The organism is Bacillus sp. AF23, from assembly GCF_020861455.1.
Taxonomy (GTDB): Bacteria; Bacillota; Bacilli; order Bacillales; family Bacillaceae; genus Bacillus; species Bacillus halotolerans.
Map to the genome: position 1 here is coordinate 1 of NZ_JAJHVY010000016.1, position 56,719 is coordinate 56,719.

Annotated in this window: 60 protein-coding genes and 3 pseudogenes (1 of these 63 cut by a window edge); 18 read left to right on the top strand and 45 right to left on the bottom strand. The window is 42.9% G+C overall.

All coding sequences use genetic code 11. From position 1 onward, the window contains the following. Positions 1 to 86: 86 nt before the first annotated feature. The 6 genes from pbpB to LNN34_RS07950 all read right to left on the bottom strand — a co-directional run bounded on the left by pbpB (position 87) and on the right by LNN34_RS07950 (position 6,777). Entirely contained in the window at positions 87 to 2,240 is a 2,154-nt protein-coding gene (gene pbpB / locus LNN34_RS07925) for a penicillin-binding protein 2B (protein WP_229043074.1), read from the bottom strand. Continuing rightward, positions 2,237 to 2,590 (bottom strand): cell division protein FtsL, encoded by a 354-nt coding sequence (ftsL, locus tag LNN34_RS07930; protein ID WP_003232200.1) that lies wholly within the window; start codon positions 2,588 to 2,590, stop codon positions 2,237 to 2,239. The genes pbpB and ftsL overlap by 4 nt, the downstream gene beginning before the upstream one ends. 39 nt (positions 2,591 to 2,629) lie before the next feature. Continuing rightward, a complete protein-coding gene (gene rsmH / locus LNN34_RS07935; protein WP_044155985.1) occupies positions 2,630 to 3,565 on the bottom strand; it encodes a 16S rRNA (cytosine(1402)-N(4))-methyltransferase RsmH in 936 nt (311 codons plus the stop codon). A 68-nt stretch (positions 3,566 to 3,633) separates the two neighbouring features. Beyond that, positions 3,634 to 4,065 carry a division/cell wall cluster transcriptional repressor MraZ gene (gene mraZ, locus LNN34_RS07940; RefSeq protein ID WP_003221402.1) on the bottom strand — a complete coding sequence of 144 codons (432 nt, stop codon included), beginning with the start codon at positions 4,063 to 4,065 and terminating at the stop codon, positions 3,634 to 3,636. Positions 4,066 to 4,190: 125 nt separating this feature from the next. After that, positions 4,191 to 5,810 carry a bacillithiol biosynthesis cysteine-adding enzyme BshC gene (gene bshC / locus LNN34_RS07945; RefSeq protein ID WP_229043075.1) on the bottom strand — a complete coding sequence of 540 codons (1,620 nt, stop codon included), beginning with the start codon at positions 5,808 to 5,810 and terminating at the stop codon, positions 4,191 to 4,193. A 70-nt stretch (positions 5,811 to 5,880) separates the two neighbouring features. Beyond that, the gene (locus LNN34_RS07950) at positions 5,881 to 6,777 is read right to left on the bottom strand and encodes a 2-dehydropantoate 2-reductase (protein ID WP_193660487.1); all 897 of its coding nucleotides are present in this window, start codon (positions 6,775 to 6,777) and stop codon (positions 5,881 to 5,883) included. Positions 6,778 to 6,936: 159 nt separating this feature from the next. Here LNN34_RS07950 and LNN34_RS07955 point away from each other — a divergent pair, with 159 nt between their 5' ends. Further along, positions 6,937 to 7,419, top strand: a complete 483-nt coding sequence (locus LNN34_RS07955) for an N-acetyltransferase (RefSeq protein WP_044155988.1) — start codon at positions 6,937 to 6,939, stop codon at positions 7,417 to 7,419. Between the two features lie 53 nt (positions 7,420 to 7,472). Here LNN34_RS07955 and gerR read toward each other — a convergent pair whose 3' ends face one another. From gerR to LNN34_RS07970, 3 genes are all read right to left on the bottom strand, one after another. Further along, positions 7,473 to 8,054: a sporulation-specific transcriptional regulator GerR gene (gerR, locus tag LNN34_RS07960; RefSeq protein ID WP_044155989.1), complete on the bottom strand. Its 582-nt coding sequence runs from the start codon at positions 8,052 to 8,054 to the stop codon at positions 7,473 to 7,475. Between the two features lie 144 nt (positions 8,055 to 8,198). Then, the gene (gene rpmF, locus LNN34_RS07965; protein ID WP_003154457.1) at positions 8,199 to 8,378 is read right to left on the bottom strand and encodes a 50S ribosomal protein L32; all 180 of its coding nucleotides are present in this window, start codon (positions 8,376 to 8,378) and stop codon (positions 8,199 to 8,201) included. Between the two features lie 21 nt (positions 8,379 to 8,399). Then, complete coding sequence (locus LNN34_RS07970) at positions 8,400 to 8,918, bottom strand: YceD family protein (RefSeq protein WP_024121301.1); 519 nt, start codon at positions 8,916 to 8,918, stop codon at positions 8,400 to 8,402. 27 nt (positions 8,919 to 8,945) lie between these two features. On the opposite strand from LNN34_RS07970, the pseudogene LNN34_RS07975 reads away from it, so the two are divergent. Beyond that, a pseudogene (locus tag LNN34_RS07975) lies at positions 8,946 to 9,129 on the top strand (hypothetical protein). Then, a complete protein-coding gene (locus LNN34_RS07980; RefSeq protein WP_059292832.1) occupies positions 9,126 to 10,373 on the top strand; it encodes a nucleotidyltransferase in 1,248 nt (415 codons plus the stop codon). The pseudogene LNN34_RS07975 and the gene LNN34_RS07980 overlap by 4 nt, the downstream one beginning before the upstream one ends. Before the next feature lie 16 nt (positions 10,374 to 10,389). Here LNN34_RS07980 and ddcP read toward each other — a convergent pair whose 3' ends face one another. Then, positions 10,390 to 11,415 carry a protease DdcP gene (gene ddcP / locus LNN34_RS07985; RefSeq protein WP_044155992.1) on the bottom strand — a complete coding sequence of 342 codons (1,026 nt, stop codon included), beginning with the start codon at positions 11,413 to 11,415 and terminating at the stop codon, positions 10,390 to 10,392. A gap of 4 nt (positions 11,416 to 11,419) precedes the next feature. Then, positions 11,420 to 12,199 (bottom strand): patatin-like phospholipase family protein, encoded by a 780-nt coding sequence (locus LNN34_RS07990; protein WP_059293201.1) that lies wholly within the window; start codon positions 12,197 to 12,199, stop codon positions 11,420 to 11,422. A gap of 180 nt (positions 12,200 to 12,379) precedes the next feature. On the opposite strand from LNN34_RS07990, the gene ylbJ reads away from it, so the two are divergent. Then, entirely contained in the window at positions 12,380 to 13,606 is a 1,227-nt protein-coding gene (gene ylbJ, locus LNN34_RS07995; RefSeq protein WP_044155993.1) for a sporulation integral membrane protein YlbJ, read from the top strand. A 12-nt stretch (positions 13,607 to 13,618) separates the two neighbouring features. Here the strand turns inward: ylbJ and coaD are convergent, their stop codons facing one another. The 8 genes from coaD to LNN34_RS08035 form a co-directional block, all read right to left on the bottom strand. Then, the gene (gene coaD, locus LNN34_RS08000) at positions 13,619 to 14,104 is read right to left on the bottom strand and encodes a pantetheine-phosphate adenylyltransferase (protein WP_229043076.1); all 486 of its coding nucleotides are present in this window, start codon (positions 14,102 to 14,104) and stop codon (positions 13,619 to 13,621) included. A gap of 1 nt (position 14,105) precedes the next feature. Next, positions 14,106 to 14,663, bottom strand: coding sequence for a 16S rRNA (guanine(966)-N(2))-methyltransferase RsmD (gene rsmD, locus LNN34_RS08005; RefSeq protein WP_024121294.1), 558 nt, complete (start codon positions 14,661 to 14,663; stop codon positions 14,106 to 14,108). A gap of 323 nt (positions 14,664 to 14,986) precedes the next feature. After that, on the bottom strand, positions 14,987 to 15,259 hold the full coding sequence (locus LNN34_RS08010; protein ID WP_024121293.1) for a YlbG family protein: 273 nt from the start codon (positions 15,257 to 15,259) through the stop codon (positions 14,987 to 14,989). A 54-nt stretch (positions 15,260 to 15,313) separates the two neighbouring features. Beyond that, on the bottom strand, positions 15,314 to 15,763 hold the full coding sequence (gene ricF, locus LNN34_RS08015) for a regulatory iron-sulfur-containing complex subunit RicF (RefSeq protein WP_010334140.1): 450 nt from the start codon (positions 15,761 to 15,763) through the stop codon (positions 15,314 to 15,316). Between the two features lie 127 nt (positions 15,764 to 15,890). Further along, a complete protein-coding gene (locus LNN34_RS08020) occupies positions 15,891 to 16,130 on the bottom strand; it encodes a YlbE-like family protein (RefSeq protein WP_024121292.1) in 240 nt (79 codons plus the stop codon). A gap of 15 nt (positions 16,131 to 16,145) precedes the next feature. Continuing rightward, entirely contained in the window at positions 16,146 to 16,544 is a 399-nt protein-coding gene (locus LNN34_RS08025; protein ID WP_059335844.1) for a YlbD family protein, read from the bottom strand. 424 nt (positions 16,545 to 16,968) lie between these two features. Beyond that, on the bottom strand, positions 16,969 to 18,006 hold the full coding sequence (locus tag LNN34_RS08030; RefSeq protein WP_024121290.1) for a CAP domain-containing protein: 1,038 nt from the start codon (positions 18,004 to 18,006) through the stop codon (positions 16,969 to 16,971). An 85-nt stretch (positions 18,007 to 18,091) separates the two neighbouring features. Next, positions 18,092 to 18,538: a CBS domain-containing protein gene (locus LNN34_RS08035; RefSeq protein WP_010334136.1), complete on the bottom strand. Its 447-nt coding sequence runs from the start codon at positions 18,536 to 18,538 to the stop codon at positions 18,092 to 18,094. 139 nt (positions 18,539 to 18,677) lie between these two features. Between LNN34_RS08035 and LNN34_RS08040 the strand changes: the two genes are divergently transcribed. Further along, positions 18,678 to 19,040: a YugN family protein gene (locus LNN34_RS08040; protein WP_081638298.1), complete on the top strand. Its 363-nt coding sequence runs from the start codon at positions 18,678 to 18,680 to the stop codon at positions 19,038 to 19,040. 33 nt (positions 19,041 to 19,073) lie between these two features. Here the strand turns inward: LNN34_RS08040 and ctaG are convergent, their stop codons facing one another. The 6 genes from ctaG to cyoE form a co-directional block, all read right to left on the bottom strand. Next, positions 19,074 to 19,967 (bottom strand): cytochrome c oxidase assembly factor CtaG, encoded by an 894-nt coding sequence (ctaG, locus tag LNN34_RS08045; protein ID WP_044155999.1) that lies wholly within the window; start codon positions 19,965 to 19,967, stop codon positions 19,074 to 19,076. Between the two features lie 26 nt (positions 19,968 to 19,993). After that, on the bottom strand, positions 19,994 to 20,326 hold the full coding sequence (gene ctaF, locus LNN34_RS08050) for a cytochrome c oxidase subunit IVB (protein ID WP_044156000.1): 333 nt from the start codon (positions 20,324 to 20,326) through the stop codon (positions 19,994 to 19,996). A 2-nt stretch (positions 20,327 to 20,328) separates the two neighbouring features. Then, positions 20,329 to 20,952 carry a cytochrome c oxidase subunit III gene (gene ctaE / locus LNN34_RS08055; RefSeq protein WP_059352864.1) on the bottom strand — a complete coding sequence of 208 codons (624 nt, stop codon included), beginning with the start codon at positions 20,950 to 20,952 and terminating at the stop codon, positions 20,329 to 20,331. Next, positions 20,952 to 22,820 carry a cytochrome c oxidase subunit I gene (gene ctaD / locus LNN34_RS08060; RefSeq protein WP_059352863.1) on the bottom strand — a complete coding sequence of 623 codons (1,869 nt, stop codon included), beginning with the start codon at positions 22,818 to 22,820 and terminating at the stop codon, positions 20,952 to 20,954. The genes ctaE and ctaD overlap by 1 nt, the downstream gene beginning before the upstream one ends. Positions 22,821 to 22,852: 32 nt before the next feature. Continuing rightward, the gene (gene coxB, locus LNN34_RS08065; protein ID WP_044156004.1) at positions 22,853 to 23,923 is read right to left on the bottom strand and encodes a cytochrome c oxidase subunit II; all 1,071 of its coding nucleotides are present in this window, start codon (positions 23,921 to 23,923) and stop codon (positions 22,853 to 22,855) included. A gap of 240 nt (positions 23,924 to 24,163) precedes the next feature. Beyond that, complete coding sequence (gene cyoE, locus LNN34_RS08070) at positions 24,164 to 25,081, bottom strand: heme o synthase (RefSeq protein ID WP_044156005.1); 918 nt, start codon at positions 25,079 to 25,081, stop codon at positions 24,164 to 24,166. Between the two features lie 351 nt (positions 25,082 to 25,432). Here cyoE and ctaA point away from each other — a divergent pair, with 351 nt between their 5' ends. Then, complete coding sequence (gene ctaA, locus LNN34_RS08075; protein WP_044156006.1) at positions 25,433 to 26,353, top strand: heme A synthase CtaA; 921 nt, start codon at positions 25,433 to 25,435, stop codon at positions 26,351 to 26,353. A 414-nt stretch (positions 26,354 to 26,767) separates the two neighbouring features. Here ctaA and pyc read toward each other — a convergent pair whose 3' ends face one another. The 4 genes and pseudogenes from pyc to glsA all read right to left on the bottom strand — a co-directional run bounded on the left by pyc (position 26,768) and on the right by glsA (position 33,010). Then, complete coding sequence (gene pyc / locus LNN34_RS08080; RefSeq protein ID WP_202656976.1) at positions 26,768 to 30,214, bottom strand: pyruvate carboxylase; 3,447 nt, start codon at positions 30,212 to 30,214, stop codon at positions 26,768 to 26,770. A 74-nt stretch (positions 30,215 to 30,288) separates the two neighbouring features. After that, the gene (locus tag LNN34_RS08085; protein ID WP_059335848.1) at positions 30,289 to 31,500 is read right to left on the bottom strand and encodes an FtsW/RodA/SpoVE family cell cycle protein; all 1,212 of its coding nucleotides are present in this window, start codon (positions 31,498 to 31,500) and stop codon (positions 30,289 to 30,291) included. A 202-nt stretch (positions 31,501 to 31,702) separates the two neighbouring features. Continuing rightward, positions 31,703 to 31,984 (bottom strand): YlaN family protein, encoded by a 282-nt coding sequence (locus LNN34_RS08090; protein WP_003221339.1) that lies wholly within the window; start codon positions 31,982 to 31,984, stop codon positions 31,703 to 31,705. 97 nt (positions 31,985 to 32,081) lie between these two features. Beyond that, a pseudogene (gene glsA, locus LNN34_RS08095) lies at positions 32,082 to 33,010 on the bottom strand (glutaminase A). Positions 33,011 to 33,113: 103 nt separating this feature from the next. Here glsA and LNN34_RS08100 point away from each other — a divergent pair. Further along, positions 33,114 to 33,599, top strand: coding sequence for a hypothetical protein (locus tag LNN34_RS08100; RefSeq protein ID WP_044156012.1), 486 nt, complete (start codon positions 33,114 to 33,116; stop codon positions 33,597 to 33,599). Positions 33,600 to 33,603: 4 nt separating this feature from the next. On the opposite strand, the gene LNN34_RS08105 is transcribed toward LNN34_RS08100, so the two are convergent. Further along, complete coding sequence (locus LNN34_RS08105; protein WP_024121278.1) at positions 33,604 to 34,932, bottom strand: PhoH family protein; 1,329 nt, start codon at positions 34,930 to 34,932, stop codon at positions 33,604 to 33,606. A gap of 157 nt (positions 34,933 to 35,089) precedes the next feature. Here LNN34_RS08105 and LNN34_RS08110 point away from each other — a divergent pair, with 157 nt between their 5' ends. Together LNN34_RS08110 and LNN34_RS08115 are read left to right on the top strand one after the other, a co-directional pair. Beyond that, entirely contained in the window at positions 35,090 to 35,719 is a 630-nt protein-coding gene (locus tag LNN34_RS08110) for a YhcN/YlaJ family sporulation lipoprotein (protein ID WP_106295900.1), read from the top strand. An 86-nt stretch (positions 35,720 to 35,805) separates the two neighbouring features. Further along, positions 35,806 to 36,015, top strand: a complete 210-nt coding sequence (locus tag LNN34_RS08115; protein ID WP_081638297.1) for a YlaI family protein — start codon at positions 35,806 to 35,808, stop codon at positions 36,013 to 36,015. A gap of 58 nt (positions 36,016 to 36,073) precedes the next feature. Here the strand turns inward: LNN34_RS08115 and LNN34_RS08120 are convergent, their stop codons facing one another. Next, positions 36,074 to 36,391, bottom strand: coding sequence for a YlaH-like family protein (locus tag LNN34_RS08120; RefSeq protein WP_106294261.1), 318 nt, complete (start codon positions 36,389 to 36,391; stop codon positions 36,074 to 36,076). A gap of 55 nt (positions 36,392 to 36,446) precedes the next feature. Continuing rightward, entirely contained in the window at positions 36,447 to 38,285 is a 1,839-nt protein-coding gene (typA, locus tag LNN34_RS08125; protein WP_010334118.1) for a translational GTPase TypA, read from the bottom strand. 111 nt (positions 38,286 to 38,396) lie between these two features. Here typA and LNN34_RS08130 point away from each other — a divergent pair, with 111 nt between their 5' ends. Both LNN34_RS08130 and LNN34_RS08135 read left to right on the top strand, forming a co-directional pair. Beyond that, positions 38,397 to 38,585: a YlaF family protein gene (locus tag LNN34_RS08130; protein ID WP_010334117.1), complete on the top strand. Its 189-nt coding sequence runs from the start codon at positions 38,397 to 38,399 to the stop codon at positions 38,583 to 38,585. A 272-nt stretch (positions 38,586 to 38,857) separates the two neighbouring features. Next, positions 38,858 to 39,463, top strand: coding sequence for a hypothetical protein (locus tag LNN34_RS08135; RefSeq protein ID WP_069486495.1), 606 nt, complete (start codon positions 38,858 to 38,860; stop codon positions 39,461 to 39,463). Between the two features lie 44 nt (positions 39,464 to 39,507). Here the strand turns inward: LNN34_RS08135 and LNN34_RS08140 are convergent, their stop codons facing one another. Beyond that, positions 39,508 to 39,801 (bottom strand): anti-sigma factor family protein, encoded by a 294-nt coding sequence (locus LNN34_RS08140; protein WP_044156016.1) that lies wholly within the window; start codon positions 39,799 to 39,801, stop codon positions 39,508 to 39,510. Beyond that, a pseudogene (ylaC, locus tag LNN34_RS08145) lies at positions 39,798 to 39,971 on the bottom strand (RNA polymerase sigma factor YlaC); the annotation flags it as partial. The gene LNN34_RS08140 and the pseudogene ylaC, both read right to left, overlap by 4 nt. A gap of 361 nt (positions 39,972 to 40,332) precedes the next feature. Here ylaC and LNN34_RS08150 point away from each other — a divergent pair. Together LNN34_RS08150 and LNN34_RS08155 are read left to right on the top strand one after the other, a co-directional pair. Further along, complete coding sequence (locus LNN34_RS08150) at positions 40,333 to 41,898, top strand: M4 family metallopeptidase (protein ID WP_044156018.1); 1,566 nt, start codon at positions 40,333 to 40,335, stop codon at positions 41,896 to 41,898. A 668-nt stretch (positions 41,899 to 42,566) separates the two neighbouring features. After that, positions 42,567 to 43,481 (top strand): class I SAM-dependent methyltransferase, encoded by a 915-nt coding sequence (locus LNN34_RS08155; RefSeq protein ID WP_202656972.1) that lies wholly within the window; start codon positions 42,567 to 42,569, stop codon positions 43,479 to 43,481. A 98-nt stretch (positions 43,482 to 43,579) separates the two neighbouring features. Here LNN34_RS08155 and LNN34_RS08160 read toward each other — a convergent pair whose 3' ends face one another. The 3 genes from LNN34_RS08160 to LNN34_RS08170 all read right to left on the bottom strand — a co-directional run bounded on the left by LNN34_RS08160 (position 43,580) and on the right by LNN34_RS08170 (position 45,145). Continuing rightward, on the bottom strand, positions 43,580 to 44,035 hold the full coding sequence (locus LNN34_RS08160; RefSeq protein ID WP_229043077.1) for a GNAT family N-acetyltransferase: 456 nt from the start codon (positions 44,033 to 44,035) through the stop codon (positions 43,580 to 43,582). Next, on the bottom strand, positions 44,022 to 44,819 hold the full coding sequence (suhB, locus tag LNN34_RS08165) for an inositol-1-monophosphatase (RefSeq protein WP_044156022.1): 798 nt from the start codon (positions 44,817 to 44,819) through the stop codon (positions 44,022 to 44,024). The genes LNN34_RS08160 and suhB overlap by 14 nt, the downstream gene beginning before the upstream one ends. A 137-nt stretch (positions 44,820 to 44,956) precedes the next feature. Beyond that, positions 44,957 to 45,145, bottom strand: a complete 189-nt coding sequence (locus tag LNN34_RS08170) for a hypothetical protein (protein ID WP_010334110.1) — start codon at positions 45,143 to 45,145, stop codon at positions 44,957 to 44,959. Between the two features lie 238 nt (positions 45,146 to 45,383). On the opposite strand from LNN34_RS08170, the gene LNN34_RS08175 reads away from it, so the two are divergent. After that, entirely contained in the window at positions 45,384 to 46,022 is a 639-nt protein-coding gene (locus LNN34_RS08175) for a YktB family protein (protein WP_059292842.1), read from the top strand. Between the two features lie 36 nt (positions 46,023 to 46,058). Here the strand turns inward: LNN34_RS08175 and LNN34_RS08180 are convergent, their stop codons facing one another. After that, positions 46,059 to 46,325 (bottom strand): UPF0223 family protein, encoded by a 267-nt coding sequence (locus LNN34_RS08180; RefSeq protein ID WP_202656971.1) that lies wholly within the window; start codon positions 46,323 to 46,325, stop codon positions 46,059 to 46,061. 185 nt (positions 46,326 to 46,510) lie between these two features. On the opposite strand from LNN34_RS08180, the gene speA reads away from it, so the two are divergent. Next, positions 46,511 to 47,983 (top strand): arginine decarboxylase, encoded by a 1,473-nt coding sequence (gene speA / locus LNN34_RS08185; RefSeq protein ID WP_229043078.1) that lies wholly within the window; start codon positions 46,511 to 46,513, stop codon positions 47,981 to 47,983. A 36-nt stretch (positions 47,984 to 48,019) separates the two neighbouring features. On the opposite strand, the gene LNN34_RS08190 is transcribed toward speA, so the two are convergent. Next, positions 48,020 to 48,139, bottom strand: a complete 120-nt coding sequence (locus LNN34_RS08190; RefSeq protein ID WP_010334106.1) for a GapA-binding peptide SR1P — start codon at positions 48,137 to 48,139, stop codon at positions 48,020 to 48,022. A 432-nt stretch (positions 48,140 to 48,571) separates the two neighbouring features. On the opposite strand from LNN34_RS08190, the gene slp reads away from it, so the two are divergent. Next, positions 48,572 to 48,946 carry a peptidoglycan-associated lipoprotein Slp gene (gene slp / locus LNN34_RS08195; protein WP_024121264.1) on the top strand — a complete coding sequence of 125 codons (375 nt, stop codon included), beginning with the start codon at positions 48,572 to 48,574 and terminating at the stop codon, positions 48,944 to 48,946. A gap of 48 nt (positions 48,947 to 48,994) precedes the next feature. Here the strand turns inward: slp and lpdA are convergent, their stop codons facing one another. The 5 genes from lpdA to LNN34_RS08220 all read right to left on the bottom strand — a co-directional run bounded on the left by lpdA (position 48,995) and on the right by LNN34_RS08220 (position 55,025). Beyond that, the gene (gene lpdA, locus LNN34_RS08200; RefSeq protein WP_059352855.1) at positions 48,995 to 50,407 is read right to left on the bottom strand and encodes a dihydrolipoyl dehydrogenase; all 1,413 of its coding nucleotides are present in this window, start codon (positions 50,405 to 50,407) and stop codon (positions 48,995 to 48,997) included. Positions 50,408 to 50,411: 4 nt separating this feature from the next. Continuing rightward, positions 50,412 to 51,734 (bottom strand): pyruvate dehydrogenase complex dihydrolipoyllysine-residue acetyltransferase, encoded by a 1,323-nt coding sequence (gene pdhC / locus LNN34_RS08205; RefSeq protein ID WP_229043079.1) that lies wholly within the window; start codon positions 51,732 to 51,734, stop codon positions 50,412 to 50,414. 114 nt (positions 51,735 to 51,848) lie between these two features. Continuing rightward, complete coding sequence (gene pdhB / locus LNN34_RS08210) at positions 51,849 to 52,826, bottom strand: pyruvate dehydrogenase complex E1 component subunit beta (protein ID WP_014113660.1); 978 nt, start codon at positions 52,824 to 52,826, stop codon at positions 51,849 to 51,851. Positions 52,827 to 52,829: 3 nt separating this feature from the next. Beyond that, a complete protein-coding gene (gene pdhA / locus LNN34_RS08215) occupies positions 52,830 to 53,945 on the bottom strand; it encodes a pyruvate dehydrogenase (acetyl-transferring) E1 component subunit alpha (protein ID WP_024121261.1) in 1,116 nt (371 codons plus the stop codon). A 408-nt stretch (positions 53,946 to 54,353) separates the two neighbouring features. Beyond that, positions 54,354 to 55,025 carry a YkyA family protein gene (locus tag LNN34_RS08220; RefSeq protein WP_229043080.1) on the bottom strand — a complete coding sequence of 224 codons (672 nt, stop codon included), beginning with the start codon at positions 55,023 to 55,025 and terminating at the stop codon, positions 54,354 to 54,356. Between the two features lie 217 nt (positions 55,026 to 55,242). On the opposite strand from LNN34_RS08220, the gene LNN34_RS08225 reads away from it, so the two are divergent. Next, the gene (locus LNN34_RS08225; protein ID WP_024121259.1) at positions 55,243 to 55,398 is read left to right on the top strand and encodes a YjcZ family sporulation protein; all 156 of its coding nucleotides are present in this window, start codon (positions 55,243 to 55,245) and stop codon (positions 55,396 to 55,398) included. A gap of 108 nt (positions 55,399 to 55,506) precedes the next feature. Further along, the gene (def, locus tag LNN34_RS08230) at positions 55,507 to 56,061 is read left to right on the top strand and encodes a peptide deformylase (protein WP_044156028.1); all 555 of its coding nucleotides are present in this window, start codon (positions 55,507 to 55,509) and stop codon (positions 56,059 to 56,061) included. A gap of 41 nt (positions 56,062 to 56,102) precedes the next feature. On the opposite strand, the gene LNN34_RS08235 is transcribed toward def, so the two are convergent. Then, positions 56,103 to 56,719: the 3' portion of a Cof-type HAD-IIB family hydrolase gene (locus LNN34_RS08235; protein ID WP_229043081.1), read on the bottom strand. 157 nt of this gene lie beyond the right edge of the window; 617 of the gene's 774 nt are visible here — the last part of the coding sequence; the start codon falls outside the window, past its right edge; the stop codon is at positions 56,103 to 56,105.

Here is a 56,719-nt window from a genome sequence, read left to right on the forward strand (position 1 = left end):
CATCTAAAGAAATAAAAAAGCTTGTAGAAAAAACATCGTTTTCTCTACAAGCTGAGCTTACCCGACGGGGTAAGCTTTCTTTCTATTTAATCAGGATTCTTAAACTTCACCTTGATCACAGTACCGTCTTTTATTTCTTTGTCCTTCTTAACGCTTTGGCTCACAGCGTAACCTTGTCCACTCACTTCAATATGAATTCCTGCCAAATCGCCGTATTGAAGAACCTCTCTTCTCGACCAGCCTGTCATATCAGGCATCTTGATTTTGCCCCCCGTTTTCAGGAAGACCTTCTGATTGGTCAAAACTTCCTCACCCGCTTTTGGATATTGCTCTTTTACCGCAATATCACTTCCGATCACAATCGGTGTGAGGTTTTCGGCTTTCGCTTTCTTTTGAGCACCTGTTACAGTTTGATCTGTTAAGTCAGGCATCGCCTGCGCTTTCGTTTCTTCCTTATTTGAATCAGACGTTTCAGTCGGTTCAATGTTCAGATAATGCAAACTGTTTTTCATTGTCGGATTGAAAATTTCAGATACTGGATTAGAACCTGTTTCATCATTTTCTAATTGCGGCTGCTGCACTGCAACATAGATCAGCAGCTCAGGATCATCTTTAGGCGCCATTCCCATCACGGAAAATACGTAATTATCGCGTCCAGACAGATAACCATTTTGTCCGGCAATTTGCGCTGTTCCGGTTTTAACAGCCACATCAAAACCTTCAATTTTATATGGCTGTCCAGTACCGATATCAGATGTAACGACATCACCTAAAATATTACGAACCTTTTTAGCGGTATCCGCAGAAATCGGGGTACCGGCGGACTGAGGTTTATTTTGATAAATGGTTTTTTTCTTGTCAGGATCAACAATATGGTCTATGACATAGGGTTTCATCATTTTACCGTCATTTGCTATTGCAGTTGCAGCCTGCAGCTGTTGAATTGGTGTAACAGCAGAGGCTTGGCCATATGCAGTCGATGCTTTGTCAAACTCATATTTAAAATTCATTTTACTTGATACTTCACCCGGCAAGTCAATGCCTGTTTTTTGATAGAAATTGAACTTATGAAGATACTCATTAAACCGGGAATAGCCCAATTTTTCATTAGCCAGTTTGGCAAAAGCAACATTTGAAGACCTTACAACCCCGTCATGATACGTTGTTGGCCCCCAGCCTACACCATCATTATGGTCTTTTACAGGTTCTCCGCCAACTTTATATGTTCCGGACTTGTACTTTTCATTGCCGTTATACACATTCTCCTGTATCGCAGCTGCAAGTGTAAAGATCTTCATTGTCGACCCGGGCTCATACGCATATGAAATCAAATCGTTATAGTAATTCGTCACATCACGCGTATTCGGGTCAAAGCTTGGACGCTGACCCATCGCTAACACTTTGCCCGTTTTCGGATCAACAACTGCGGCCATGACTTTTTTCGGTTTATACTTTTCCGCCACTTTTGTCATACTGTCTTCTAAAAAGGTTTGAATTTTCTGATCAATGGTTAAATATACATTGTCACCATTTTTTGGCGCTGTAATTTTATTTTTGCTGTTCGGGAGCTCCCAGCCGGATTTGTCACTTTCATATGTTACGTATCCGTCCCGCTCCTTCAAATACTGATCCAGCACTTTTTCTAAGCCCATCGCGCCCGTAATTTCATTTGTTTTTTGGTCAACCTCGGCATAGCCGATTAAGTTGGACGCAAATATGCCGTTCGGATAGTACCGCTTTGTATCACGCAAAAATGAAATTCCCGGAAGTTTCAGCTTTTCGATTTTCTGTTTTTGGGAATAGGTAATATCCCGACCTGCTGATCCAAACTCAACTTGTTTTGCACCCTTCTTATTTAAGATATCAAGGATTTCAGCTTTGTCCAAATCTATCACTTTAGACAGTTCTTCCGCTGTTTTTTCCTTGTTCTGGACATGCTGCGGATGCTTTTTGTCAGTTGTCATTTTTTCATCAAGAACAGCGATCAGCTTATACGTAGCTGTATCCTCAGCAATCACTTTTCCATTTCTGTCTAAAATGGAGCCCCGGCTCGCTTCGATTGTCCGTTTCTTTTCATGCTGCTCTGTCGCTTTTGTCGCAAGCACTTCACCGTCGGCTTTTCCGGTTATTTGAATATATGCCATTCTCCCAAGGATGACAAAGAAAAAGAGAGCGAAACAAATACTTAGAATCGCCGCTCCTCTGTTCATAAATTTATTCTTTTTTGGCATTTGAATCATTCCTGTATGTTTTTCACTTTTTTATCTTTTAAATTCAAGCCGTTCTTTTTCGCAATATCCATAATGCGCTGCGGCTTGCTTAAATCAGCAACGCTTTTTTCGAGGTCACCAATCTGCTTGTTTTCGGAAGAAATTTGCTCCTCAAGCTTTTGCACCTCTATATTTGTTTGGTAAGCCGCATATGCCTTCGATACGATCAAAAGCGATACGCTCAGCACTGCCGCAGCGAAGAGGACGAGAAGCACCTTTTCTCCGAGTGTAATGGAAGCCCTTTTCTTGACAATCACTTTTTTCTCAGGACTGATCGCATGCCGTTGCTGTTTCTCTGGTTGATAAGCTAAATTGCTCATAGGCTGATGACCTCCTTTTAAGTTTGCGTTCGCGTATTGTTATTTTCTTTTTTCAGCAATTCGAAGCTTCGCAGAACGAGCACGATTGTTTTCTGCCAACTCTTCTTCAGATGCCGTGATCGGTTTTCTTGTGATAAGCTTGAGCTCCGGTTCAAACTCTTCCGGTATAACAGGAAGACCCGGAGGAAGTTCCGGAAGTGACGACTTCTCTTTAAACGTAGATTTACAAATTCTGTCCTCAAGTGAGTGGAAGGTAATCACTGATACCCTGCCCCCCGGCTTTAACACGTCAATCGCTTGCTCCAAAGCCTCTTCAAAAACCTTCAGTTCATCGTTCACAGCAATTCTGATTGCCTGAAACACGCGTTTTGCGGGATGTCCTCCGCTCCTTCTGGCCGGAGCGGGAATCGCGTCTTTTATTAGATCGACCAGTTGGCCCGTAGTTTGAATAGGAGATTTGCTTCTTGCCTCCTCAATTTTTCTGGCGATCTGTTTGCTGAACTTCTCTTCACCGTATTTAAAGAAAATACGGACAAGATCCTCATAGCGCCACTCATTTACGACCTCTTTCGCCGTAAGCGTGGCCGACTGGTCCATCCTCATGTCCAAAGGTGCGTCATGATGGTAACTGAATCCTCTTTCCGGTGTATCCAGCTGTGGGGAAGACACCCCTAAATCAAATAAAATACCGTCTACTTCAGTAATGCCGTGTTCATGTAAACATTCTTTTAAATACCTAAAGTTGCTTTTAATCAGAATAAGCTGTCCTTGATAATCGGACAACGCTTCTTCCGCATGCTGTAATGCCGTGTCATCTTGGTCAAAAGCGATTAAACGCCCTTTCTCTGATAACTGCTGTAATAAATATGTACTGTGCCCAGCTCCGCCGAGTGTGCAGTCTACATATGTACCGTCCGGTTTAATATTTAGGCCGTCAACGGTTTCACGAAGAAGTACTGTCTTGTGTTGAAACATTTGTGTTGGTCCCACCTTTTATCAGGATGAATTGAAATTGTTTTTAGAGTGTTATACACGAAGATTCATTATATATCAAACCCAATCATGTTTTCAGCAATTTCAGCGAATGAATCTTCTTGCTCTTCTGTGTATTGTTCCCAAATTACTTTACTCCACAATTCAATTCGATTCGAAACCCCGATAACAACACATTCTTTTTCCAGTTTAGCGTAATTCAATAGAGATGATGCGATATTCACCCTGCCCTGCTTGTCCAGTTCGCATTCTGTCGCACCTGAAAAGAAAAAACGGGTAAATGCGCGGGCATCTTTTTTTGTGAGAGGAAGAGCTTTTAGTTTCTCTTCAATCTGTTTCCACTCGTGCATAGGGTAACCGAAGAGACATTGATCAAGTCCTCTTGTCAGCACAAACTGCTCACCGAGGCCTTCTCTGAATTTAGCGGGTACGATCATGCGGCCTTTCGCATCGATTGTATGCTGGTATTCACCCATAAACATGATCTTTTGCCCCACTTTCTCTCCTTAACTCACCACTATCCACCACTTCTCTCCACAACTTCATTTTACACTGTTTATACATAAAAAAAAACCCTGAACTATTCAGGGTTCTTTAAAACTTTATTTCAAAGTTTGACAACTTGATGTTGATTTTGAAAAGAAAATGGCAGATTCTTGAATGATGTGAAGAATTTTGGACCGTACCTGTTTAAATAATACATGATATTCCAAATTCGCTCTTGCGGTGCGAGCAATGGTTTAATGCTATTTTGGATTCTCTCATAATCCCTTAAGACATAGCCTTCTTTTTCTTCAATTCGTTTTGTCACTGTACGCTCTAAAAACTGAAGCTGATCCTGAATAAACGCCGCGTTCTTCAGGAGCAAAGGCTCCATGCTCCGATCAACCTTAAGCGCCTCCTGCCGGACGGTTTTATGAATCGCTTCAATCTGGTTTTTCGCTTGCTCAATCACCGCGGTAAACTCTTCCGGAATCTGGTGTTCAAAGTATTTTTCTTTTTGGTTTTCCGTCCCGCCTTCTATCGCCTCTTGTAATGATATCTTTCGTTCAGCCAGTTTTTTCTCAATATGGCGCTCGACTATCGTGATGTTCAGCCTCGGCATAACAGGAGGCATTTTAAAGCCCATCACTGCAAAAGCCTGTTTAAGCTCACCCCAATAGTTGATTTCACCGGGGCCCGCGATAAATGCCAAGGTAGGAATCAAAAATTCCTGCATTAACGGTCTCGTTACAACATTATTGCTGAAGCGTTCAGGTTGTTCTTCTATATGCGTATAAAGTTCATCCATCGACCATGCCAGATCAAGCTCCTTAATCACAAAGCGGCCGTTGTCCTTCTCAATTAAAAAGCGTTCCTCTTCATATTCATAAAACAGATTTGCCTGCTCTTTTCCAGACTCGATAATCGGCTTGTAGCCCGCTTCGCGCATGAAGTCCTGCTGTTTAGAAACAGCGTGTGCAAGTTCATCATTGTCACGGAGGATCTTTTGGAACATGGCGGTTTCCAGCTTTTTAATTCCCGGGTCTCCGGAATTTAACAATACTAAGCCTTCCTCTTGAAACAGATCCGCAATCAGCTGTTCAAAGAAATCAGTAAACGTAACAGATTCCCTTAAACATCGTTTCACATGTTCTAGAAGTGTGTTCGTATGGTCTGTTTCTTCAAAAGCCGCAAACACATCGTCTATCCATGCGGAGCATTTTTCTTGGTCAAGCGGTGTGTTGGCGGCAGATGACTTTTTCCAGTAAGACTGCGGAAGCTTTTTCTTCACCGGACCGCTTTCTTCTAACGTATGGACAAAATTAATTTCATCCAAATCATGGTCTTCTCCGGCAACCCAAAAGATCGGTACAACAGGCACTTGCAGCTGTTCTTCCTTTTCCTTTGCTAAAACAATAATTGAGATGATTTTATGTATGGTGTAAAGCGGTCCTGTTAAAAGCCCTGCCTGCTGTCCGCCGACAACAGCAACACTTGACGGATCCTTCAGCTTCTCAATAGAATGCTGCATGGCGCTTGAGCCGAATTTGTTGTGATAAGAGGATAAATAGGCTGTCAATTCCTCTCTTGCGAAAACCCGCGAGGATAAATCTTTCAGTCTTTCTTGCCACATATCCTTATGATGAATGCTGTAATCAAAAAAAGAAGACATTTCTTCTTTACCATCTATATAGTGCTGTACAAACACATTCTGATTTTTGATGGAAAGTTCAGTTAGCTGCATCTTCTAGAACTTCCTTTCTCCAATAAATAGTTAGTTATCCGAAATGAGTATAGCATGTTACCAGAAAAGCTCAAAAGACTTTGTTTGGGTTTCGCTCCAAAGCTTTGATGCTGCCGTGTAAAAACGCAAGGTGAACAGCGTCGCGGCCTTGAAGCTGTGCTTCTTTCAGCAAATATCCGAGGATGGCGTCAGCCTCCGTCTGCCGTGCGGCGGTCACATCGACCAGCATGGAAGAGCGATTGTCTTTCGTTTGCTCACAAACTGCACGCACACGCTCCCAGGCCGCCTCTTCATCTTCCAGCCGCAAAATGCTGCACGCCTCTTGAAAAACGAGCTTCATATAAGAAAAATAAGCAGGCACAGTCAACAGCTCTCCATTTTTCACACGCAGCAGCGCAGTTAACGGATTGATGCAGGCGTTTACGATCAGCTTGCCCGTCAGCAGTCGATACCAATCCATCTCATAGCGAATTGGGAATTCGGAATGGTTATGCTGGAGCACCGCGTTCAGCCGATCTGGTTCAGCATGCTTGAATGCGCTCCATTTTATCGCACCAATACCTGTATGTTCAACTGCTGTATCCGATTTCCTTACAGCTCCGTGCTCAACAATCCCAACATAAACGGAATGGTCAGCCCCCCAGTCTTTAAGGCCGTGAATATGGCCCATACCGTTTTGCAAAAATAAAATATTTGTTTTTTTGATTCGTTCAAGCATCGGGAAAACAGTCCGAAGCTGATGCTGTTTCACTGTCACGACAAGAAGGTCAAAACATGAATCAATAGCTGTGCCCGCGCTGCAATGAGCATTGAACGCTTTTCCGGCTTTATAAAGCTGAATCCCTTCCGATTGAATCGCTGCGGCCTGTTCATCCCGCCTTGTCAAAACAGTCACCTCATGATCCAAAGATAAATAATAGGCACATAAAAGACCGACGGAGCCCCCGCCGATAATTCCAATTTTCATGATGTCACACCCAATTTAACATTTACGTATTATCATAGCAGAAGTATGAAAAAAATACTTCACAGAGATTTCAAAACCTTAAATTAAAGTTTAAATATTTGGATTTTTTAAATAAAGCGTTTACAATATATGTAGAGAACAACAAAGGGGGAGATTAATTTGATTAAAGTAGAACGTCTGCTCGTCAACTATAAAACGCTTGAAGAATTCAAGAAATTCAAAGAATACGGTATACAAGAACTCTCAATGCTTGAAGATCTTCAAGAAAATATCATTGAAAATAACAGCACTTCGCCTTTTTATGGGATTTATTTCGGGGATAAACTGGTAGCGCGAATGAGTCTGTATCAAGTCAATGGCAAATCAAATCCTTACTTCGACCAACACCAGGATTACTTAGAGCTTTGGAAGCTTGAGGTCCTTCCAGGTTATCAAAACAGGGGCTACGGTACAGCATTGGTTGAATTCGCCAAATCATTCAGAATGCCGATTCGAACAAATTCTCGGATTAAATCAGCAGAGTTTTTTAGTAAAATGAACTTTGAACCAGTCAAATATGACATGGCGCGGGACAAAGGGGAAAACCCGCTCATCTGGCATCCGGATATGGATGGCGAAATGACACCGGGTGAATCAGCATAGAAATGAAACAACCGGCCTTTGATGACTCTAGGGCCGGTTCATTTGAGGGTTCATTACGTTTCTTGAGCTGTTTTTTTCAGTCTCCCGTCTTCCTTCGAAACAACCATTTTTCTGGCTCGATCCATAATATCGATCAGTGCCTTATAGTCCTCTTCTGTCATCTCCAGCTGGTTTCTCAATGTTTGGTTTTCACTCCGTAAATCCTCAAGTTCTTTTTGCAGCGACTGAATTTGCTCCTTCATTTTTTCCTTTTCAACGTGGAATTCTTGCGCGGACGGCGCTTCTTTAAACTGCTCGAGAAACTCAATCACATCCTGAATGGACAAATCTCTTTTCCCCTCTGAAGCTGCCGGGGAAGCCTGCTTGACGGAATGCGGCATATTGACGGAATGAACCCCAATTTGTTTTCTTAGTTCTTTCCGCTGTTTTTTTGCCAGTTCTATGCCTGATTGGTATTGCTTTCTCACATAAGAGTTCCACCTGAATCCGCAGGCAGCGGCTGTTCTGGTCAGTGCCCTTCCGACCTCCTCAAAGGCAGAAAGCTGTGTTCCGCCCTCGCGAATATGACGAAGCACAACTTCTGCCAGCAGCAAATCCTCATCCTGTGTCCAAGCATCTTGTCTTGTAATGGTCAAATCAATCTCCCTCCATGTCAGCTTATTTATCTCATACATATGCCGGTAATAGATTAGATAGACTATTTGCACTCACAAATTTTCTGCAAACTGACAGGAAGAAAAAAAGAAAAAGCGCAGGGTTTTCACCCTGCGCTTTTCTTATTAGTTACTTTTTACATTTATGTCTTTGCCGTTGTATGATCCGCATGCTTTGCATACACGGTGAGACAATTTCATCTCTCCGCATGACGGACATTCTGTCATACCAGGTACATTAAGTTTGAAATGTGTACGGCGCAATCTTTTTTTCATTTTAGAAGTTCTTCTAAAAGGTACAGCCATTATTCCCACCTCCTTAAAGAGTTAAGATTCATCATCTTGTTTTAAGAGCTTTTCAAGGGCTGCAAGTCTCGGATCGACTTTGTTCTTCTTGTCTTCCTCTGAAATGACTTGCCAGTCCTTTCCTTCTTGAGGAGCAGCTCCTTTTTCTTGTTCAGATTCACAAAAGATTTGCATAGGGATTTCTAAAAGAATTTCTTCTTTCACGATCGGAGTTAAGTCGATAGTATCGTCCTCAACAGTGTGAACGTCATCATCTTCTATATCATCCGTCTGATGAAATATAAACAGTTCTTTTGTCGAAATTGTAAATGGATACGGAACATCAACGAGTGTTCTTGAGCATGGCAAAATCATTTCGCCTGAGATCGTAAAATCAAACGAAACCTGCTTAGATTTGATATCCGCTCTGCCTTTCACCCTTACAGGAGAAATGCGGCGAATGTCAGAATTCAGCTTTGTCAGCTCATGTAACTCAACTGTCTCATCAAACTCAAAACTCGGTTTTTTCATTTGATGCAACTGATAAATCGTCCATTTCATTTGTATCACCTCAGGAAAGCAACAAACATGATTATAGCTTTTAAGAATGTTTTTGTCAATATTTTTTCTTTACAGCATAATGCTGCCAGCCAAGCATCGTTGACAGCTGAATATACTATGCATACACTTAAATCAAAAAAGACGTAAGAGTTTTCAATTGCAAATGTACCATACGTTTTTAAACATAGCAAGAAAGGCGGAAAAAATATGAAAGCTGTCGGATTGGTGGTTGAGTATAATCCCTTTCATAACGGACATCTTTATCATGCCCAAACAGCCAAGCGGCAAACCGGATGTGACACGGCTGTTGCGGTGATGAGCGGACATTTTCTGCAGCGCGGGGAGCCTGCTGTTGTATCCAAATGGGCCCGCACAAAAATGGCGCTTCAAAGCGGGGTCGACCTCGTAATCGAACTGCCTTATCTTTACGCGGTGCAAAAAGCGGAGATTTTTGCACACGGCAGCGTCTCCACTTTGAACAAACTGGGATGCGAGGCACTGTTTTTCGGGAGTGAGAACGGACAAATTGAGCCGTTTTTAGAAACCGCAAAGGTAATGGATGAGCATAAAGATTCGTTTGATCAATGTATCAAAGAAGAGCTTAAAAAGGGTGCCAGTTATCCATCAGCTGCTGCTATCGCCTTCAAATCGATTTTACATACAGAAAACGGACTTGATATGTCGAAGCCGAACAATATTTTGGGGTACCATTATGTGAAATCGATTCTTTCCGGCGGATATGAAATGAAACCCTATACGACATCGAGAATCTCCTCGGATTATCATGATGCCGACCTTCCTGATGAAGACAGCCATATCGCCAGCGCAACCAGCATCAGAAAAGCCCTGATTGAAAAGTCTTTTGAAGACTGCGTTACGTTTCTTCCCGCAGCAGCTGCACGGGAATTAGCGAATTACCGCAAGTCTTTCGGGCTGTGGCATACACCAGAAAGCTATTTTTCTTACTTGAAATATAGTCTTTCGACTCTCACAGCCTTGGAATTACAGCACATATACGAGGTTGAGGAAGGGCTGGAGAACAGAATCCTCCGTTCAATCAGAAAAGCCAGCTCCTATCAGGAATTTATGGAGTTTCTGAAAACAAAGCGATATACGTGGACGAGGCTTCAGCGGATGAGTACACACATTTTAACGAGAACGAAAAAACAAGAGATTCACCGGCTGCTCAATGTCGAGGAGGTGCCTTATATCAGACTACTTGGGATGACGAAAAAAGGACAGGCCTTTTTATCAGAAAAGAAAAAGGAGCTGTCCGTTCCGCTTGTCAGCAAGCTGGCCTCCTTTTCCCACCCCGCTCTCGATCTGGATATTAAAGCAAGCAGAATCTACAGCCTTGCGATTGAAGAGCCCCTTAGAACCGAGTTTGATTTACAAGAATACGGACATGCCCCAATACGATATGACGAGGATGAACACCGTTTTTTGAGCATATAAAAAAAGCACCTGGATATTAGGTGCTTTTCGCTTTCAGCTTATTCAAATAATCAATCGCATCCTGCATCGTATCAACAGGCACGATCTTCATGTCCGAATCAATGTCTTTCGCTGTTTTTACTGCATTTTTGTAATCTGAATTACTTGCGCCGTTTTGATTCGGAGCAAAGAAAATGTCTTTGCCGGCTTTGTCTGCGGCGACGACTTTTTGATCAATGCCGCCGATCGGGCCTACTTTTCCGTCAACATCAATGGTACCGGTTCCCGCAATATCGTAGCCTTTTGTTTCGTCTGGTTTTGTCAGCTGATTATAGATTTCAAGCGACATCATTAATCCCGCTGACGGGCCGCCGATATTTTCGATTTCGAAATCAATATCGGGCTTTACCTTGACGTTTCTGTCCGTATACAGCGAAACTCCTATTCCGGCACGGCCAGGCTCATCAGGAAATTGTTTTAACGCAAGGGTGACCGTCTTTTCTTTTTCTTCTCTTTCGATTTTTAACTTTACTTTATCCCCGGCTTTTTTGCTGCTGATATAATCAATCAGCTTTTCAGCAGACTGATAGTTTTTTCCGTCCGCGCTGATGATTTTATCGCCGACTTCTATTTTCCCTTTCGCCGGCATGTTTTCGACAACTGAGCTTGCGTAGATGCCGTTAAAGGAATAGCTTACTTTTTTTCCTGCCTTTTGATATGCGGCGATGACGGCATTTTCCTGTGAGCTTTTCATCATTTGCAGCTGCCGTTTCATATATTCCTTATCTGATTCGCCTTCTTCCTTGATGCTTTCATCAGGAACAATTTCATAATAGGGGTGCATTTTAGCCCATGCGTATGTAAATGGATTAGCCGGTCCCACTTTGACAGTCATTAAGGACAGACTTCCTGTTTCCGAGTAGCCCCCCTCCACTTTTATCAGTGAGCCGAGCTCTGTCGCTTCTCCCGGTTTTGTAATATAGTATGGCAGTTTTATAAATGATACAACGGCAATCAGTATGAGGATGACAAGCATCCAGCTGAAATGTTTTTTACGTAGCAAGTTATTAGCCCTCCCAATTCACTATTTCTTTTTTTATCTGGCTGATCATTCGGTTTGTTGCCTCCTCGCCTGCCGATATCATTTCATCAATATTGGCAAACGAGCTGGAGCTGTATGTTTCAAGAGAAGGGCGAATCATGATATCAGCGGCAATCGTTTGATGTCGCACCAATTCATTTTGGAGTATATCCATACTTTGCATGATTACATCAAAAATATGCGCCGCCTTTTCGGTTTTCCGAACCCTGGAGACATCTGAAGCGATGATAATGTCAGCCCCCATATCTTTTACAACAGAAACCGGAATACGGTCGACCACCGCGCCGTCTACGAGAAGCCGTCCGTCCAGCTTCTGCGGAATAAAAATGCCTGGTATGCTGATGCTTGCCCGAACCGCATCTGACACAGATCCTTTGCGGAAAACAATCTTTTCTCCTGTCTGCAGATCACACGCGACAATTCCAAGAGGGATTTTGAGTTCCTCAATCGGTTTGCCGAATGTATAAGCATGCACGAGCTGCCTGACACGGTCACCTCTCAAAAAACCGAGTTTCGGTACCGTATAATCAGCATAGATCCGCCGTTTGAAAGCCTTGGCGACTTTTTTCATCGTTTCCACGTCATGCCCCGCGGCATAGAAGCTGCCGACCAAAGCGCCCATACTGCTCCCCGCAATCATATCCACATCAATTTGGTGCTTATGTAAACTGGAAAGCACGCCGAGATGAGCAAGTCCTCTGGCGCCTCCCGATCCTAACGCTAACCCGATTTTAGGTTTGGCCAACATGTTAACCTCCTGCCCGAATTCCCTGTATACGGAATTCTATGGTCTAAACTGAACCCCTATGCTCGTATATTAGTACAAAGGGTCAAGAGGACAGGTACTGCTTGGCCGTTTCGAGTCATACCATATTTTATCATGATATACATGTCATTGTGCATTTTTAGCGTCGGGGAGGTAAGAATGAACTTGTCGAAGATTCATACACTTTTGATTGCTGCGTTTTTTATTTTTTTAACAGCGACTGTCATCTCACATCCGCAGGCCTCATTCGAAGCCTCTAAAACCGGGCTGTCCATGTGGTGGGAGGTCGTATTTCCGTCTTTGCTGCCGTTTTTCATACTGTCTGAGCTATTAATCGGCTTTGGTATTGTAAGGTTTGTCGGTGTTCTGCTTGAGCCTTTTATGCGCCCTATTTTCCGCGTGCCGGGTGTCGGCGGCTTCGTTCTGGCCATGGGCATGGCATCAGGGAACCCCGCGGGCGCAAAACTGACGGCAAGGCTGCGGCAGGAAAAACAGATTTCAAGAGTAGAAGCAGAACGGCTTGCTTCCTTCACCAATTCATCCAACCCGCTCTTTATTTTTGGAGCTGTCGCCGTCGGCTTTTTTCAGAATGCGTCATTAGGTATTTTATTAGCATCTGCACACTATTTGGGTAATTTGGCTGTCGGTTTAACGATGCGCTCCTACGGGCGTAAAGAAGAGCGCCAGCTCATGAGAAATAAAACCATATCTTTGCCTTCTATCAAAGATGCTTTACATGCGCTTCACACCGCAAGGCTTGCGGAAAAACGGCCTTTAGGAAAAATTTTGGGCGACGCTGTAACCTCATCCGTTCAAACGCTTCTAATGGTAGGCGGCTTTATTATTTTGTTTTCTGTCTTTAATCGTTTGTTATCCGTCGTACAGCTGACCGATATTCTCTCTATTGTTACAAAAGGCGCACTGACCTTGTTTCAGCTTCCCGCTCAATTGGACATTCCTCTATTATCAGGAATGTTTGAAATCACATTAGGAAGCAAGCTTGTCAGCGAGACAGATGTCTCCCTTTTGCAAAAAGCTGTTGTTGTCAGCTTTATCCTCGGATTCAGCGGCTTTTCCGTTCAGGCTCAGGTGGCAGGCATTTTATCAGAGACGGACATCAGATTTAAACCATTCTTTATTGCACGTGTGCTGCAAGGCATTTATGCCGCCGTTTTTGTCATTCTGTTATGGAAACCTCTTTACACCGCGTGGAATGACCATGATCAGTACGTTTTTAAATCTCTAGATACAGGTGAGCTGCCGACAGCTCTTATCAGCGGATGGAATCTGCTTGTGGAGATTGGCCCTGCTGTCACGTTATGTGCACTGTTTACGTACATTTTCATTTTTTCTTACAGACTGACAAACGGTACAAAAAAAGGATGAGCTTAAAAACACTCATCCTTGCCTGAATTTTTTCTGAAGCGCCTTCTCGACTTCCGGCGGTACAAATTCTGACACCGCACCATTATACTTTGCCACTTCTTTTACTATGCTTGAGCTTAAGAAAGAATATTGGTTATTTGTCATCATAAAAAAGGTTTCAATTGATTCATCAAGCACACGGTTTACGGATGTTCCCTGCATCTCGTACTCAAAATCAGACACCGCTCTCAAGCCTCTTAAAATGGCTTTTGCATTTTTTCTTTTTGCATAATCAATTAACAGCCCTTGTGACGTTTCAACTGTTATGTTCGGAATGTCTTTTGTCACTTCTCTCAAAAGCTCACAGCGTTCTTCTACACTGAATAACGGCTTTTTTGAAGAATTGTTCAGTACACACACATACACTTGATCAAATATATTGGCCCCGCGTTTAATGATATCCAGATGCCCGTAGGTCACCGGATCAAAACTGCCGGGACAGACAGCTATACTCGTCACATCACAACCCCCTCTTTTTATAGATCGCCACCCCTGTCAGGCCGTAGGTTTCTTTTCTTGTTATCACTAGATCACCTACTGCTTCGGGAAGCTCGACGTCTTTGTCATGCTCTGCGACGATAAAGCCGCCATCCTCCAGCATTTGTTGTTCGTCTATCACACTTAAGAGCGCCTTCAGTTTTTGTTCCTTATACGGAGGATCAAGAAAAATCCCGTGAAAGCCCGCTTCTCTTTTCGCAGCTGCGTGCAAAGCACGTTCCGCATCATTACGGTACACATCTGCATATGCTGTAAGCTCTAATGTTTTCAAGTTCGATTTCACCGTTTGAATCGCTTTAAAATCACGGTCAACAAATACACAATGGTCAAACCCTCGTGAAAGCGCTTCAATACCAAGACCTCCGCTTCCTGCGAATAAGTCAAGCCCCCTGCCCCCATCAAAATAAGGGCCAATCATATTGAAAATGGATTCCTTCACTTTATCGGTTGTCGGTCTCGTTGATGTTCCCGGCACTGCCTTAAGTGAACGGCCTTTTTTTGATCCAGAAATTACTCTCATGTTCCACACCACTTTTTCTAAAAGCTATTTTGTTTCCTTGTTCGGCCGGACGCCGTTATGTATAAGAAAAAAACCAATCCTATCTTATCATAAAGCATTCTTTCAAACAATGAGCGCTAATCTTCATATACAAGTGTATAAGCGGAATGATCATTGTCCATACTATAAGCAACAGCATCCAGAGGATGTTGTTGCCAACCGCGGAGAAGACTTACGTTTCCCCATAAGTTCTTCCTCCGGTTTCTCCTCTCCCTTTGCCTTCTCCTTAACTTGTTAAGGAATAGAAGGACCCCGCAGAAACCTGCGGGGATTTTTTTATACAGCTATATTCCGATTTTATAATCATATTCTTTTGCTTTATCAAGCTTTGACTCAAATTCCAATTTTAAAAACGGTTTATATGAAGGCTCAACTTTCTTAACAAAAGAATAAGATGAGATCTTGTCCATTGTTTTTTCAATTTGGCCCATATCACAATACAGCACGACATATTTTAAGCGTTTTGACACATAATGCACATTTCCGAACTTTCTCAGCATTTTGCTTTGCTTTAAAGAATGAAGATACACAATCATGCCTTGGCGTCTATTCTCCAATACATTCACCTGCCTGATTTCTCTTATATGTAAAAGACGAGACGGCCAGTCTCGTCATGACACTTTGCATCCGCAGCCGCCGCCTGATCCGCAGCCGCCTCCGCATGAAGACAAACCGTCAAAATAAGGATTCCCAGTCGGAACTTTAATATGCTCTGATACAGCTGTCCCAATTTCAACGCTGATTTCATCAAGAATAGACTGCAGTTCCGTCTCCGCTTTTTTGAAGTCGGCCACCTTATCGTTCAGGTCGAGCTCCCGTTTGATCTCCCTCATTTTCCGGGATATTTCTCTATAGTCAGGATGATATTTGCCAAAACGCTGCACATCCTCATATTGCTCTTTTATTTTGATAAAAGAACGAATAATCCGCCCTGCCTCTTCATCTTCCTGGAGACGCTTGTAACAATTGCGGTAGTTCTCAGCCGTCTCCGACTGCAGAATCATCTCGGCAAGCTGCTGAGCTTCACTTTGAAGCCGCACGGATTCCATCGTCGCATACATAGCACGCACCTCCAGTTGTTAGTTTACCATGAAACCAGCCAATTGGAAAATGCTTAGCCGCCCTTAAAAATAGACTTGTAAAAGCCTCCCTAGTTTACACAATGAAAAAGACCCATTTTCGGGTCTTTTAATCTTTTGTCCGCATTGCCTGGAACATTTGCATCATCATTTGCGCCATTTGAATCCCGTTCGTAAATTGATTCACCCGATGCGGAATGGTTTTTTCGTAAAAATTCATCATCTCAAGCTGAAATGAAGCCAGATCATCCGGCTTTCTCGCCAGCCTCCGGTACCATATCGGCTGTTCTCTTAAGAATCGTTTTCGTTCTTTATCTGCTAAAATAAATTCCTGAACGTCTTTGCGCATATAAGCTCTCCTTTATTAATCCTTCCGAAAAGAAAAAGGATGCTGTCCGGGCCCTGGCTGAGATTGCTTTTGTCCGCTTCCGGAAAATGTGTTGAGAAGGCTTTGCAACGATGAGATCGACTGGCTCATTTTATTGATCTGTTCATTCATTTGATTGACATCCATCTTTTTCACAGCTGTAACCATTTTAGAAACAAAATCATTTTTTTCTGATGTTTCGGGTACCGCTTCTGCGGCTTCCTCCGGTTCTCTGTACGAGTCCCAAATGGGGTCTTTCTCTCCGAAAAGGACCCAATTTTCGTACACGTCCTGCCAGCTTCTTTGTTCTTTGCGCACTTCTTTGATCAGCTTGGGATGTTTTTTAACGAATTGTTTAAAGTCATTAATTGAATGATTGGCATGTTGATTCGCCACAATCCTCACCCCCTCCGAAAAATATACCTACTACAATGTATCGGTTTGTGAGCCATTGTGTTCGCCTAATATTCATCGAAAAATCATTTTCTCGTAAAACAAGAAGCGCAGATTAACAGAAGCTTCCTCCCCCGATAAAGCCGAGGCCTTAATTGTCCTGAAATCAAGATTCCTGCCCTTTGCAATGTTTGGGATGCCGCATTCCAAAGCCCGTCAGAACAAGATCCCTAATCGGCCCCGGCGGTCTTAAAGTCTCCACATCAAAAAAGAGCTGGACTGATCCAGCTTCAGCTTCTTAAAGTTCATTTTTTTGGTAATGTCACTCACAGTATCATTGAGAAAGCTTCGTCTGCTGCAATCGCCTTGTTCTAAAGCCTTTGCAGAAACAATAAAAAGCCGCAGGACCTGTCGTCCGCGGCTGATTTCAGCGTTTAATAAAGTTTTGAGTGTAATACTTCCGGTCTACACCAACGCCAAGGTGCGTGTAGTCTGAATGCAGAAGCGCTTTTCGATGGCCTTCACTATTCAGCCAGCCTTCTACAGCAGCCGGACCGTCCACATAATTGTACGCGATATTTTCTCCCGCTTGCTCAAAGTCGACATCCCCTTTTTCTAAGCGGTCCTTCAGCGTGCCGTATTTCTTCGATACATGGGAGAAATAGTTGTTTTCTTTCATGTCCTCACTGTGGCCAAAAGCCACTTCGGCCGTCGGCTGATCCCACTCAAGCTTAGCTAACCCATGTTTGACACGAATGACATTGGTCAAATCGAGTATTTGCTTTTCACTCGTTGATTGGATCTCTTTCCACTTATCTTCCGTAACGGTTTGCGGTTCTACTAACTCACCGCGGTACACTACCTCATAAGGTCTTTGCTTGACAAAGGTTTGCGCATCAAACGCCCTGATGCTGGATAGCTTCCCTTCAAATTTGTCCATATACAGCTGGACGTACATCTTCCCTACTTTTACAGTCGGTCTGGTGTTGATGTCCTCTTCAGAAAACTCAAACCGATAGGAATTTCCTTTATACTCTACATTTACAAACGGAGCCACCTGGGTTGTCTTAAATACTTCTCCCGTTGACTCACCGATTTTGAAGGGCTTTGCGTTAATATCATTTCCCGCCGCAAATAATGTGACCACTTTATTGTGCAGCATCCCGATTTGCACATACTGGTCTTTTCCCTGATTGTAAACCCACCATTCGTAATCATAAGCCGAGGGGTCAATACGTTCCGGTTCCCCAAGTTTTTTCTTTACATCGTCGGCGGATTTGCCCATAAAGGACAATAATCCCGAAGTCGGCATATGTATTCGTTTGCCGCTTGCCGCTTCCTCGTTAGAGACTTGAGGCTCGCTGTCATTTGATTTTTTTTCAGGAACAGCCCCATATTGAATAAACAGAACATAAGTTCCGCAAATAATCAAGAGGATAACCATGGCTCTTAATATATTTTTCAATCTATCACCCCCGTGATGTGAATTGCATGTCTTGCCTTATTTTTCATTACAATACAGCCTATTTAACATGTCAAAGATTTATGTGTTAATGCAAAAAGCCTTGCTCTCTGTTTTCGTCCTCTGAAATATCTGATAAAGCACTGCCGGCACGTTCATTTGTTTGTTCAGATAAGGATAGATCGCCAAGCGTGACAATACCAGTCAGCTTGTTGTTTTTGGTTACAGGTATGCGTCTGAGCTGATGGGATGCCATTAAATGAAGAACCTCATCAACTGGCGCGTCCTCTTCCACACTGACAGGTTTTTCAGTCATAGCGTCAGTGATTTTTTGTGAGTTCGGCCTTTTTGAGGCGATGCCTCTTAACACCAGATCACGATCAGTTACGATGCCGACCAGTGTTTCTCCATCCTCATCAACTACCGGAATGGCTCCTACATCCGCGTCTTTCATCTTTACCGCAGCTTCATATACATTATCTAATACCGTGCAATATTGCAAGTCAGCTGTCATCAGATCTTTTATTTTTGTCATCCGTAAAACCTCCTTTTATCTAGTGATATTTTCGTCAAATTTTCATTTTTGCATACTTTCAAAAGAAGAAGATTCATTGAAAGTTTAACGCTTTCATACTATGATTGTCAGGAAAGGTAATTTTTATAAGGAGGGGTCAGTGTTGAAGTTTACTGATAGCGGACTTGAAGGGGTAAAGGCTGAGCTCAGCCTCTTGGACGATTTGATGGAAAGCAAGGGACTCATCAGAGCCGGTCAATGGGATTATGAAAGAGTGACCTATGACAGAAAGTTTTCGACGATTGAGGGAACGTTTTACCTGCGGGTTCAAGGCATTGCGACAGAGGGCGATGTCGGAAGCGGCCGCGCCGTTATTCAATTAATGCCCCCTCTATTAGGAAAACACTATTACCCGCACGGAGTGGAATATGGAGAAACAGAAGAATTCCCAGTGCAGGTTGTGACCAAAAGCAAGGCACTCATCCAGGACATCTCCGACATGCTGAAAACAGTTCAAATGTAATAAAAAAGGTACAGCCGATTGCCGCTGTACCTTTTATGATATCGTCTGCTGAATATAAGGCGGCTCCTCCTGTCCATCCTTTTCCCTTTCCTTCTTCACCCATTGGAAAAAGACAATAGCCAAAAAAGCGCCGTACACAATTTCCTGAATGATTTTCATCATAACTGCCCCAAGCTGCTGATCCTCTAACAAAGGAAGTGTGTTAAACATTTCCGGTCCTGTTAACGGAACCTGTCCCAGCATATCCGCAGGAACACAAAGCTTCATGGCTTCCGCCCAGGCAGACGGATCGGTATAAGTGGCATATAAGGGCGTGCCGCTAAACATGATCAGGGCGCAAGCAGGCGTGAGCAGCATACCGTCCGCCATAATATAGCCCAGCTTCATCAGGCCGCTGAGCTGCGGGAGCCGAGCCACCTTGTGTACGAGCGGCCACCACATAAAAAACGCTAACACGAAGATGAGCCAAGTCATTAACGCATGGTAAAGCGTATCCGTTTTGACAGTATCAAATATTAGCGGCACATGATATAGAGAAAAAATGCCGTTAAATAAAAGCAATGCAATTAAAGGTGTAGAGAAAAATGTAAAAAACGGTTTAATGGCAGGCCGAAAAATCATTTTTTCCCAGGCCCATGCGGGAATTCCTGCGATTAATAAAGGCGGAACCACTAAATACAAAACAGCCATCTGCACCATATGGGCGCTGAACATAATATGTCCGAGCAGATCAACCGGGCTTCCTTCGGCTGCATATAAAAACAGCATCGCCGACAGAAAACAGGCCATTTCTTTACCCGTGATACGGTCGGGCTTTGAAGACATCCGTCTGTAAAAAAAGATGTAAAGCACCGTGATGCCTAAAAGGATACAAAAAAGATAAGGGCTCCACATGGCGCGAAACCCAAACACGTCTAACTGATTCATGTCTTCACCTCCGGCGGCTGCTTAAATTACCACCATATAATTGTAACAAACGCAAGCACCGTAATGAACGCGACAAACATGCCTGAATACAGAAACAATGCCGGCGCTTCATGACCTTTCTGATTCATATGCATGAAGTAATACAGCTGAAATATCACTTGAACAGCCGCAAGCAGTATAATGAAAGGAATCGTAAACCAGCTGCCGATGCCGTCTGTTGCCACAGTCAGAAATGCAACGAGCGTAAGACCGATCATCAGGCCAAAAGACATGACTTGATATTTCATCTCCTGAGCATGCTTCTTTTTCTTATATTCAAGGTCGCCGCTGATATGTCCTCTGCTTTTTTTATCGACCATGTTTATCCCACCATCCCCATTAAATATACAACGGTAAAGATAAAGACCCACACGACATCAATAAAATGCCAGTAAAGACTGGCCACGTAAAACTTAGGCGCTGTATATAAGCTCAAGCCCCTCTTTGCATTGCGAATCATCAGCGCACTGATCCACAAAAGGCCAAACGCCACGTGTGCACCATGTGTGCCGACAAGCGTATAAAATGATGAGCCAAGCGCAGAGCTTGTGATGGTAAAGCCAAACTCATGTGTGTAATGCTTAAATTCGTAAATTTCCAAGCCTAAAAATCCCGCACCCAATAACAAGGTAATTCCCAGCCAGAGCTGCATTTTGCCAAATGAAAAGTTTTTCATATGGTACATCGCATACACACTCGTTAAACTGCTCGTTAATAAGAGCATTGTGGCGATAAAAACGAGTGTGACATCAAACATTTCTGTCGTAGGCGGGTCACCGGCGTTTGAATTCCGGAGTGCAAGAAAAGTGGCGAAGAGAGACGCGAACAAAACAGTCTCTCCCCCAAGAAAAAGCCAAAAGCCTAAAAATTTATTTTTCCCTTCCAGTGTTGCTTTTTCGGGAGAAGCTGGAAAGGTCTCTGCGGTGAATTTTTCTTCAATTTGCATTACGCCTTCACCCCTTTATCATCGTTCGGCAGTTCCTCTTTGTGAATATGATAACCGTGATCATCAATCAATGAACGGAGCAGCATTGTAAAAAATGTGATGCCAAGTCCGATAAAGATCACCGGCAGACCCCAAGCGTGCTCGGTTCTATACAAGAGACCAAAGGCAGCGACAAAGAGGCCGAAGGAAATGATCAGCGGCAGAATTGAACCGTTTGGCATATGGATATCTTCAACCGGTTCAGCCGGTGTCATAGATTTGTGTCCCGCCTGCTTCTCGATCCACAGCGGGTCAAGCCCTCTGACAAATGGAAGCTGTTTAAAATTATATTCTGGCGGTGGTGACGAAACAGCCCATTCAAGCGTACGCCCGTCATGCCATGGATCATCTCCGACATATTCGCCCTTCACCGAGGTCCAGATGACATTGACAAGCAGGAGGATAACGGCTGCCGCCATAAAAAACGCCCCGATTGTGCTGATCAAGTTGCCGGTTTCAAGCCCCTGGCCTGGCAAGAAGGTATACACTCGGCGCGGCATGCCCATTAAACCGACAAAGTGCTGGATGAAAAAAGTAAGATGGAAGCCGATAAAAAACAAGACAAATGATATTTTCCCCATTGTTTCATGCAGAATTTTACCGAACATTTTCGGCCACCAGAAATGAACACCGGCTAATAGCCCGAATACGACTCCGCCTATAATGACATAGTGAAAGTGCGCCACAACAAAATACGTATCATGGAACTGGTAATCTGCAGCTGCCGCAGCCAGCATGACACCTGTCACACCGCCAAGCACAAAGGACGGGATAAATGAGACGGCATACAGCATGGCCGTCGTGTACTTCACATTTCCTCCCCAAATCGTCAGCAGCCAGTTAAATATCTTAATCCCGGTCGGAATCGCGATCGCCATTGTTGCAACTGCAAAGATTGCGTTCGCAATCGGCCCGAGACCTGTCGTAAACATGTGATGCACCCAAACCATAAAGCCAAGAAAACCGATAAGCACGATCGCAAAAACCATTGAAGAATATCCAAACAATCGCTTTCTGGAAAACACAGGGATGACCTCTGAGAAAATGCCGAAAGCAGGCAAAATCAGAATATAAACCTCCGGATGTCCGAATATCCAAAATAAATGTTCCCAAATAATCGTGTTACCGCCAAGTTCTGGATTAAAGAAATTTGTGCCGAACAGCCGATCCAGCATCATAAGAGCCAAGCCAACCGTAAGCGGCGGAAACGCAAACAAAATCAATGCCGACGCCACAAATGTCGTCCATGTAAACAAAGGCAGCCTCATGTACGTCATGCCGGGAGCCCTCATGTTAATAATCGTGGCCAAAAAGTTAATCCCGGCTATCAGCGTCCCCAGTCCGGATATTTGCAGTCCAAGGACGAAAAAGTCTATGCCGTGTCCTTTGGAATAAAGCGAAAGCGAGGCATATGACGTCCATCCCGCATCTGGCGCTCCTCCCAAAAACCAGCTTAAGTTTAAGAAAATGCCGCCGAAAAAGAAGAGCCAAAAACCAAGCGAGTTTAAAAATGGAAACGAAACATCCCGCGCCCCGATCTGCAATGGAACAACCGCATTCATCAAAGCAAATAAAAGCGGCATCGCAGCCAAAAAGATCATTGTCGTCCCGTGCATCGTCATCACTTCATTGTACGCTTGAGCACTGAGAAAAGCATTTTCCGGCTTTGCAAGCTGGATTCTGATAAACATCGCTTCAATTCCCCCGACAAGAAAGAAGAATCCCCCTGCGATTAAATAAAGTATCGCTATTTTTTTATGGTCCACCGTCGTCAAATAATCCCAAAGCATAGATCCGCGCGTCCGCTTTTCTGTAAGCGCATTCAACATATGTGACCTCCCCCAATATCTCCCTTTCTTCCCTACTTGCTTTCTGCTTTCAAGCCTTTTAAGTATTCATAAAGCGCGTCCATTTCACTGTCTGAAAGCTTCGGATATGTTCCTGTCATTTTGTTCCCCGGCTTTATGCTCTCAGGGTCTTTCAGCCAGGCTTTCACATTTTCTTTATTCGCATCCTTCACCCCTGCCACTTTTGTCCTTTCACCGAATGTAGCAAGGTTTGGCGCCGTTCTTGCTGCCTCTGCACGCTTATCATTTGGCTCGACCGCATGGCAGCTCAGGCAGTTCTTCTCTTTGAACAGCTCTTCCCCCTGCTTAGCCAAATCACTTTCTGCTGCCGTCTTATAGTTTTTCATATCTTTTGTCCATGACTGGAATTCTTTCGCAGAAAGCGCCTTTACTTTAAAATCCATGAGTGCGTGTGAAGGCCCGCATAGCTCAGCGCACTTTCCAAAGAACGTATCTCCCGCCTCTTTGCTGCGTTTTGAATCGAAGGTTAAGAAGAACGTATTTTCGTTATCAGTATTGGTATCAATTTTTCCTCCTGCTGAAGGAATCCAGAAAGAATGTTTTACATCAGAGGCTTTTAAACTGAAATAAACCCGCTGGTCTGTCGGTACGATCAGCTCCTGGCTTGTGATAATGCCGTAATCAGGATATTCGAACTCCCACCAATACAAATTTGCTCTGACATTGACAACAAGAGCATCCTCGGCTTTGCGGTTTTTCTTATCCATAGGTGATGTATCTGCGAGTTCAAGCGTATATAATACGACAGGGATAACAAGAATGATGAGCAGCAAAATAGGGATCACTGTCCATGTGATTTCTAAAAATTTATTCCCTTCCACCTGTTTTGGTATCGTGTTCTCCCCAACCCGCGACCTTCTGAATCTCACAATCACATAAAAGAAGATAACAGATACGACTGCTACGACAACAACCATAATCAATGTACTGAGCACTGTCAGGTCATACTGTTTATCAGCCACCTCGCCAGCAGGCTTGAGCGTGGATAAAAAAGGTTTTCCACATCCGCTTAACAGAAGCGGCACTAAGGCTAATAATGAGATAAGACGCCAATGCTTTACCATTTCACCCAACCCCTTTTCTGGTCAATACAACGGCGGAGAATAGATTGATTCTTAATGCAATCCAGCCCGCCTCCCAATAAAGCACTTACATTTCCTCTTCTCTTAAATTATGAGTTTTTTTACTCAAAATGCCATCTATGTATAAAAGTAAAGCCGCCTGATTAAACAAAAGGTCAAGGCGGCATTTACTAGTTGTCATCGTTTATTTTGAAGCGATAAAACAAGCAATGTATCTATTTTTTAGAAAAGCGTAAAGACAACCATTGCAACGAAATAGATTGTCATGTAATTCAATGAGTAAACGAACATCAGCGTCGCCCACTTCATGATATTTTTTGAACGGAAGCCCATCAAGCCAAGAATCAGCCAACCGATATTTAACAGCAATCCGAGAATCACAATCGGAAGACCGAGGCTTCCTAAAAAGAATGGAAGCGGCATCAGGCACGCAACCCATACAATAATTTGTCTTTTCGTTACTTCAAATCCGTATACGACAGGAAGCATTGGGATATTCGCGGCTCTGTAGTCCTCAGTTTTCTTAATGGCAAGCGATAAGAAGTGAGGAATCTGCCAAATGAATAAAATCATAAATAATACCCATGCCACGACGCCGATATTTCCTTCTACTGCCGTCCATCCAATCAGAGGCGGCACCGCTCCGGAAACACTTCCTACTACTGTGTTAATCGTATAGCGGCGTTTCGTCCACATTGTGTACAGGACAACATAAGTAAATACTCCGATAAAACCAATAACAGCAGCCATCACAGTGGTCATCAGCAGCATGATCAATCCTAAAGCAACAAGCAAAATTCCAGACCATAATGCCTGATTCGGCTGAATTTTACCCGTAACCGTCGGTCTTACTTTTGTACGCTCCATAATATGGTCAATGTCCCGGTCATACCAGTTATTGATCGCACAGGACCCCGCAATAATCAAAGATGATCCAAATAAAGTAAGAAGAACGGTGTTTATATTGCCTAAAAAGCTTAAACCGGAAATATGAAAAGCAAGCCACATTCCAGTAAAAGTTGTGATGAGATTAGAATTTACGATCCCTATTTTAATGAGGGACAGAAAATCTTTCCATGCCGTTGTTTCTTCAATTTGTCCGTCTATAGCTGTATCATTTAAGATTCTGGAGTTAGCCATAACGTAAACCTCCCTTACAAACCTAACGCAGGTTTATAATAACCTGCAACTCTATCATACAAGATAACAACTTGTAAAAAAACATCCTATTAAATATTAAACGAGAAACAGGAATTTATTTGTGAACTTTTTATGAATTTTACCAAAGATGAAGGCAAACGCCAATTCGATAATGCGTTTACCTTATTTCTATCAGACCCGGCATGAATAATCAAGTATACATTTCCAGAAGTCGTGATTCTATTATATTTTTGTGAACAAAGGGCTCTAAGAATTGCCACAAAACACATATTCGCTTACACTTGGTACGTATAAAAAATCGCAGCAGTTTGTTAAGAAGGTGAATATTGTATGAATAAAGCATTAAAAGCTCTCGGTGTTTTGACAACATTTGTGATGCTTATTGTTTTAATCGGGGGTGCCCTCGTTACTAAAACAGGTTCAGGCCAAGGATGCGGCAGACAGTGGCCGCTGTGCCACGGGCGTTTCTTCCCTGAACTGAATCCCGCTTCTATTATTGAATGGAGCCACAGATTCGCAAGCGGCATCTCAATTATTCTTGTATTAAGCCTTGCCTTTTGGTCATGGAGAAAAATCACACCTGTTTTCCGTGAAACAACGTTTCTCGCCATCATGTCCATTATCTTTTTGTTTCTTCAGGCACTGCTTGGCGCGTTGGCTGTCGTGTTCGGTTCAAACGCGCTTATTATGGCGCTACATTTTGGGATTTCACTGATTTCTTTTGCGTCTGTTTTAATATTGACATTGCTTATATTTGAAGCTGATAAATCAGCCAGAAAACTGGTCAAACCGCTTCAAATCGGCAAGAAAATGCAATTTCACATGATAGGTATTTTGATATATTCCTATATCGTTGTGTATACTGGCGCATACGTAAGACATACAGAATCCAGTCTGGCGTGTCCTGATGTGCCGCTGTGCAGCCGGCTGAACAATGGACTTCCGACCCAATTTCACGAATGGGTGCAAATGGGGCACAGAACTGCAGCCTTGCTCCTGTTTGTATGGATTATCGTTGCCGCTGTTCATGCGATTACTGCCTATAAAGAACAAAAGCAAATCTTTTGGGGCTGGATTTCGTGTCTTATTTTTATCACGTTACAGGCACTATCCGGCATTATGATCGTGTATTCTGAACTGGCGCTGGGCTTTGCGCTTGCGCACTCATTTTTTATTGCCTGCCTGTTTGGGGTTTTATGCTACTTCTTATTATTGATTGCACGCTTTCGTTACGAATCAAGACGGGCATAAGACACAAGACCAAAGCTCTTATACGCTTTGGTCTTTTTTATCATTCCATTTCGGCAGCTTCATATAATTCAACTTTCGGTTTGCATACTGAACTTGATGATTTATATAAGGTTTGGATCATCTCGGGCGATGATGTATTCTAAACGCGCTGCTCAATCGATGTTTGGGACAGGATTTTAATTAAAATAACTTTTCCTCTAGAAGTCAATTCATTCTCACCCGAAAAGAAGCCGTAATTATACGAAGCTTATTAAGCATCAGCTTGCTTTTCTCATTCCTGCACCCGCGAGCAGACAACCCATGCGTCCTTCACACACGTTTGAAACAGCCCCCGCTCGTTGCAGCAGCTGCACGTTCATATCTCGTTCCTCACTAAAAAAGAGTGTATATCAAATGATATACACTCTTTTTAGATTATGCTTTTTCAATTTCGAGAAGCAGATCTCCCGTTTGGATCGGCTCTCCATTTTTCACATGAATCTGTTTGATTGTTCCTGAGAATGGCGCCTGAACCGTTGTTTCCATTTTCATGGCTTCGTTGATCATCAAATGATCACCTTTATCAACTTTGGCACCCGCTTCTGTCAGTACCTTGATGACAGTTCCAGGCATAGAAGCCGCAATATGACTTGGGTTTGTACGGTCTGCTTTTAATCTTTCCTGAACGGAAGACTTAATGCTTTCGTCCTTTATGACCACTTCACGCGGCTGGCCGTTCAGTTCGAAATAGATCACACGAGTTGCATCCGGCTGAGGTTCACCGATTGAGATCAATTTGACGATCAGCGTTTTCCCGCGTTCAATTTCCACTTCTATTTCTTCGCCTAATGTCATGCCATAGAAGAAGGTCGGAGTATCTAATACCGAAATATTTCCATAGCTTTCAGCAGTTTTTACATAATCAGAGAAGACTTTAGGATAAAGGGCGTACGCCAAAGCATCCTGGTCTGAGATCTCCAGATTATGCTGCTCTTTAAACTCCTGTTTGATCGCTTCAAAGGATACCGGCTCAAGCAATTCTCCCGGTCTCACTGTGATCGGCTCCTGCCCTTTTAAAATGAGCTTTTGAAGTTTTTCCGGGAATCCGCCATGAGGCTGTCCAATATTTCCTTTGAAAAGCTCAATAACAGAATCAGGGAAATCTAATGATTCGCCTTTTTCGTAAATGTCCTTTTCAGTCAGGTTATTTTGCACCATGTACAGCGCCATATCCCCGACTACTTTAGAGGAAGGCGTAACCTTCACGATATCACCGAACATATCATTTACTCGTCTGTACATCTCTTTGACTTCATTCCAGCGATCGCCCAGGCCTACTCCCTTCGCCTGCTGCTGCAGGTTACTGTATTGGCCTCCAGGCATTTCATGCTCATAAATTTCAGTATGCGGAGACTTCATCCCGCTTTCAAATTCACTATAGTATTTACGAACTGATTCCCAATACTGGGATAGTAATTCCACGCCTTGCACGTTCATTTCCGGACGGCGGGAGTTGCCTTCCATCGCATGGTAAAATCCGCTCGCGCTAGGCTGCGATGTTAAGCCAGCCATTGAGCTGACCGCCACGTCTACGATATCAACGCCTGCTTCTACTGCTTTTGCATACATATAAATTCCGTTGCCGCTCGTATCATGCGTATGAAGGTGAACCGGAATATTGATCGTTTCTTTCAGCGCAGACACCAGCTCATATGCAGCTTGCGGTTTTAACAGACCTGCCATATCTTTAATTCCGAGAATATGGGCCCCTGCAGCCTCAAGCTCCTTCGCCATAGATGTATAATAAGCAAGATCATATTTTGTACGGGTTTTATCAAGAATATCACCTGTATAACAAATTGCTGCTTCAGCCACTTTACCTGAATCCCGAACGGCATCGATGGCTAACGTCATCCCTTTTACCCAGTTTAAGCTGTCAAAAATACGGAAAACATCAATACCGGATTGAGCGGATTGCTTCACAAATTCTTTAATCACATTATCCGGATAATTCGTATAGCCGACAGCGTTTGAGGAGCGAAGCAGCATCTGGAACAGCGTATTCGGCACTTCCTTGCGGAGGTCCTCCAGACGCTTCCATGGATCTTCCTTCAGGAAGCGGTAGGCTACATCGAAGGTCGCGCCTCCCCACATTTCCATGCTGAACAGCTCCGGCCATAACGCAGCCGTCGGATTAGCGATTTTTTTCAAATCATGTGATCTGAATCTAGTCGCCAGTAAAGACTGATGGGCATCCCGGAATGTTGTATCAGTTAATAGAACAGATTTCTGTTCCTTAACCCAATTAGCAAGCCCTTCAGCGCCTTTTTCATCTAGAATCTGTTTTGTTCCTCTTGCAGGCTGCTGATCAACGTCGACTTTTACAGCTAACGGCTTGTCAAACGCCGGTTTTTCTTTTTTGCCGATTCCAGGGAAACCATTCACGGTCACATTCCCGATATAAGTAAGCATTTTTGTTCCGCGGTCTTTCTGCTTAGGGAAATTAAACAACTCAGGCGTTGTATCAATGAAAGACGTATCATATTGTCCTGTCAGAAACTTTTCATGCTTTGCGACATTTTCAAGGAACGGAATGTTTGTTTTAATTCCTCTGATTCTAAACTCCTGAAGGTTTCGAACCATTTTGGCCGCGGCCTGTTCAAACGTTAAAGCCCAAGTTGAAAGCTTAACGAGCAGTGAATCGTAATATGGCGTAATAACGGCGCCTTGGAAGCTGTTTCCTGTATCAAGACGAACACCAAAGCCTCCGCCTGAACGGTAAGCCATGATTTTCCCTGTGTCAGGCATAAAATCATTTTGCGGATCTTCAGTCGTTACCCGTGACTGAATCGCAAAGCCGATTGTAAAAATGTCCTTCTGCTCCGGAATGTTGACTTTTTTGCTATGTAGGCTGTGGCCTTGGGCAACAAGTATCTGTGTCTGCACAATATCAACACCGGTAATCATTTCCGTAATTGTATGCTCAACTTGGACACGCGGATTTACTTCTATAAAATAAAACTCGTTGTTCGCGACAAGGAATTCAACCGTACCAGCATTTATATAGTTCACGTTTTTAGCAAGCGCAACCGCAGCTTCACAAATTTGGTCTCTCAATTCAGTTGACAGCGAAACGCTCGGTGCTACTTCGATTACCTTTTGGTGGCGTCTTTGAACAGAACAATCCCGTTCAAATAGATGAATCACGTTTCCCTGATTGTCCCCGATAACCTGGACCTCAATATGCTTAGGGTTTTCAATCAGTTTCTCTACATATACTTCATCATTGCCAAAGGCTGCTTTTGCCTCTGATTTCGCACGTTCATATGCTTCTTTGACTTCACTTTCGCTTCTGACAATTCTCATGCCGCGGCCGCCGCCGCCAAGCGAAGCTTTAATAATAATCGGATAACCGTGAATTTGTCCGAATTGTTCGACTGCTTCAAGCGTTTCTGCAGGGCCGTCGCTTCCTGGTATTACAGGAATTCCGGCTTTTTCCGCCTGCTCACGCGCTTTTACCTTATCACCAAACATATCTAAATGTTCAGAAGTCGGACCAATGAACACGATGCCTTCTTCTTCACAGCGCCTTGCGAAATGTATATTTTCAGATAAGAAACCATATCCCGGGTGGATCGCATCCACCTTGTTTCTTTTCGCAATATCAATAATACCTTCAATATCCAGGTAGGCATCAATTGGTTTTTTCCCTTCGCCAACCAGGTACGCTTCATCGGCTTTGTAACGATGATAGGAACCGGAATCTTCTTTTGAATAAACCGCAACTGTACGAACATTCAATTCTGTACAAGCACGGAATATACGGATTGCAATTTCTCCCCTGTTTGCTACTAACACTTTTTGTATCGATTGCTGTGACAAACTTTTTTCCCCCTTACCCGAATGGAATATAATCTATCATATCGGAATATCCTTCACGTGTACACACTTGTTTTTTACAGATAAACAGTTTTTTCTAGTTGCTTCTTTTTCATTCCCTTTGGCGCCAAGGACTCTCTCTTTTTCTTATTCTCTGAATATTTCACAAACATGCTGATATTGATTAATATCCCCATGCTTCCCAATAATAGAAGTAAAGAAGAGCCTCCGTAGCTGATAAATGGCAGCGTAACACCCGTAATCGGGATTAGCCCGCTGACACCGCCAAGGTTAATAAACGATTGTACGGCAATCATGCTTGAAATGCCGATTGCCAGAAGACTTCCAAACGGGTCCTCGCATTTTCTCGCAATATAGAAACCTTTTAATACGATAAAGCCCAGCAGGAAAACAACAAATAATACCCCAAAAATGCCAAGTTCTTCAGCAATCACGGCCATGATAAAGTCAGTATGGGATTCTGGAAGATACCCGTATTTTTGGATACTTTCACCGAGTCCGAGACCGAAAATACCGCCAGACCCAATCGCATAATAAGAATTGATCACTTGCAAACCAGATGAATCCGCATATTTAAACGGATCTTCCAGACTCTCAAAACGAGCTAAACGCCCTTTAGTTAAAATATCATCCTTATTTAAATAAATAAGAGGGCTGACCAGGATTAAAACAATTCCGCCCAGCAAAACTAGCCTTGCCAGCGTCTTTCCGCTGAAACCAGAGCACAAAATCATACACGTTGCGATGATGGCGATAATCATCGCTGTACCAAAATCAGGCTGCATGGCAATTAAACCGCAGATAATAACCGTCATCACCACAGGAGGCGCAACTCCCGTTAACAGGTGATCAATATAGCTTTGTTTTTTTGCATATACAGCTGCTAGATATAAAATGACCACCAGCTTGACAAATTCACCCGGCTGGATACTCATTCCGCCGATTTTAAACCAGCTTTGCGCATTTCCGGCAACATGCCCGAATATAAACAGTGAGATAAGCGCAAACACAGAAGCAAGCAGCATTACCTTTTGAAATTTTTGATGAGCCAGTGCTTTATAAGGAAACACGGCCATAACAATAAAAAGGATGCCTCCTGCAATTAAAGCAAACAGCTGCCGCATGAAAAAATAATTACTGCTCACCCCATACCGAGAAACAGCCGTAATCATACTTGAGCTGTACACCATCACTAAACCGAATCCGCATAGTAAAACAATTGCGAATATCAGTGAGTAATCATAAGATTTTAGCATTTTTTTTAACATAACATCCTCTTCCCTGCTTCCAACTTCCATTACCTATGGTTTTTATGTATTTATATTTTTTATTTTACTACAATTTATCAAACGACACGAAGATTCTCTATACGATTCGGATGAAATGCACAAAAAGAGACCGTCATTAACGGTGAAAAAAGCAAGCAGTTATAAAAAAACCCAAACTGTTAATTAGTTTGAGTTTTATCATTTATTTACCTGTAAACGCGTCGTGCAAAGCAGACAATTCGCGTTCTAATGTGTATAAAAGGTCTTTTCCATCTTTTTCGTCAACCAATCCCAGGCGGACAGCAAAATCGATTTCCCTCGAAAGTCCGAACATTTGAGTATCTAATACCTCTTCATATAGAGGACATTGAGGCATCGTTAAGTTATCCATTTGTACTCGGATCAGCTTCAAAATCTTCTCAGCGTCAACTTTCAGTAGCTCAAAAGCTTTTTGCCGATGGTCAACTATCATCTCTGAAGCCAAAAGTATCCCTCCGTTCCCCAGGCGAGTACCTAATTCTTCTATTTATCATAAAGGGTATCAGCAGAAAATGCAAGAGGATTTAAACAGATGACATAAATTAAAAAATACTCAGCTTGTACGTTTCAGACATTATTTTCAAAAGCTTTACACCAGCAATGCTGTTCCCTTTTTCATCCAAAGCGGGGCCGAAAATCCCGATGCCAAAATCATAGGGTGAAATGCCCATAATCCCTCCTGATACTCCGCTTTTCGCAGGAATTCCGACCTTAATCGCAAATTCTCCGCTTGCATTATACATTCCGCAGGTGACCATAAACGTCTTGCAAATTCTCGCGACATCTTTTGAAATGACTTGTTCTCCTGTTTCTGGGTGCCTGCCGTTGAGCGCAAACACAGCCCCGATTTTTGCTAAATCAAGACTGTTCATCTCAATCGCACATTGCTTCGTATATAAATCCATTACTGCTTCAACATCATCCTCAAAAATTCCGTACTGCTTCATATAATAACACATCGCCCGATTAATCATTGATGTGCTGTATTCAGAATCAGCTACGTCCCGGCAGTAGGTGATGCCTTGGTTGTTTGTCAGTTTTCTGATGAAAGAAAGGAGATAATCGAGTCTCTCTTTAGACGTTGTCCTTTCAACAAGCTGGTTACAACCAATGCTCCGGCATTTATCATAGGATTTAGCGGTTTGCTCGGATTCACGGTTTCAAGCTTAATGATTGAATTAAACGGATCACCGGTCGGCTCCTGTCCGACATAACTGAAGACTCTGTCCTTGCCGTATTCCATTAACACAAGGGCAAGCGAGAGCACTTTCGATATACTTTGAAGAGTAAATGTTTTTTCTACGTCACCCGCTGACAGACAAGTATTATTGGAATAATAAATCGCTACTGAAAGATCGTGCTGATCAGCTTTTGCTAAAGCGGGAATATAGCTGGCCACCTCTCCCTTGTCTGTCACTTTTTTCGCTTCTTTCACTAACGCTTCCAGCTCGTCATTATGCCGGCATACCATGCGACCACCCTCGCTCCCTGAGCATCTCAATACATATAATTTGTTACACAAAGTGACAATTCATGCGAAAACTTTTATAATTTTGAGAGAAGGGGGTTATACCATGAGCGTTATACAAGTAAAAGGCAATGTTACATATCCGATTACGATTGATCCGAGCGTATGGATTTTTGATGATCGCAAATTTTCATTTGACCGTAAAGGGGACGGCCAAGAAGTCAATTTTCATACGGCTGAGAATGAATCTGGCCTTGATACTGAACGTGTTATTAGAGAAGGACGGATTGCGCCGCCTACATTAAAGACGGAAAAACAATTTGAGAAACAAAAACTGATGAACGGCAGCTTCGCAATGAAATTGGGAACTGTGCTGAAAAATGCCGAGCCGCTCAGCTCTGCATCACAATGTGTATTTATTACAAGTTCCGGTAAAGCCGCCGTTCCTCTTGAAACCGCGCTGAACAGCATTGTCCATTTCAGCCAGGCGGGCAAGCCGATTCAGGAAGGCGGCCCAGTTCATATTTATTTTGAAGATCCAGTTGATCACAAACAGCCAATCACCAATATAAAAGAGATCGACATCATTTAAATCGTCACAGCAAGTCAGCGGCAAGCTGGGCAAGCCCGGATCTCTCACCTTTTAAAAGCTTCACACTGCCGGAGATGGGTTGTCCTTTAAACCGCTCAACGACATATGCCAGACCATTATTCAGACTGTCTAAATATGGGTGATCAATTTGTTCAGGATCGCCCATTAAGACAATTTTACTGCCTTCGCCCACTCTTGTAAGAAGTGTTTTCACTTCATGCCTGGTCAAATTTTGCGCTTCATCAATGATTATAAATTGATCAGGAATGCTTCTCCCTCTTATATACGTCAGCGCCTCTACCTGGATTGAACCGATCCCCGCCAAAATCGCCTCGAGCTCTCCCGGTTTCTTGGCATTAAACAGAAACTCTAAGTTATCAAAAATCGGCTGCATCCAAGGCTTTAGCTTTTCCTCTTTTTCACCCGGCAAGTATCCGATATCCTTGCCGACAGGAACAATCGGCCTTGCCACGACCAGCTTCTTATATATCCCTAAATCTTCTGTCTGTAAAAGCCCCGCTGCCAAAGCAAGTAACGTTTTCCCGGTTCCGGCTTTTCCGATCAGCGTCACCAGCGGAATATCTTCTCGCAGCAAAAGCTCTAACGCCATTGTCTGCTGAACATTTCTCGGCCTGATTCCCCATACGTGTTCATCATCAAACACAAGTCTTTTTAGGACCGTGCCCGTTTTATCCGCAATACCGACGGCAGAGGACGACCCTCCTAATTCATCCTTCATTAAGGCGAACTGGTTTGGGTAAAATGCATGCTGCTTCATATCCTGAACTGAAATTTGTTTTTTTCCGTAAAAAGAGCTAAATAGCTGCTGGTTTATATATAAATCCTTATATCCGCTGTACATTTCATCATTGTCCACAACCCTGTCATTTAAGAAATCTTCAGCAAGAAGGCCGATGGCATCCGCTTTGACTCTGACTAATACATCCTTGCTGACAAGGATCACTGGCCTACCGTCTTCCTTCGTCTCTTCTTCAAGGCTTAAGTTTTTAGCAACGGCTAATATACGATTATCATTCGTTTTTTCGATAAAGATTTCTTGAAGCTGGTGAAAGGAACGGTGGTTCAATTCAATTCGCAGCGTTCCCCCCGTATCAAGCGGAACCTTCTCATGCAGCCTCCCCTTCAGTCTTAGCGCGTCTATCAGCTTAGATACGTGCCTCGCATTCCTCCCAACTTCGTCCATATATCGTTTCTTGGAATCAACCTCTTCTAAAACGACAGCAGGGATGACAACTTCATTTTCTTCAAAAGAAAAAATAGCGTTAGGATCCTGTAATAACACATTCGTATCTAACACATAAATTTTACTCAAGTCTCAGCCTCCTGATATAAGGGTGGTCAAAGTTCTTCCTGCTTCTCTTACGATGAAAAAGGTGAACGCCTGCTAAAATATATGTTTTTGTGAATAAAGATAGAAGGTTAATTCAACAATAAAATTAATGAATGCATTTCAAGGAGGGAAACCGCAAGTGCGAATTCTTTTCATTATCATACAGCTCACACTCATTTTATCCGCCTGCGCTGTTCAACAGGGAAGACAGGAGCAAAATATTGAAAAAGAATCAACAAGACAGCAGGAAACAAAACCGATTCACGTAAAGGACACATCTCAGGAAACAAAAGACAATGGAACTAGAACTGATATTGCCAAGCATCTTGTCGGCGTTGCGGAAAAAGTGCCGGATGTCAAGGATGCGACAGCTGTTGTGCTTGGAGGATATGCTGTAGTAGGAATTGACGTCGACGATAACCTGGATAGAAGCAAAGTCGAAACCATCAAATACTCTGTGGCACAGGCTTTAAAAAATGATCGGCACGGCGCCAATGCAGTAGTGGTCGCTGATCCTGATACCGTCAGCCGTCTCAATGAAATGGGAAGAGAGATCAGTGAAGGCCGTCCAATTACGGGGATTTTAGATGAACTGGCCGCGATTGTCGGCCGGGTGCTTCCGGAAGTGCCTAACGATGTGATTGACGATGAAGATGAACCGCAAACCAAGCAGCAAAACGATCAATTAAACAGAAAGCAAGAGAAGGAAATGGAAACGGAACAAAACGATCAATCTGATCATCATATGAAAAAGAATAATAATGATTAAGCTAGAGCCCTTTCGGCTTTAGCTTTTTCTTATTTTGGACAGCATCTGATCCATGATATAATGCATATTAGAGTGAAAGAGGTGATATGATGAGGGTCCAATGTTCCATTTGCGATAAAATTGAAACGATTGATGATGAAACCCTGATCGCGAAACGGCTGAGAAACCGTCCGATCCATACATATATGTGCCAGGAATGCCATGACCGAATTGCCAAAAAAACAGAAGAACGGCTGAAAACCGGAAAGTTCACATTTCACCCGGGACAGCAGAAGAAAGAAAAAGTTAAAAAATAAAGCGGCAGCTATTCATACAGAATACAAAAAAAGACTCAGCGAGATGCTGAGTCTTTTTTCATGATTTTGCGGACTGTTCCTTTTTCGACTGATACAACCGAATTTTGTAAATGATTAAAATCAATGCAGCGACGACCAATCCCTCTGCCACAGGCAAAAATACACCGAGAAAAGTCAAAACAGTGCAGCCTAAAGCCAGAAATAAGTACACCACTACGGATTTTAATACCGGAAGCCGTTTTGCAAATCCTAGCTTAAACACAATAACAGCTAAAACAAAAATGGTGCCATACAGCAGCCACATGCCTGCTGCTGGCTGCCGGTCCACTTGATATAGAGCGGCGAAGAACGACAGGCGTTCGCTTACGTCATTCAAAAAGATTCCCTCCCCTGCAGCGTACGGGTTCTATCTTTTCAAATTCTGCAAGGGATTAAGACAATCCTGCTGTTTTTTTCTTTTTAGCCGCTTTTTCACGTTCGTTTTTATTAAGGATTTTCTTTCTTAAACGGATGGATTCAGGCGTTACTTCGCAGTATTCATCTTCGTTTAAGTACTCTAAAGATTCTTCAAGAGACATGATGCGCGCTTTTTTAATTGTTGTTGTTTGATCTTTTGTTGCAGAGCGGACGTTTGTCTGCTGTTTCATTTTGCTGACATTGACAACAAGGTCGTTGTCACGGTTATGCTCTCCGACAATCATTCCTTCATAAACTTCAGTACCAGGTTCAACAAAGATCACACCGCGGTCTTCAATCCCTTGAATTCCGTAAGATGTCGCTTTTCCGTTTTCCATTGACACAAGCACACCTTGACGGCGTCCGCCGACTTGGCCCGCCTGCATCGGCTGGTAACTGTCAAACGTATGGTTCAGGATACCGAAGCCGCGTGTTAATGACAGGAACTCTGTTGAGTAACCGATCAATCCGCGGGAAGGCACTGTAAAGATTAAACGGACTTGGCCGTTACCGTTGTTAATCATATCGATCATTTCACCTTTACGCGCTCCCATTGATTCCATTACAGAGCCTGTATGCTCTTCCGGAACATCAATTTGCACGCGCTCTACAGGCTCACAGCGTACACCGTCAATTTCTTTGATGATAACTTCAGGTTTTGACACTTGAAGCTCATAGCCTTCACGGCGCATGTTTTCAATTAAAATAGACAGGTGAAGCTCACCGCGGCCGGAAACCACCCAAGCATCTGGAGAAGCTGTAGGCTCGACACGCAAGCTGACATCAGTCTGCAGCTGTGACTGAAGGCGCTCTTCAATTTTACGGGCTGTCACATATTTCCCTTCACGGCCGGCAAACGGGCTGTTATTCACGACAAATGTCATTTGAAGTGTCGGTTCATCAATGCGAAGCACCGGAAGCGGTTCTTGATGCTCTACAGGACAGACTGTTTCACCGACGTTGATATCCTCCATACCGGAAACCGCAACGAGGTCTCCCGCTTTTGCTTCTTCAATTTCCACCCGTTTTAAGCCTTGGAAACCAAAGATTTTTGTCACACGGAATGATTTAGCTGTACCGTCAAGCTTCATAAGAGAAACCTGCTGACCGACTTTCATCGTACCGCGGAAAACACGTCCGATTCCGATACGGCCTACATAGTCGTTATAATCAAGAAGTGCAACTTGGAATTGAAGCGGCTCATCTGCATTCTCAACAGGTGCCGGAACATGCTTAATAATCGTTTCATATAAAGCTTCCATGTTTTCATCTTGCTGCTTAGGGTCAAGGCTCGCTGTTCCATTAATCGCGGAAGCATATACCACCGGGAATTCGAGCTGTTCTTCATTTGCGTCAAGCTCGATGAACAGGTCAAGAACCTCATCGATAACTTCTTCAGGACGTGCGAAATCACGGTCGATTTTGTTCACAACAACAACCGGGTTCAAGTTTTGCTCAAGAGCTTTCTTCAGAACGAAACGAGTTTGAGGCATGCAGCCTTCATATGCGTCAACGACAAGCAGTACGCCGTCAACCATTTTCATAATCCGTTCTACCTCTCCCCCAAAGTCTGCGTGTCCAGGGGTATCCAAAATATTAATGCGTGTATCTTTATAGTTAATCGCAGTATTTTTCGCCAAAATTGTAATGCCGCGTTCGCGTTCAAGATCGTTTGAGTCCATTGCGCGTTCAGCAACTTGTTCGTTGGCACGGAATGTACCAGCCTGGTGTAAAAGCTGATCGACTAGAGTCGTTTTCCCATGGTCAACGTGGGCAATAATCGCGATGTTGCGAAGATCATTTCGAAGTTTCACTTTTTCATCTCCTAAAAAAATTAGATAACTTTCATATTATACCACACATCCTCTTTAAAAGCGTCACGTTTTTCTGTAAACTTATCATAAGACGTAAAAGGGGATGGAAATATGAAAAAAATGAATTGGCTTTTATTATTATTTGCATTTGCAGCGGTTTTCAGCATAATGCTGATCGGCGTCTTTATCGCCGAAAAAAGCGCGTGGGGCATTATCGCCAGCATTGTGCTCGTTTGCGCCGTTATGGGAAGCGGATTTACGTTAAAAAAGAAAATGCGCGAGCAAGGATTGCTCGATTAAAAGCTTATCCTTGCTAAAGACATTGTAATCAAAAACACCGCAAATGAATGCGGTGTTTTTTCGTTACGTAAGGCTTATCTCCCCTGTTTCCTAGGCGGGAAGAAGCAAAACAACATCCATTCATGGACAATCGTTCTAAATATGACACTTTTAACCAAACAAAAGTGGTTCGACATTGATATACACAAACTACCATAAAGCCTATTTCCCTCACACCATCCTCTCCCTATAATGGGATTTGTACCACAATTCACAAAAGGGAGAGACGAAACATGAAGAAACCATTTGTAAAAAAAGCCATACTTACAACTGCCGCACTGACCTCAGCCACCCTGCTTACTTTCGGACCTGATGCCGCAAGCGCAAAAACAGTTAATCACAGCACACCTGCTTTGCAGGAGACAATCACAAATGAAGACCTGAATACATTTTTCGATTTATTAAATCAATGTATATATGAAGAAGACGGAGTTTATTATTTCGACAGTGAAAAAGCTGTCGAGTTAGGAATGACTCAAGAAGAGGCTCAAATCATTACGAAATTGTGGGAATCGACATCTGAATTCTTCGATATTGTTTCACAATGTGTGTATGTTGAAGACGGCAGCTACAAATTTGATACAGAAAAAGCTGTTGAGCTCGGCTTCACAGAAAAAGAAGCACTCGCGCTTGACCAATTTTTCGCCGCTGTTTCCCTTAAAATTCATATTCTGCAGGCATCCATTGTTTCAGAAGATGGAGCGTACAGCTTTGATAAAGATGCAGCTTTAGAAGCTGGTGCGACACCGGAGCAGGCTGATTTTTATGAAAAGCTCTTCGGTGCACTGTCTCAAGAACAGCTTGCAGCCATCTACCAAATGCTTCATCCGCAAGCTTAATGTAATAAAAGCGCTTGTCCGTAAATCCGGCAAGCGCTTTTCCTTTATATCAGCAGTTTGATGATCAGCATCACAGCAAACACAGCTCCAAACCAGAAGGCTGCTTTAATAATCAGCAAACCATAGTATCTTTGTTTAAAACGGATTTCTTCTTCAGGCAGAAAAGCATCTTGAGGGGGCTGTTCATCTTTAAACTCAAAAGGCTCAGACATCTGTTCAAACATTTCTCTGCAGCTGCGGCAGGTGTTCATATGCTTTTCAATGAAGTTTTCCGTTTCTTTTTTGCAATCACCTTCAATATACAGAGGGAGAAGGTCTCTTACTAGAAAGCAGGTCATATCCGCTCCTCCTCTCTGCTTTTCGTCATGTTTTTCTTGAGCTCTAATCTAGCCCGGTGAAGAATGGTTTTCACTTTCGAAAGGCTCCAGCCTAAGATTTCGGCGATTTCCTCATAAGAAAGCTCTTGAAATTCTCTTAAAATTAAAACGGATTGGTGCTGATCCTTTAGCTACAGGAGCTCTTGCAGTATATCTGTTCAAAATGCAATACATAATGACTGAATAAATCAAACACGAACAACAATCCTTTACTTCTTATTAAGACCTCATCCGGTTAGACAAGCCGCTTATTAAAAAGTTTCAATAAAAACCAAAAATTTCTCATCTCCCCCTTCAATAAAGACGACATAACTCTTGCAATTCATCCATCACATGACACTTGACTCATCTTGATATTATTCAACAAAAATAAACACAGGACAATTCTATCAATTTTGTCTAGTTATGTTAGTTTTTGTTGAGAATGCCAGATTGCTCGTTTAATATAACGATATAAAGATTTTTCAGTATTTTCAAAAAGGGGGATTTATTGTGGGTTTAGGTAAGAAATTGTCCGTCGTTGTCGCTGCTTCGTTTATGAGTTTATCAATCGGCCTTCCGGGTGTTCAGGCTGCTGAGAATGACCGGCTTAAGGAGAATCAAACAAACTTTCTCCCCAAAAGCGCCATTGCACAAACAGAGCTCTCTGCTCCAAATGACAAAGCTGTTAAACAGTTTTTGAAAAAGAACAGCAAAGTGTTTAAAGGCGATCCCGCCAAAAGACTGAAACTTGTGGAAAGCACAACTGACGATCTTGGGTACAAGCACTTTCGATATGTGCCTGTCATTAACGGAGTGCCTATTAAAGATTCGCAAGTGATCGTTCACGTCGATAAATCTGACAATGTCTATGCGATCAATGGAGAATTGCACAATCAGTCTGCTTCAAAAACAGAAAACAGCCAAAAGGTATCCTCTGACAAAGCTCTGGCACTCGCTTTTAAAGCCATTGGCAAATCACCAGACGCTGTTTCTAACGGAAGCGCAAAAAACAGCGATAAAGCAGAGTTAAAAGCGGTAGAAACAGAGGACGGCGGCTATCGTCTGGCTTACGATGTCACGATTCGCTATGTCGAACCTGAACCTGCAAACTGGGAAGTCTTAGTGGATGCCGAATCAGGCACCATTTTAAAACAGCAAAATAAAGTAGAACATGCAGCCGCAACAGGATCAGGGACAACACTAAAAGGCGCAACAGTTCCTCTGAATATTTCTTATGAAAGCGGCAAATATGTTTTAAGAGATCTGTCAAAACCAACCGGCACTCAAATTATCACGTATGATTTACAAAACAGACAAAGCCGCCTTCCGGGAACACTTGTCTCAAGCACAACAAATAAATTCACAACTTCATCACAGCGCGCAGCTGTAGATGCCCACTATAACCTGGGTAAAGTGTACGATTATTTTTACTCGACATTTAAACGAAACAGCTATGACAACAAAGGCAGTAAAATCGTTTCTTCTGTTCACTACGGCAGCCGTTATAATAACGCCGCTTGGACAGGGGATCAAATGATTTACGGTGATGGAGACGGCTCCTTCTTCTCCCCGCTTTCCGGCTCATTGGATGTGACGGCGCATGAAATGACACATGGTGTCACTCAAGAAACAGCCAACCTTGTCTATGAAAATCAGCCTGGAGCATTAAACGAGTCGTTCTCTGATGTGTTCGGTTATTTCACTGATACAGAAGATTGGGATATCGGTGAAGACATTACGGTCAGCCAGCCGGCTCTCCGCAGCTTGTCTAATCCGACAAAATATGACCAGCCTGACAATTACGCCAACTATCAAAACCTCCCGAATACAGATGAAGGCGATTACGGCGGTGTACACATAAACAGCGGAATTCCAAACAAAGCCGCTTATAATACCATTACAAGCCTGGGCATATCTAAATCACAGCAGATTTATTACCGTGCGTTAACAACGTACCTTACGCCTTATTCCACTTTCAAAGATGCGAAGGCCGCCCTCATTCAGTCTGCCCGTGACCTTTATGGCTCAACTGATGCCGCAAAAGTTGAAGCAGCCTGGAAAGCCGTCGGTTTGTAATGTCTAAACTGAAAAGCCTGAGATATCTCAGGCTTTTTCTTGATTTTCAAGTTTGTTTGTAAATCAGCAGCTGTTTCATGATAGCCGTACATATGACTACCTTGCCTCTGAACAAATCGCAGACAGTGTAAATACAAACTCGGTCATTATCCGCCAAATCAGCCGATTGTTAAAAAAATCGGGCTTCATTGATGTCAAAAAAGATTGTTGAAGAAGGTGAGCTTTTCCAAACTCATAAAAACTCTCATCCCGACTGCTGGACCCGAACATTTAAACTGCAGGTTCTAGAGCTAGGCCCAAGCCGCTTATGTTCATCGCGAGGCGACTCCGCTTCTCATTATGTGCGGTGATCAGGATGACGTTGTTCTGTATAAGAAGCGCTGATTTATACAGGGCACTTACAAAAGCAGGTCATGATGAGTTATGTATAAAGTAAAAGGTGCCGGACATATCGGTTTACCCAAGACCATACACTTCGTATTGTAAAAACATTCTTTCATTCTCATTTAAACAGCCAAAAATTAAATAGAAGAATCTTACTCTTTCAACCTCAAATACATTGACAAAATTTTTTATTTATGCTATAATTTACTATTCATATAGTTGTGTGTATAATAAGGTTCTCCTGGACAGGGGAATCTTATTTTTGTTTATCAGGAGGACATATTATGAGGGAAAATGAATCCAGTTTAACTGCTTTGATATCAGCGTTTAGCCGAGCCTATCACAGTCAATATGATACACCTAAAATTTTTGACGATTATATCGCCAAAGACCTTATTTCTGAAAAAGAGTTTTCCGACATTAGTCAAAATATGATACAAGGCATACAGTTTTTCAATAAAGATATTGCCCAAAAGTTTCAAGATGACCCAGAGGAGATACTAAAGTGGATTACACAAGTCCAGCTTTCCCCTACGCCCTTAGCTCGAGCAGCATATTGTGAGAAAGTATTGCGCAACGAAGTGGTGCTGGGAGCAAAACAGTATGTCATTCTTGGCGCCGGGTTAGATACATTCTGCTTCCGGTATCCAGAGCTGGAAGACAGCTTAGACATATTTGAAATTGATTACCCGGCTACACAGCAATTGAAAAAGAAAAGACTGGATGATGCAAGGCTTACTATTCCAGCGAATCTTCATTTGGTTCCTATGGACTTTACCAAAACGTTTTCCTTTCAGCCTCTCTTAGATGAAGGCTTTGATAACGAAAAAACGTTCTTCAGCCTTTTAGGAGTTTCTTATTATTTGACGAAAGAAGATAATCATAGCCTGCTTAACCATTTATTTGCCCGTGTCCCCTCAGGAAGCTCTATCGTTTTTGATTACGCAGACGAAACGCTCTTTGAAACAAAAGGAAAGTCGAATAGAGTTGAACATATGGTGAAAATGGCTTCAGCAAGCGGTGAACCGATGAAATCGTGTTTTACTTATCTTGAAATCGAAGAAGCATTAGATTCAGCTGGTTTACTCATCTATGAACATGTAACACCAGCCGAAATCAATGACCTTTTCTTCAAGAATCGAACGGATTATTTGTCAGCGTTTGAAACCATTCATTATATACATGCCGTAAAAAAATAACCCCCCTGGTTCTTCACCAGGCTCGCCTCTCAATCGATGGTGAAGGATTGGGAGGTTTTTTGCGCATGAAAATAAGCTGCCGTCATATATACGGCAGCTTAAACTAAAGGCTTTACCATGATTATGTACGGCTTATCTGCCTCATCTTTCTCCGTCTTGAGCTGTTCAAAGCCGCATTGGCTCAAAAACAGTATCCATTCATTCCGGTCAATCGGAACCGCTGTAAATAGTGCTCTATGCTTGTCTTGAAGCGATTGGCCGATCTGTTCAATGATCTTCCTGGCATGTCCCTTTCTTTCTTCAGCAGGATCAACCAGCACTGTTCCCAGCCATGGCTTTCCGTTGGAAGGAGCCCATTCGAGATGATAGCTGACGGCAACAGGCAGACCGTCTTTTTCCCAAACAAGCCATGATCCGTTACACATCGAGTAGGAGATCATATAGCTTTCTGCATCTTTTTCCCCAAACTCTTCCTTTTTCCAAACAGGATGAGCCTCCGCAATTTCCTCAAACCAACTGAGGTCATCCTGTTCAATTGGTCTATTTTTCAGCATGAAGATACTCTTCAAATATTGTTTTATGTATAGATGGGTTTCCGGCCAGCACACAGTGATTTTCTAAAAAAGTGAATGGTTCCCCTTCAGTCGTTGTATAAATGCCCCCTACTTCGTTTAACAGCACACAGCCAGCTGCGTAATCCCAAGGAGCAAGCCGCATTGTAATGTAAGCGTCAATTCTACCCGCAGCGACGTTTGCCAGTTCTAAAGCGGCAGAGCCATAGGAGCGTGTTCCTCTCACCCTTTTCACAAGCGGTGCCAGCACACCCGGGTCAATTCTTCTGTTTTCCGTCACCCATGTCGCATTAATGGCTAGAATCGCTTCTTCAATAACGGTTTCCTTTAAAGGAGACAGCTTCGTATCATTCATATAAGCACCTTTACCGCTAAACGCGTGATACAGTTCATCATGCACCACATCGTAAATTAATCCGATTTTTCCTTTTCCATTTTCAAAAATACCGATTGAGATTGCAAAATTTCTTTGCTGGTGCACAAAATTCATCGTCCCGTCAATCGGATCGATAATCCAGACGACACCTTCCAACGAGTGAAGTTTGTCTCCTTGTCCTTCTTCTCCGAGTATGCGATGTCCAGGAAAGGTTTCTTGGATGCGGTCAATAAAAAACTTTTCCGTTTCCTTGTCAATATTGGTGACTAAATCATTCGGATTTGATTTTGTTTCAATTGTCAGGCTTTCGTGCATCGACTGTTTAATTCTTGCGCCTGCTTCTTTTATCCATTTCTTTGCAGTCTCATCAATTTCCGTCCAATTTGTCATTCATGCGTACCTCTTTTCTATGTAGGCCTTTATTTTATAGGATACTGATAACGGCGGTGAAAAAGCAAGGAAAATGAAAAATATGCCTTCTCACGTAAAAACGAACCATTCACGCGGTTCGTTTTCACTATAGCTTTTTACCCGTTGAGGCGAATCCATTCTTTTCTGAGACGTTCAAGTTTGTTTTTGCTTAGCTCAATTTGTTCGTCATTTTCCTTTTGCATTGCCTCATAAAGGGTTGCCAATTCATAATCAACCTCTAGTCTCCAGACAGCTACACGGTTGTTTTTCTCTTCCCTAAATCCCTCTTTCACAACTTGCCTCATTGTCTTTCGCCCCTTCCAGAGATCATTTGTTTTAAAAAAGCATCCCATTTTGCCATTCAACAATGATACTTCTTATATCCTATGATTCTTCTATTTACCTGTAACATGATTCTGAAAATTGTGTGTTTACCTATTCGTTTATTACCACATTCCCCCTCTCTTCAAACGCGTGCTCATCTTTTTGCTGCGCGTTCTAACTGTGATAAAATATGTATACTTAGCATGAAGGAGGAAAATCATGACACAAATGCGTTTTACTGAAGAAGACTTTAACACATTTACAATAGACGGCTTAGACGCGCGCATGGAGGTGTTAAAAGAACGGGTTCGTCCGAAGCTGACTGCTTTAGGCGAGCACTTTGCCCCGACATTATCCGCTTTAACCGGAGATGAAATGTTTCCCCATGTGGCCAAGCATGCTAGGAGATCAGTCAACCCTCCCGCAGACAGCTGGGTGGCATTCGCAAACAGCAAAAGAGGCTATAAAAAACTGCCGCATTTTCAAATCGGCTTGTGGGAGAGCCATGTTTTTGTATGGTTCGCGATCATTTATGAGTCCCCTATAAAAGAAGAATACGGCAAATTGCTTGAAGCGAATCAAGACAGCGTTACAAATCACATTCCAGACAGCTTTGTTTGGTCTGCGGATCACACAAAGCCGGGGGTCCATAAGCAGTCAGAAATGGACAAGGAACAGCTCAAGACATTGTTTGAACGGTTGCAGACAATAAAGAAAGCCGAGCTGTTATGCGGCATTCAGCTTCAAAAAGAAGAGGTGCTGAATATGAATAACCAAGAATTCCTTCAGCGAATCGACGGTGCCTTCCAGCAGCTTGCATTTCTGTACCGCTTAACCCAAAAAGTATCACAAGCATAAAAAAGAGCCGGGACCTTTCATCCGGCTCTTTTCCTTTTACATCTTAATCTTTGCCTGGTCAGATTCCTTCGCCTGCTTGACCGTACGATAAGGAGAGTATGTACTTTGTTCCTCAAATTCGCCGCACAGCTTTTTTTCTTCAGCTTTTCCCGGCACAATTTCTTTGAATCGCCGATACGTCTTAAGCAGCTCTGCACGGTCGGCACCCTTTTCATAAGCCAGCTCAACCTGCTGGAAAAATGCAATCACATCCACTGCTTCTTCGGTTGTCCAATCTTCATTCATCGGATATTGGTATTCCATTTTCTTCACTCCTTATAGATTCGCTTTCCTTTTACAAAAAGCATCTTCATTTGATCATAAATTGTTCTTTACATTCTTTCAAGTTCATAATATAATTCATTTGTTTTACGTCTAAAAAACGGTTGAGAAACTGATTTTAATACACACTAATATGCATAGGTATTACTACAAAGGTGGGAAAACAATTGTCGCAACATGAAACACCCTTATACACAGGCCTGAAAAAGCACGCAAGCAGACAGCCTGTTCAATTCCACATTCCCGGCCATAAAAAAGGGGCAGGAATGGATCCGGAGTTCAGACAATTTATCGGTGAAAACGCGTTAAGTATAGATTTGATTAATATTGAACCATTAGATGACCTGCATGCGCCTAAAGGCATTATTAAAGAAGCGCAGGATTTGGCGGCCGAAGCTTTCGGCGCGGATCACACCTTTTTTTCTGTTCAGGGAACAAGCGGCGCAATCATGACAATGGTGATGGCTGTCTGCGGACCTGGAGATAAAATCATCATTCCAAGAAATGTGCACAAATCCATTATGTCAGCTATTGTATTTTCCGGAGCTGTCCCAATCTTTATTCATCCTGAAATTGACAATGAACTGGGCATCTCTCACGGCATTACACTTGAATCCGCTAAACGTGCGCTGAATGAACATCCTGATACCAAAGGGCTTCTTGTGATCAACCCGACATATTTCGGGGTAGCTGCTGATTTAAAAAGCATCGTAGAACTAGCCCATTCCTTTGATGTGCCGGTTCTGGTCGATGAAGCACACGGCGTTCATATTCATTTTCACGACCAATTTCCGCTTTCAGCAATGCAGGCAGGTGCAGACATGGCTGCGACAAGTGTGCATAAGCTAGGCGGATCACTGACACAAAGCTCTATTCTAAACATGAAAGAAGGCCTTGTTTCTAAAGACAGAGTGCAATCGATACTCAGCATGCTGACAACCACGTCTACTTCTTATTTGCTTCTAGCCTCTTTGGACGTCGCCAGAAAACGGCTTGCGACAGAGGGCTATCAGCTTGCTGAAGAAACGTTGAAGCTTGCTAATCAGACGAGAGAACGTCTGAACCAAATTGACGGCATTTACTGTGTCGGTTCTGAAATACTCGGTTCTAAAGCGGCTTACAATTATGACCCGACAAAATTAATTATTTCAGTTAAAAACCTCGGGCTCACAGGACATGATGTCGAGAAGTGGCTGCGGGAATCCTTTAATATTGAAGTAGAGCTTTCAGATCTGTATAACATTTTGTGTATCTTCACACCTGGTGACAGCCAGAACGATGCAGATCGCCTTGTGGAAGCTTTACAAGAGATAGCGCGTCAAATGTCAGCAAATGATGTTACGCATAAACAGACAGAGGTACTGCTTCCAGAAATCCCGTTACTGGCGATGACGCCGCGTGACGCTTTCTATGCAAATACAGAAATTGTTCCATTAAAAGAAGCAGCAGGACGGATTATCGCTGAATTTGTGATGGTGTATCCTCCTGGAATTCCTATCTTTATCCCCGGCGAGATTATTACAGAAGAAAACATCAGCTACATCTTCAAAAACATTGATGCCGGGCTTCCTGTTCAAGGACCGGAGGATTCTACTTTGAGCATGATTCGAGTCATAAAAGAGCAAAAAGCTATTCAATAAATACAAAAAGCATGCGGCTAAGCCGCATGCTTTTTCTTACTCTTCATCAAGAGGACACTGACATTGTCCGCAGCATGTTCCGTATAACGTTGTAACCTTCTCATCCTCGAAGTAATGAATGGCTTCGTTACAATCTTGGCAAACAATCGTACCCATCTCTCATTCCCCATTTCTTTTAATTTTGAAAACGCTTAATTTCTTTTGTTGGTATTATATTAATATGTCACATTTAAAATGTCAACAACAAATTGTATAACACATTTATTTCGAAAACTTTTAATGTAACATGTTTTTTCTTTTTGGTTCCATGAATTATCATCTTCTTAACAAACGCTTTCATTCGATACTTATGCTGAAAAGACATTGTGATTTCATGTTTTCGCGAACTTTTTTTGAATAGTGTAACGAAATTGCAAATGATTCGCGATGAATAATGTGTGCGTTCAGAGTATTGGGTTTTAAAGAGATGTTATCGCTCTTTAAAAACGGTTTCAATTATATAACAATTAGGTAACAAGAAGCAGATGACGCGGTTACTCATGATAAACTAAAACTAGTTTACTATGGTTTATACAGAGGAGAAGATAGATGCGATATCGCGCGGTATTTCCCATACTGATGATAGTATTTGCTTTATCGGGCTGCACCCTTTCCACAATCAATCCAATAAAAAAAAGCCGAATTGACAGCATTCATCATACTCAAATCCTATTTTTTTCTGATGAAAATCAAATTGATCAAGAGGCGTCATATTATGATGCTCTGCTAGATTTAGAAAAGGATTATCCTGACCAAATAGATAAAATGAAGGTATACGATAACAGAAAAGGCTGGGAAGATGAAATCGAAACCGTCCCTACTCTCATGGTAGTTGATCAGCGGCATGTCGTTGTGAAAATAGAGGGATGTGTGAAAAAGAAAGAAGACATCATTAAACCATTACAGCATGTACTGTCTAAATAAATAAAACAGCCCTCGCTTACAGCGGGGCTGTTTGTTATGTCATCTCTATTATTTTACGATGTGAATCGGGCTTCCGATTGCCACTTCAGCAGCTTCCATTGTGATTTCACCCAATGTTGGATGCGCATGAATTGTCATAGCGATATCTTCAGCAGTCATGCCGCCTTCGATAGCTAAACTTAATTCAGAAATCATGTCAGAAGCGCTTGCGCCGGCGATTTGCGCACCGATGACAAGGCCATCCTCTTTACGAGTGATCAGCTTCATGAAGCCGTCAGTTTCGTTAAGAGAAAGCGCGCGGCCGTTTGCTGCAAATGGGAATTTAGCAGCAACAATGTCAAGGCCTTCTTCTTTCGCTTGTGCTTCAGTGTAACCGACTGATGCAAGCTCAGGCTCAGAGAAGACAACCGCAGGAATACCAAGGTAATCGATTTCTGCAGGCTCTCCAGCGATCGCTTCTGCAGCAATCTTACCTTCGTAAGATGCTTTGTGAGCAAGCGGCGGTCCTTCAATGATATCACCGATTGCATAGATGTTAGGTACGTTCGTGCGGCACTGTTTGTCAGTTTTGATAACACCGCGGTCAGTCATTTCAATACCGACTTGCTCAAGACCAAGCTCATCAGTATTTGGACGGCGTCCGACAGTAATCAGTACGTAATCAGCATCAACGGTTTTTTCTTCACCTTTTACTTCGAAAGTGACTGTTACGCCGTCAGATTTTTCTTCAACGCCTTTAGCCATCGCGTTTGTATGGATTTCAACGTTGCCTTTTTTCTTCAGTCTGCGAGTTACAAGGGAACTCATTTGTTTTTCGAAGCCTGGAAGAATTTCATCTCCGCCTTCAAGAATAACAAGCTCAGTGCCGAAGTTTGCATACGCAGTTCCAAGCTCAGTTCCGATGTATCCGCCGCCGATAACAACAAGCTTTTTAGGAATTTCTTTAAGAGCCAAAGCGCCGGTTGAATTTAGGACACGCTCAGTATATTTGAAGTTTGGCAATTCGATAGGACGAGAACCAGTCGCAATGATTGCGTTTTTGAACGTGTATGTTTGAGCAGAATTCTCATCCATTACACGAACTGAATTGCTGTCTACAAAGTAAGCTTCGCCTTTTACTACATCTACTTTGTTGCCTTTAAGAAGACCTGCTACACCGCCAGTAAGCTTGTTAACAACAGAAGTTTTCCACTCTTGAACTTTTGTGAAATCAACTGTTACGTTCTCAGCAGTGATTCCCATGTCATCAGAATGCTTAGCATTCTCATAACGGTGGCCAGCATTGATCAGCGCTTTTGAAGGGATACATCCAACGTTCAGACATACGCCTCCAAGAGTTGCTTTTTCAACGACTGTTACTTTTTGTCCAAGCTGTGCAGCGCGGATGGCAGCTACATAGCCGCCAGGTCCCGCACCAATTACAAGAGTATCTGTTTCAATAGGGAAATCTCCTACTACCATAACATTACGCCTCCATTAAAATTAATTGTGGATCGTTCAGTAAACGCTTGATGTGATTTAGTGCATTTTGCGCAGTCGCTCCGTCGATCATACGGTGGTCGAAGCTGAGAGAAAGAGCTAAGACTGGAGCTGCTACGATTTCGCCATCACGAACAATCGCTTTTTCTGCAATGCGTCCGATACCAAGAATCGCAACTTCTGGATGGTTGATAACCGGAGTGAACCATTGTCCGCCGGCTGAACCGATGTTTGTAATTGTGCAAGATGCGCCTTTCATTTCAGCTGGAGCAAGCTTGCCTTCACGAGCTTTTGTTGCAAGGCTGTTGATCTCATCAGAAATTTCAAAGATCGCTTTACGGTCTGCATTTTTTACAACTGGCACAAGCAAGCCTTTTTCAGTGTCAGCAGCAATACCGATGTTGAAGTAATGTTTTTGGATTACTTCATCTGTTTTATCGTCAATTGACGTGTTTAAAACAGGGAATTTTTTCAGTGCAGATGTAAGAGCTTTTACAACGTAAGGCAAGTATGTCAGCTTGATGCCTTGATCAGCAGCAACCTGTTTGAACTGTTTACGATGTGCAACAAGGTTTGTTACGTCCACTTCGTCCATTAGTGTTACATGAGGAGCAGTATGTTTAGAGTTTACCATCGCTTTTGCAATTGCTTTACGGATACCGCTCATTTTTTCGCGAGTTTCTGGGAATTCACCCTCTGGAGCCGGTGCAGCAGCCGGTTTAGCAGCTGTTTCTTGAGGTGCAGCCGTTTCTTGTGGCGCAGCTTCTTGCGCTCCTCCAAAGCTGTCGATATCTTCTTTCACAACACGTCCGTTGTTGCCTGAACCTGTTACTTTACGGATATCTACGCCTTTTTCACGAGCGTATTTACGTACAGAAGGCATAGCGATCACGCGTTTGTTCGGGTCAACTTCAGCTTGATCCTGCTGTCCTGCGCCAGTTTCTTTAGCAGGCTCTTCAGCACGCTCTTCTTTCGCAACATCTTGTCCAGCTTCACCAGTAGACTGAACTTGTGCTTCAGTTTTTGCGTCGCCAGACTCATCGCTGCCTTTAAATTGAAGGTCTTCGTAACCAGGTGCATCAAACGTAATGATCGTTTGTCCAACAGTTGCAACCGTTCCCTCTTCAACTTTTAATTCTAATACTTTTCCTTTAACAGGTGAAGGAATTTCTACTACTGCTTTATCATTTTGGACTTCCGCCAGTACATCATCTTCGTCAACCTCATCGTTAGGCTTGACAAACCATTTTACGATTTCGCCTTCGTGGATACCTTCCCCGATATCTGGAAGTTTAAATTCAAATGCCACAGTTCTCGACCTCCTAGTTTGATTAAGCAATTTTAAAGTTTACAACGTAAGCATTGAAAACAGATATATAATAGAGGGAAAACGTTCATCTTCCCACTCGATTATGCAGTTTGATTAAAATTCAAGTACTTTTCTTGCTGTTTCAAGAACATCTTTATGGTTTGGAAGCCATACGCTCTCCGCTTGAGAGAAAGGAAATACTGTATCAGGCGCAGCCACGCGAAGTACAGGTGCTTCCAAGCTCAAGATCGCACGGTCATTAATTTCTGCTACTACGTTTGCAGCAATACCGGCTTGTTTTTGTGCCTCTTGAACAACAATCGCGCGTCCTGTTTTTTCTACAGATGCGATGATTGTATCAATGTCAAGCGGGCTTACAGTGCGAAGGTCGACAACTTCAGCAGAAATGCCGTCTTTTTCAAGCTCCTCGGCAGCTTTTAATGATTCATGAACCATTGCGCCGTAAGTGATGATTGAAAGGTCAGTACCTTCACGTTTTACGTCAGCTTTGCCAAGCTCAATTGTGTATTCTTCTTCAGGAACTTCCTGACGGAAAGAACGGTAAAGCTTCATGTGCTCTAAGAAAACAACAGGATCGTTGTCTCTGATCGCAGAAATCAAAAGTCCTTTGGCATCGTAAGGAGTTGATGGAATAACAACTTTGATACCAGGCTGTTGTGCAACAAGACCTTCTAAGCTGTCAGCGTGAAGCTCAGGAGTATGAACACCGCCGCCGAACGGAGAACGAATGGTTACAGGTGAAGTCCAGCGTCCGCCAGAACGGTAACGCATACGAGCCATTTGGCCAGAAACTGAATCCATTACTTCGTAAACAAATCCGAAGAATTGGATTTCCATTACCGGACGGAAGCCGTTTAAGCCTAAACCAAGGGCAAGACCGCCGATACCAGATTCAGCAAGTGGCGTGTCAAACACACGGTCTTCACCGAATTCTTTTTGCAATCCTTCTGTCGCACGGAATACGCCGCCGTTAACACCAACGTCTTCTCCGAAAACTAAGACATTTTCGTCATTTTTCAGTTCTGTGCGTAACGCATCCGTGATTGCTTGAATCATTGTCATTTGCGCCATGGCTTACTTCGACTCCTTCTGTGTATAAATTTCAAATTGCTCCTCAAGGTTATGAGGCATTTTTTCGAACATGATTTTCATTAAATCAGTTACTTTTTGCTTAGGCTCAGCATCCGCTTTTTTGATCGCCTGCTTAATTTCTTCTTTTGCATCCTCGATTACTTTTGTTTCTTCTTCTTCAGACCATAGGCCTTTGTTTTCAAGGAACGCACGGAAGCGTACAAGCGGATCTTTTTGCTCCCACTCGTTTTCGATTTCTTTTGTGCGATATTTAGTCGGATCGTCACCAGCCATTGTGTGCGGGCCATAACGGAATGTCAGTGTTTCAATCAGTGTCGGGCCTTCACCGTTAATCGCCCGTTCGCGTGCTTCAGCAGTTGCAGCGTATACAGCAAGCGGATCCATTCCGTCTACTTGTACACCCACAATACCGGCAGCTACTGCTTTTTGTGCAATTGTGCCTGCTGCAGATTGTTTTTCAACTGGAGTTGAAATCGCGTAACGGTTGTTTTGTACAACGAAGATCGCAGGTGCTTTATAAGCGCCGGCAAAGTTAATTCCTTCGTAGAAGTCCCCTTGTGAAGCTCCGCCGTCACCAGTGTAAGTGATTGCGACAGCTTTCTTACCGCGTTTTTTAAGACCTAGCGCAACACCGGCCGTTTGAATGTATTGAGCACCGATAATGATTTGTGGAGAAAGGGCATTCACATCATCAGGCATTTGGTTTCCTCGGAAATGTCCGCGAGAGAACAGGAACGCTTGATATAATGGAAGGCCGTGCCAGATTAACTGAGGCACATCACGGTATCCCGGAAGAACGAAGTCTTCTTTTTCAAGCGCGAAATGTGTAGCAATCTGAGAAGCTTCTTGGCCCGCAGTAGGAGCGTAGAATCCGAGACGTCCTTGACGGTTTAATGAGATAGAGCGCTGATCAAGCACACGCGTAAATACCATGCGGCGCATAAGCTCTTTCAATTGATCATCAGTTAAATCAGGCATCGCCGCTTCATTCACGACTTCTCCCTTTTCATTTAAAATTTGGAACGTTTCGAACTGCTTTTTAATGGCATCAAATTGCTTCTTACTATCAACGATTACTTTTTTCGTTTTTGCAGCCATACTAAAGTCACCTCTTCCTTTCTTTTAAACAGTCATTAGACGTGCATTCCTTTTATACATACAAACTTAGGGTACCCTAAAGTATCAGCAGTAAGTCGTATATATTTTAGCCGATCCCCAGTTTGCCGAAACCATTTATGTAGGATAGTTACACTCTGCTTTGAACTGTATTATTTCGAAGTTGTAAAAAACTAATACAACACCGCTTAACATGGATTAGTTTACACCATATAAAGAAGAACCGTCAATCGTTTTCATCGCTGATTTTCAATAAATGTATTCGCTTTACATTTTCTATAAAAAAACAGATGCAGCCTGTACCTCAAACTGTACTAGTATAACCTATCACACTGTACTACAATAGAAATTTAAATTTTGAATAGAATTTAAAAAAAGAGCTGATCATAGTCAGCTCTTTTTTATATGATAGCCTGCGGCGTCATATAAATCTTCGCGGGCTTTATTATATTTCTCCGTTTGCACATCAAATTCTCCGCTTTGTTTAAGGACTTTTTTATAAGATGCATTCGCTTTTTCAATCTGCTGATCAAGCTTATTCAGCGTCAAGTCTTTGTCTTTCAGCAGCTTATACAGTTTTTTATCAAGTTTAATCGCTTTTTCATATTCTTCAAACATAGAGCTGTATGCAGCATATCTTTTTTTCATATGATCTGCCGCAGTCTCGGCTTTTGCCTTGATGTGTTTATCCTTAATATTTTCTGCGGATTTTTTGGCTTCCTCAAATTCTGATTCGGATTTTTCGATGCTCTCATTTTCAAGCTTTAGATGTTCTTCTCGTTTATTTACATTCTCTAGCGCTTCGTCTGATAATGAAACGATTTTTTTATAATCATCCATATTGAGCTTGATGACATCATTGTAGAGAGCATGTTCTTTCTTCTCTAATTCTTCGAGCATTTTCTGTTCTTCTTGAAACGGTTTTTCTAGATCAGCGACTTTTTCTAATGAGTCATGAAGTGAATCCAGCGGGTCCTGTCCCACACATCCGGTTAATAGTAAAACCACAGCGCAAAAGGCTCCGATTTTCACACCGTAGCGCCGTTTTATTCTGTCTTTCACGTTAAATCCCCCAATCTTGACAATTTCTACTATAGAATCCATAGAGATATTTGACAATAGCCAGGTGGTTATCGCATGGCTTTCTGAGTAAAAAATAAGATCTAATCGTGAAAAATCAGGACAGATGACCATACAACTTTTTTGTTTTTACATAGGTTATTGTAGACGCTATGCCTACTACAAGGCTCTGGCGTAATTAAAAGAGGAGGTTATGTTCATGTACGGTTATGGATATGGTTACGGCGGAGGCTGCTGCAGTTATGGTTACGGATATGGCGGAGCAGGATATGGCCGCACATTTGCGTTAATCGTTGTTTTATTCATTCTGTTAATCATTGTTGGAGCTGCTTATTTAGGCGGAGGCTGTTGCTAATTACACAGTAAAACACTGACCAGCCTTTACGGCTGGTCATTCGTTTCGTTGCACCTTTACGAAGAAATCCGATATAATTTACATATTAAGCTTTAGGAGTGAAGTTTCTTGATTACTATGGAAAACATCGTGCGCGACGGCCACCCTGCCTTAAGAGAGACAGCAGAGCCTGTCGGGCTGCCTGCCACAGAAGAAGAAAAACAGCAGCTGGCAGATATGATTGAATTCGTAAAAAACAGCCAAAATCCGGAATTAGCTGAAAAATACAATCTGCGCCCCGGCGTAGGACTTGCGGCGCCTCAAATTAATATTAATAAACGGATGATTGCAGTCCATGCAGAAGATGCTTCCGGGAAGTTATACAGCTATGCATTGTTTAACCCGAAGATCGTCAGCCATTCCGTTGAAAGAAGCTATTTAACAAGCGGTGAAGGCTGCCTGTCAGTTGATGAGGCAATTCCCGGCTATGTTCCGCGCTACGCTCGTATCAGAGTGAAAGGAACAACACTGGAGGGAGAACAAATAGACATTCGTTTAAAAGGATTTCCGGCGATTGTATTTCAGCATGAAATCGACCATTTAAATGGCGTTATGTTTTATGATCATATCGATAAAGAAAATCCATTTAAAGAACCTGAAAACGCGATGGCGATTGACCGCTAAAAGAAAATATGCGGCTGACACTATAAGTGCCAGCCGCTTTTTTATTTTAGCAGGCCTAATTCTTTGACAGCATAAGCAATTCCATCCTCGTCTACAGGCTTTGTTACAAAATCCGCAACTTCTTTTAATTCAGTAACGGCATTCCCCATGGCAACGCCTGTTCCGACAAACTGAATCATTTGCAGATCATTTAATCCGTCACCGAAGGCATATGTATCGCTGATATCAAACGGAAGGCGCTCGATTACTTTTTTAATCCCTTCCGCCTTCGATCCGCCGCGCGGCAGAACATCAGTCGAAAGCTCATGCCAGCGCACAAGATCGAATTCTGGAAAAGCCCCATAAACTTTTTCTTCTTCATCCTGGCAAAACAACAGAAGCTGAAAAATTTCTTTTCCTTCATAGAAGAGGTCATCGGTTTCAGGATAGTCGGTTTTCAGGCTTCCGATTCCCTCTAAGACATGAGGATGGTCAGCAACAGTCGCTTTCATTGTATCTTCAGCCATAAACACAACCGGGTGGCTTCCTTCTCCCGCCTGCTTTAACAATCTTCTGATTGCCCCTTCAGGCAGCGGGTTCTTATAAATCACTTCATTTTCAAAGACGACATACTGACCGTTGTATGAAATAAATGAGTGAATGCCTAACTCCTCTAAAA

What these genes read in the sequence shown, in the direction of transcription:
- pbpB (WP_229043074.1), bottom strand. Translation starts at nt 2,240, where the DNA reads ATGATTCAAATGCCAAAAAAGAATAAATTTATGAACAGAGGAGCGGCG.
- ftsL (WP_003232200.1), bottom strand. Translation starts at nt 2,590, where the DNA reads ATGAGCAATTTAGCTTATCAACCAGAGAAACAGCAACGGCATGCGATC.
- rsmH (WP_044155985.1), bottom strand. Translation starts at nt 3,565, where the DNA reads ATGTTTCAACACAAGACAGTACTTCTTCGTGAAACCGTTGACGGCCTA.
- mraZ (WP_003221402.1), bottom strand. Translation starts at nt 4,065, where the DNA reads ATGTTTATGGGTGAATACCAGCATACAATCGATGCGAAAGGCCGCATG.
- bshC (WP_229043075.1), bottom strand. Translation starts at nt 5,810, where the DNA reads ATGCAGCTAACTGAACTTTCCATCAAAAATCAGAATGTGTTTGTACAG.
- LNN34_RS07950 (WP_193660487.1), bottom strand. Translation starts at nt 6,777, where the DNA reads ATGAAAATTGGAATTATCGGCGGGGGCTCCGTCGGTCTTTTATGTGCC.
- rpmF (WP_003154457.1), bottom strand. Translation starts at nt 8,378, where the DNA reads ATGGCTGTACCTTTTAGAAGAACTTCTAAAATGAAAAAAAGATTGCGC.
- LNN34_RS07970 (WP_024121301.1), bottom strand. Translation starts at nt 8,918, where the DNA reads ATGAAATGGACGATTTATCAGTTGCATCAAATGAAAAAACCGAGTTTT.
- LNN34_RS07980 (WP_059292832.1), top strand. Translation starts at nt 9,126, where the DNA reads ATGAAAGCTGTCGGATTGGTGGTTGAGTATAATCCCTTTCATAACGGA.
- ylbJ (WP_044155993.1), top strand. Translation starts at nt 12,380, where the DNA reads ATGAACTTGTCGAAGATTCATACACTTTTGATTGCTGCGTTTTTTATT.
- rsmD (WP_024121294.1), bottom strand. Translation starts at nt 14,663, where the DNA reads ATGAGAGTAATTTCTGGATCAAAAAAAGGCCGTTCACTTAAGGCAGTG.
- ricF (WP_010334140.1), bottom strand. Translation starts at nt 15,763, where the DNA reads ATGTATGCGACGATGGAATCCGTGCGGCTTCAAAGTGAAGCTCAGCAG.
- LNN34_RS08020 (WP_024121292.1), bottom strand. Translation starts at nt 16,130, where the DNA reads ATGCGCAAAGACGTTCAGGAATTTATTTTAGCAGATAAAGAACGAAAA.
- LNN34_RS08035 (WP_010334136.1), bottom strand. Translation starts at nt 18,538, where the DNA reads ATGACAAAAATAAAAGATCTGATGACAGCTGACTTGCAATATTGCACG.
- ctaG (WP_044155999.1), bottom strand. Translation starts at nt 19,967, where the DNA reads ATGAATCAGTTAGACGTGTTTGGGTTTCGCGCCATGTGGAGCCCTTAT.
- ctaF (WP_044156000.1), bottom strand. Translation starts at nt 20,326, where the DNA reads ATGGTCGATAAAAAAAGCAGAGGACATATCAGCGGCGACCTTGAATAT.
- ctaE (WP_059352864.1), bottom strand. Translation starts at nt 20,952, where the DNA reads ATGCAAATTGAAGAAAAATTCACCGCAGAGACCTTTCCAGCTTCTCCC.
- ctaD (WP_059352863.1), bottom strand. Translation starts at nt 22,820, where the DNA reads ATGTTGAATGCGCTTACAGAAAAGCGGACGCGCGGATCTATGCTTTGG.
- coxB (WP_044156004.1), bottom strand. Translation starts at nt 23,923, where the DNA reads ATGGTAAAGCATTGGCGTCTTATCTCATTATTAGCCTTAGTGCCGCTT.
- cyoE (WP_044156005.1), bottom strand. Translation starts at nt 25,081, where the DNA reads ATGGCTAACTCCAGAATCTTAAATGATACAGCTATAGACGGACAAATT.
- ctaA (WP_044156006.1), top strand. Translation starts at nt 25,433, where the DNA reads ATGAATAAAGCATTAAAAGCTCTCGGTGTTTTGACAACATTTGTGATG.
- LNN34_RS08085 (WP_059335848.1), bottom strand. Translation starts at nt 31,500, where the DNA reads ATGTTAAAAAAAATGCTAAAATCTTATGATTACTCACTGATATTCGCA.
- LNN34_RS08100 (WP_044156012.1), top strand. Translation starts at nt 33,114, where the DNA reads ATGAGCGTTATACAAGTAAAAGGCAATGTTACATATCCGATTACGATT.
- LNN34_RS08115 (WP_081638297.1), top strand. Translation starts at nt 35,806, where the DNA reads ATGATGAGGGTCCAATGTTCCATTTGCGATAAAATTGAAACGATTGAT.
- LNN34_RS08130 (WP_010334117.1), top strand. Translation starts at nt 38,397, where the DNA reads ATGAAAAAAATGAATTGGCTTTTATTATTATTTGCATTTGCAGCGGTT.
- LNN34_RS08135 (WP_069486495.1), top strand. Translation starts at nt 38,858, where the DNA reads ATGAAGAAACCATTTGTAAAAAAAGCCATACTTACAACTGCCGCACTG.
- LNN34_RS08140 (WP_044156016.1), bottom strand. Translation starts at nt 39,801, where the DNA reads ATGACCTGCTTTCTAGTAAGAGACCTTCTCCCTCTGTATATTGAAGGT.
- LNN34_RS08155 (WP_202656972.1), top strand. Translation starts at nt 42,567, where the DNA reads ATGAGGGAAAATGAATCCAGTTTAACTGCTTTGATATCAGCGTTTAGC.
- LNN34_RS08160 (WP_229043077.1), bottom strand. Translation starts at nt 44,035, where the DNA reads ATGCTGAAAAATAGACCAATTGAACAGGATGACCTCAGTTGGTTTGAG.
- suhB (WP_044156022.1), bottom strand. Translation starts at nt 44,819, where the DNA reads ATGACAAATTGGACGGAAATTGATGAGACTGCAAAGAAATGGATAAAA.
- LNN34_RS08170 (WP_010334110.1), bottom strand. Translation starts at nt 45,145, where the DNA reads ATGAGGCAAGTTGTGAAAGAGGGATTTAGGGAAGAGAAAAACAACCGT.
- LNN34_RS08175 (WP_059292842.1), top strand. Translation starts at nt 45,384, where the DNA reads ATGACACAAATGCGTTTTACTGAAGAAGACTTTAACACATTTACAATA.
- LNN34_RS08180 (WP_202656971.1), bottom strand. Translation starts at nt 46,325, where the DNA reads ATGGAATACCAATATCCGATGAATGAAGATTGGACAACCGAAGAAGCA.
- LNN34_RS08190 (WP_010334106.1), bottom strand. Translation starts at nt 48,139, where the DNA reads ATGGGTACGATTGTTTGCCAAGATTGTAACGAAGCCATTCATTACTTC.
- slp (WP_024121264.1), top strand. Translation starts at nt 48,572, where the DNA reads ATGCGATATCGCGCGGTATTTCCCATACTGATGATAGTATTTGCTTTA.
- lpdA (WP_059352855.1), bottom strand. Translation starts at nt 50,407, where the DNA reads ATGGTAGTAGGAGATTTCCCTATTGAAACAGATACTCTTGTAATTGGT.
- pdhB (WP_014113660.1), bottom strand. Translation starts at nt 52,826, where the DNA reads ATGGCGCAAATGACAATGATTCAAGCAATCACGGATGCGTTACGCACA.
- pdhA (WP_024121261.1), bottom strand. Translation starts at nt 53,945, where the DNA reads ATGGCTGCAAAAACGAAAAAAGTAATCGTTGATAGTAAGAAGCAATTT.
- LNN34_RS08225 (WP_024121259.1), top strand. Translation starts at nt 55,243, where the DNA reads ATGTACGGTTATGGATATGGTTACGGCGGAGGCTGCTGCAGTTATGGT.